The sequence below is a fragment of the Streptacidiphilus sp. EB103A genome (genome assembly GCF_041261405.1).
Lineage (GTDB): Bacteria > Actinomycetota > Actinomycetes > Streptomycetales > Streptomycetaceae > Streptacidiphilus.
On sequence record NZ_JBGCAQ010000016.1, the window covers coordinates 167436 to 225106 of the forward strand.

General features: G+C 70.1%; 51 protein-coding genes and 1 riboswitch (1 of these 52 only partly in view). Of the genes, 40 read left to right on the plus strand and 11 right to left on the minus strand.

Translation table 11 applies throughout. The features are described 5' to 3' along the window. Window positions 1–116 precede the first annotated feature (116 nt). Window positions 117–1073 carry an SDR family NAD(P)-dependent oxidoreductase gene (locus ABH941_RS26310; RefSeq protein ID WP_370131982.1) on the minus strand — a complete coding sequence of 319 codons (957 nt, stop codon included), beginning with the start codon at window positions 1071–1073 and terminating at the stop codon, window positions 117–119. 47 nt (window positions 1074–1120) lie between these two features. Beyond that, window positions 1121–2104, minus strand: a complete 984-nt coding sequence (locus ABH941_RS26315) for an aldo/keto reductase (protein ID WP_370131983.1) — start codon at window positions 2102–2104, stop codon at window positions 1121–1123. 98 nt (window positions 2105–2202) lie between these two features. Between ABH941_RS26315 and ABH941_RS26320 the strand changes: the two genes are divergently transcribed. Together ABH941_RS26320 and ABH941_RS26325 are read left to right on the plus strand one after the other, a co-directional pair. Continuing rightward, window positions 2203–2790, plus strand: coding sequence for a TetR family transcriptional regulator (locus ABH941_RS26320; RefSeq protein ID WP_370131984.1), 588 nt, complete (start codon window positions 2203–2205; stop codon window positions 2788–2790). A gap of 147 nt (window positions 2791–2937) precedes the next feature. Then, the gene (locus ABH941_RS26325) at window positions 2938–3822 is read left to right on the plus strand and encodes a YhjD/YihY/BrkB family envelope integrity protein (protein ID WP_370132064.1); all 885 of its coding nucleotides are present in this window, start codon (window positions 2938–2940) and stop codon (window positions 3820–3822) included. Between the two features lie 131 nt (window positions 3823–3953). Here ABH941_RS26325 and ABH941_RS26330 read toward each other — a convergent pair whose 3' ends face one another. Further along, complete coding sequence (locus tag ABH941_RS26330; RefSeq protein ID WP_370131985.1) at window positions 3954–4325, minus strand: VOC family protein; 372 nt, start codon at window positions 4323–4325, stop codon at window positions 3954–3956. Window positions 4326–4512: 187 nt separating this feature from the next. Between ABH941_RS26330 and ABH941_RS26335 the strand changes: the two genes are divergently transcribed. The 5 genes from ABH941_RS26335 to ABH941_RS26355 all read left to right on the plus strand — a co-directional run bounded on the left by ABH941_RS26335 (window position 4513) and on the right by ABH941_RS26355 (window position 9465). After that, window positions 4513–5112 carry a sulfite oxidase-like oxidoreductase gene (locus tag ABH941_RS26335; protein ID WP_370131986.1) on the plus strand — a complete coding sequence of 200 codons (600 nt, stop codon included), beginning with the start codon at window positions 4513–4515 and terminating at the stop codon, window positions 5110–5112. Beyond that, window positions 5109–5846, plus strand: a complete 738-nt coding sequence (locus ABH941_RS26340) for a ferredoxin reductase (protein ID WP_370132065.1) — start codon at window positions 5109–5111, stop codon at window positions 5844–5846. The genes ABH941_RS26335 and ABH941_RS26340 overlap by 4 nt, the downstream gene beginning before the upstream one ends. Before the next feature lies 1 nt (window position 5847). Further along, window positions 5848–6141: a DUF6510 family protein gene (locus tag ABH941_RS26345; RefSeq protein WP_370131987.1), complete on the plus strand. Its 294-nt coding sequence runs from the start codon at window positions 5848–5850 to the stop codon at window positions 6139–6141. 124 nt (window positions 6142–6265) lie between these two features. Then, window positions 6266–9178 (plus strand): glycoside hydrolase family 2 TIM barrel-domain containing protein, encoded by a 2913-nt coding sequence (locus ABH941_RS26350; RefSeq protein ID WP_370131988.1) that lies wholly within the window; start codon window positions 6266–6268, stop codon window positions 9176–9178. A 158-nt stretch (window positions 9179–9336) separates the two neighbouring features. After that, window positions 9337–9465 (plus strand): hypothetical protein, encoded by a 129-nt coding sequence (locus ABH941_RS26355; protein WP_370131989.1) that lies wholly within the window; start codon window positions 9337–9339, stop codon window positions 9463–9465. A 46-nt stretch (window positions 9466–9511) separates the two neighbouring features. Here the strand turns inward: ABH941_RS26355 and ABH941_RS26360 are convergent, their stop codons facing one another. Continuing rightward, on the minus strand, window positions 9512–9943 hold the full coding sequence (locus ABH941_RS26360; RefSeq protein WP_370131990.1) for a GNAT family N-acetyltransferase: 432 nt from the start codon (window positions 9941–9943) through the stop codon (window positions 9512–9514). A 137-nt stretch (window positions 9944–10080) separates the two neighbouring features. On the opposite strand from ABH941_RS26360, the gene ABH941_RS26365 reads away from it, so the two are divergent. Next, window positions 10081–11352 (plus strand): aminotransferase class I/II-fold pyridoxal phosphate-dependent enzyme, encoded by a 1272-nt coding sequence (locus ABH941_RS26365; RefSeq protein ID WP_370131991.1) that lies wholly within the window; start codon window positions 10081–10083, stop codon window positions 11350–11352. Window positions 11353–11375: 23 nt separating this feature from the next. Here the strand turns inward: ABH941_RS26365 and ABH941_RS26370 are convergent, their stop codons facing one another. After that, window positions 11376–12038: a DUF1275 family protein gene (locus tag ABH941_RS26370; protein WP_370131992.1), complete on the minus strand. Its 663-nt coding sequence runs from the start codon at window positions 12036–12038 to the stop codon at window positions 11376–11378. Window positions 12039–12105: 67 nt separating this feature from the next. Further along, complete coding sequence (locus ABH941_RS26375; RefSeq protein WP_370132066.1) at window positions 12106–12534, minus strand: C40 family peptidase; 429 nt, start codon at window positions 12532–12534, stop codon at window positions 12106–12108. 65 nt (window positions 12535–12599) lie between these two features. Next, window positions 12600–12759, minus strand: a riboswitch (cyclic di-AMP (ydaO/yuaA leader). 503 nt (window positions 12760–13262) lie between these two features. On the opposite strand from ABH941_RS26375, the gene ABH941_RS26380 reads away from it, so the two are divergent. The 3 genes from ABH941_RS26380 to ABH941_RS26390 all read left to right on the plus strand — a co-directional run bounded on the left by ABH941_RS26380 (window position 13263) and on the right by ABH941_RS26390 (window position 16630). Further along, complete coding sequence (locus ABH941_RS26380) at window positions 13263–13487, plus strand: hypothetical protein (RefSeq protein WP_370131993.1); 225 nt, start codon at window positions 13263–13265, stop codon at window positions 13485–13487. A 167-nt stretch (window positions 13488–13654) separates the two neighbouring features. Further along, entirely contained in the window at window positions 13655–14875 is a 1221-nt protein-coding gene (locus ABH941_RS26385; protein ID WP_370131994.1) for an LLM class flavin-dependent oxidoreductase, read from the plus strand. Window positions 14876–15814: 939 nt separating this feature from the next. Next, complete coding sequence (locus tag ABH941_RS26390; protein WP_370131995.1) at window positions 15815–16630, plus strand: PhzF family phenazine biosynthesis protein; 816 nt, start codon at window positions 15815–15817, stop codon at window positions 16628–16630. 60 nt (window positions 16631–16690) lie between these two features. Here the strand turns inward: ABH941_RS26390 and ABH941_RS26395 are convergent, their stop codons facing one another. Together ABH941_RS26395 and ABH941_RS26400 are read right to left on the minus strand one after the other, a co-directional pair. Continuing rightward, window positions 16691–17650, minus strand: coding sequence for a N(4)-(beta-N-acetylglucosaminyl)-L-asparaginase (locus ABH941_RS26395; protein WP_370131996.1), 960 nt, complete (start codon window positions 17648–17650; stop codon window positions 16691–16693). 83 nt (window positions 17651–17733) lie between these two features. Further along, window positions 17734–19950, minus strand: a complete 2217-nt coding sequence (locus ABH941_RS26400) for an MMPL family transporter (RefSeq protein ID WP_370131997.1) — start codon at window positions 19948–19950, stop codon at window positions 17734–17736. 558 nt (window positions 19951–20508) lie between these two features. Here ABH941_RS26400 and ABH941_RS26405 point away from each other — a divergent pair. Genes ABH941_RS26405 through ABH941_RS26415 form a run of 3 tightly spaced genes read left to right on the plus strand, consistent with a single transcriptional unit; the run spans window position 20509 to window position 24389 of the window. Next, window positions 20509–21690, plus strand: coding sequence for a sugar ABC transporter substrate-binding protein (locus ABH941_RS26405; RefSeq protein ID WP_370131998.1), 1182 nt, complete (start codon window positions 20509–20511; stop codon window positions 21688–21690). Window positions 21691–21702: 12 nt separating this feature from the next. Then, the gene (locus tag ABH941_RS26410; protein WP_370131999.1) at window positions 21703–23298 is read left to right on the plus strand and encodes a sugar ABC transporter ATP-binding protein; all 1596 of its coding nucleotides are present in this window, start codon (window positions 21703–21705) and stop codon (window positions 23296–23298) included. Further along, window positions 23298–24389, plus strand: coding sequence for an ABC transporter permease (locus ABH941_RS26415; protein WP_370132000.1), 1092 nt, complete (start codon window positions 23298–23300; stop codon window positions 24387–24389). Before ABH941_RS26410 ends, ABH941_RS26415 begins: the two co-directional genes overlap by 1 nt. Window positions 24390–24426: 37 nt before the next feature. On the opposite strand, the gene ABH941_RS26420 is transcribed toward ABH941_RS26415, so the two are convergent. Next, the gene (locus ABH941_RS26420) at window positions 24427–24720 is read right to left on the minus strand and encodes a putative quinol monooxygenase (RefSeq protein WP_370132001.1); all 294 of its coding nucleotides are present in this window, start codon (window positions 24718–24720) and stop codon (window positions 24427–24429) included. 248 nt (window positions 24721–24968) lie between these two features. Between ABH941_RS26420 and ABH941_RS26425 the strand changes: the two genes are divergently transcribed. The 5 genes from ABH941_RS26425 to ABH941_RS26445 all read left to right on the plus strand — a co-directional run bounded on the left by ABH941_RS26425 (window position 24969) and on the right by ABH941_RS26445 (window position 31404). Further along, the gene (locus ABH941_RS26425) at window positions 24969–26390 is read left to right on the plus strand and encodes an aldehyde dehydrogenase (RefSeq protein ID WP_370132002.1); all 1422 of its coding nucleotides are present in this window, start codon (window positions 24969–24971) and stop codon (window positions 26388–26390) included. Window positions 26391–26414: 24 nt separating this feature from the next. Beyond that, entirely contained in the window at window positions 26415–27605 is a 1191-nt protein-coding gene (gene lhgO, locus ABH941_RS26430; RefSeq protein ID WP_370132003.1) for an L-2-hydroxyglutarate oxidase, read from the plus strand. 56 nt (window positions 27606–27661) lie between these two features. Continuing rightward, window positions 27662–28597 carry an amidohydrolase gene (locus ABH941_RS26435; protein ID WP_370132004.1) on the plus strand — a complete coding sequence of 312 codons (936 nt, stop codon included), beginning with the start codon at window positions 27662–27664 and terminating at the stop codon, window positions 28595–28597. Next, window positions 28594–30282: a thiamine pyrophosphate-dependent enzyme gene (locus tag ABH941_RS26440; protein WP_370132005.1), complete on the plus strand. Its 1689-nt coding sequence runs from the start codon at window positions 28594–28596 to the stop codon at window positions 30280–30282. The genes ABH941_RS26435 and ABH941_RS26440 overlap by 4 nt, the downstream gene beginning before the upstream one ends. Before the next feature lie 63 nt (window positions 30283–30345). Next, window positions 30346–31404 carry an Ldh family oxidoreductase gene (locus ABH941_RS26445; RefSeq protein ID WP_370132006.1) on the plus strand — a complete coding sequence of 353 codons (1059 nt, stop codon included), beginning with the start codon at window positions 30346–30348 and terminating at the stop codon, window positions 31402–31404. Window positions 31405–31465: 61 nt separating this feature from the next. On the opposite strand, the gene ABH941_RS26450 is transcribed toward ABH941_RS26445, so the two are convergent. Continuing rightward, window positions 31466–31876, minus strand: a complete 411-nt coding sequence (locus ABH941_RS26450) for a cupin domain-containing protein (RefSeq protein WP_370132007.1) — start codon at window positions 31874–31876, stop codon at window positions 31466–31468. A 195-nt stretch (window positions 31877–32071) separates the two neighbouring features. Here ABH941_RS26450 and ABH941_RS26455 point away from each other — a divergent pair, with 195 nt between their 5' ends. From ABH941_RS26455 to ABH941_RS26545, 19 genes are all read left to right on the plus strand, one after another. Beyond that, on the plus strand, window positions 32072–32704 hold the full coding sequence (locus ABH941_RS26455; protein ID WP_370132008.1) for a carboxymuconolactone decarboxylase family protein: 633 nt from the start codon (window positions 32072–32074) through the stop codon (window positions 32702–32704). A 63-nt stretch (window positions 32705–32767) separates the two neighbouring features. Further along, entirely contained in the window at window positions 32768–33697 is a 930-nt protein-coding gene (locus ABH941_RS26460) for a LysR family transcriptional regulator (RefSeq protein WP_370132009.1), read from the plus strand. A 131-nt stretch (window positions 33698–33828) separates the two neighbouring features. Further along, on the plus strand, window positions 33829–34749 hold the full coding sequence (locus tag ABH941_RS26465; RefSeq protein ID WP_370132010.1) for a VOC family protein: 921 nt from the start codon (window positions 33829–33831) through the stop codon (window positions 34747–34749). Next, window positions 34746–36194, plus strand: coding sequence for an NAD-dependent succinate-semialdehyde dehydrogenase (locus tag ABH941_RS26470; RefSeq protein ID WP_370132011.1), 1449 nt, complete (start codon window positions 34746–34748; stop codon window positions 36192–36194). Before ABH941_RS26465 ends, ABH941_RS26470 begins: the two co-directional genes overlap by 4 nt. A 1-nt stretch (window position 36195) precedes the next feature. Then, the gene (locus ABH941_RS26475; protein ID WP_370132012.1) at window positions 36196–37011 is read left to right on the plus strand and encodes a fumarylacetoacetate hydrolase family protein; all 816 of its coding nucleotides are present in this window, start codon (window positions 36196–36198) and stop codon (window positions 37009–37011) included. Then, a complete protein-coding gene (locus ABH941_RS26480; protein ID WP_370132013.1) occupies window positions 37008–37415 on the plus strand; it encodes a VOC family protein in 408 nt (135 codons plus the stop codon). Before ABH941_RS26475 ends, ABH941_RS26480 begins: the two co-directional genes overlap by 4 nt. 8 nt (window positions 37416–37423) lie before the next feature. Further along, on the plus strand, window positions 37424–38248 hold the full coding sequence (locus ABH941_RS26485; protein ID WP_370132014.1) for an alpha/beta fold hydrolase: 825 nt from the start codon (window positions 37424–37426) through the stop codon (window positions 38246–38248). Beyond that, window positions 38245–38709, plus strand: coding sequence for a heme-binding protein (locus ABH941_RS26490; RefSeq protein WP_370132015.1), 465 nt, complete (start codon window positions 38245–38247; stop codon window positions 38707–38709). The genes ABH941_RS26485 and ABH941_RS26490 overlap by 4 nt, the downstream gene beginning before the upstream one ends. After that, window positions 38702–39787 carry a hypothetical protein gene (locus tag ABH941_RS26495; protein ID WP_370132016.1) on the plus strand — a complete coding sequence of 362 codons (1086 nt, stop codon included), beginning with the start codon at window positions 38702–38704 and terminating at the stop codon, window positions 39785–39787. The genes ABH941_RS26490 and ABH941_RS26495 overlap by 8 nt, the downstream gene beginning before the upstream one ends. Before the next feature lie 249 nt (window positions 39788–40036). Continuing rightward, window positions 40037–42031 carry an APC family permease gene (locus tag ABH941_RS26500; protein ID WP_370132067.1) on the plus strand — a complete coding sequence of 665 codons (1995 nt, stop codon included), beginning with the start codon at window positions 40037–40039 and terminating at the stop codon, window positions 42029–42031. 256 nt (window positions 42032–42287) lie between these two features. After that, a complete protein-coding gene (locus ABH941_RS26505) occupies window positions 42288–42431 on the plus strand; it encodes a hypothetical protein (RefSeq protein WP_370132017.1) in 144 nt (47 codons plus the stop codon). A gap of 75 nt (window positions 42432–42506) precedes the next feature. Continuing rightward, entirely contained in the window at window positions 42507–44480 is a 1974-nt protein-coding gene (locus ABH941_RS26510; protein WP_370132018.1) for a radical SAM protein, read from the plus strand. Further along, window positions 44477–45454 (plus strand): DUF692 family multinuclear iron-containing protein, encoded by a 978-nt coding sequence (locus ABH941_RS26515; protein ID WP_370132019.1) that lies wholly within the window; start codon window positions 44477–44479, stop codon window positions 45452–45454. The genes ABH941_RS26510 and ABH941_RS26515 overlap by 4 nt, the downstream gene beginning before the upstream one ends. Continuing rightward, window positions 45451–46221: a hypothetical protein gene (locus tag ABH941_RS26520; RefSeq protein WP_370132020.1), complete on the plus strand. Its 771-nt coding sequence runs from the start codon at window positions 45451–45453 to the stop codon at window positions 46219–46221. The genes ABH941_RS26515 and ABH941_RS26520 overlap by 4 nt, the downstream gene beginning before the upstream one ends. Beyond that, the gene (locus tag ABH941_RS26525; RefSeq protein ID WP_370132021.1) at window positions 46218–47483 is read left to right on the plus strand and encodes a hypothetical protein; all 1266 of its coding nucleotides are present in this window, start codon (window positions 46218–46220) and stop codon (window positions 47481–47483) included. Before ABH941_RS26520 ends, ABH941_RS26525 begins: the two co-directional genes overlap by 4 nt. Before the next feature lie 19 nt (window positions 47484–47502). Then, window positions 47503–49563 (plus strand): JmjC domain-containing protein, encoded by a 2061-nt coding sequence (locus tag ABH941_RS26530; protein WP_370132022.1) that lies wholly within the window; start codon window positions 47503–47505, stop codon window positions 49561–49563. Then, window positions 49506–50843 (plus strand): MFS transporter, encoded by a 1338-nt coding sequence (locus tag ABH941_RS26535; RefSeq protein WP_370132023.1) that lies wholly within the window; start codon window positions 49506–49508, stop codon window positions 50841–50843. Before ABH941_RS26530 ends, ABH941_RS26535 begins: the two co-directional genes overlap by 58 nt. Before the next feature lie 74 nt (window positions 50844–50917). Next, on the plus strand, window positions 50918–52204 hold the full coding sequence (locus ABH941_RS26540; RefSeq protein WP_370132024.1) for an HEXXH motif-containing putative peptide modification protein: 1287 nt from the start codon (window positions 50918–50920) through the stop codon (window positions 52202–52204). Beyond that, window positions 52201–53367 carry a metallopeptidase TldD-related protein gene (locus ABH941_RS26545; RefSeq protein WP_370132025.1) on the plus strand — a complete coding sequence of 389 codons (1167 nt, stop codon included), beginning with the start codon at window positions 52201–52203 and terminating at the stop codon, window positions 53365–53367. The genes ABH941_RS26540 and ABH941_RS26545 overlap by 4 nt, the downstream gene beginning before the upstream one ends. Before the next feature lie 72 nt (window positions 53368–53439). Here the strand turns inward: ABH941_RS26545 and ABH941_RS26550 are convergent, their stop codons facing one another. Then, window positions 53440–54408 (minus strand): LacI family DNA-binding transcriptional regulator, encoded by a 969-nt coding sequence (locus tag ABH941_RS26550; RefSeq protein ID WP_370132026.1) that lies wholly within the window; start codon window positions 54406–54408, stop codon window positions 53440–53442. Between the two features lie 237 nt (window positions 54409–54645). Between ABH941_RS26550 and ABH941_RS26555 the strand changes: the two genes are divergently transcribed. After that, the gene (locus tag ABH941_RS26555; protein WP_370132027.1) at window positions 54646–56625 is read left to right on the plus strand and encodes a glycoside hydrolase family 127 protein; all 1980 of its coding nucleotides are present in this window, start codon (window positions 54646–54648) and stop codon (window positions 56623–56625) included. Between the two features lie 63 nt (window positions 56626–56688). Further along, window positions 56689–57671 carry the 5' portion of an extracellular solute-binding protein gene (locus ABH941_RS26560; protein WP_370132028.1) on the plus strand. It continues 274 nt past the right edge of the window, so the window shows 983 of its 1257 coding nt (coding positions 1–983); the start codon lies at window positions 56689–56691; its stop codon lies off the right edge, out of view.

A 57671-nucleotide genomic window follows, 5' to 3' on the forward strand; every position in this document is an offset into this window, starting at 1 on the left:
GGTTCCCTTCACTTCACGAGGTCTGACGGTCAGTCTTCACCCGTGAGTCGAAACCGGCAGCCCGGAATCGACATCAGGGACGGGCGGGCGTCCGGGTCCGGCTGTCGTGGGTCTGCTCAGCGGACGAGGGCCTCGGACGCGGTCCACAGCCGGGCCGCGTTCTCCCGGTCCAGGGCGTACGGGGCGACGCCGGCAACGGCGCCGGCCCGCTCGCTGACCGGCTCGGCCTGCGCGCAGTCCTCGAAGTAGCGGCCGGTGACGCCCTCCACCGTCGGCGAGGCGGCCAGCAGCACCGAGGTCGCGGCGCCCTGCTCCACGGTCTTCTGCGGCGGCAGCGCGATCGCTCCGGCGGCGATGAAGTCGGCCACCTGCTGCGGGTCCATGTGCCTGGCCAGGGACGTGTCGCCGATATTGCCGGGCATCAGGGCGTTGGCGGTGATGCCGTCCCCGGCCCATCGCTCGGCGGCGCCGACGGCGAACAGGGTGTTGGCGGTCTTCGACTGCCCGTAGGAGGTCCACGGGTCGTAGGGGCGGAAGCGGTAGTCCAGGTCGTCGAGGACGACCGGTGAGAAGAGGTGGCCGATGGAACTCACCGAGACGATCCGGGCGCCGTCCGCCGTCGCGAGTGCCCGGTGCAGGCCGGTGGCGAGAGCGAAGTGGCCCAGGTGGTTGACGGCGAACTGCATCTCCTGGCCGTCGGCCGTGCGGGTGAGTTCCGGCAGGGCCATCACTCCGGCGTTGCCGACCAGGATGTGCAGTGGTCCCTGCCAGGCGGCGACGAAGGCCGCGACCGTCGACCGGTCGGCCAGGTCGAGCTGCTGAACCGTCAACTGCCCTGATTCAGAAGGCAGTTCCGCCTTCAGTCGGGCCGCCACCCGGGCCCCGGCCCCGGTGTCCCGGACGGCCAGGGTGACGTCGGCGCCCGCCGCGGCCAGCGCCCGGGCCGTCTCCACCCCGATCCCGGAGCTGGCTCCGGTCACCACGGCCCGACGGCCGTGCAGGTCGACGCCGTCGACCACCTCGGCGGCGGTTGTGCTGGCCCCGAACGTGCGGGTCTTCTGGGGTGCGGACATGCGATGGGTCTCCTTGTGTTGTGGTTCGGACTGGGCCCGGCCGGCTCTCAGCCGTTGAGCGTCCCCATGAACTCGGGTGCGTAGCGGTCGCCGGTGACCACGCCGTGCGGGGCCACCGCCTCGATCGCGGCGATGTCGTCGGCGGTCAGGGCCACCTCGGTCGCGGCGACGTTCTCCTCCAGGTAGCGGCGGCGCTTGGTGCCGGGGATGGCGACGGCGCCCTGGTGCTGGACCCAGGCGAGGGCCAGCTGGGAGGGGGTGACGTTCTTGTCGGAGGCGATGCGGCGGACCTCGCGGACGACGTCCAGGTTGCGGTCGAAGTTCTGGCCCTGGAACCGGGGGTCGGTCCGGCGCCAGTCGTCCGCGGCGAAGTCGTCCGGGCTGGTGATCGCGCCGGACAGGAAGCCGCGCCCCAGCGGGGAGTAGGCGACCAGGCCGATCCCCAGCTCCTGCAGCGTGTCGCGCACCCCGTCCTGCTCGATGCCGCGCTCGAAGAGCGAGTACTCGGTCTGGACGGCGGTGATCGGGTGGACGGCGTGGGCGCGCCGGATGGTCTGCGCGGAGGCCTCGGACAGGCCGATGTAGCGGATCCTGCCTTCGGCGACCAGCTCGGCCAGGGCGCCGACGGTCTCCTCGATCGGCACCTTGGGGTCGATGCGGTGCAGGTAGTACAGGTCGACATGGTCGGTGCCCAGGTGCCGCAGCGAGCGGTCCAGGGCATGGCGGACGTACTCGGGCCGACCGTTGAGGTCGAGCACCCGGCCGTCGTCGGTGATCTCGACACCGGTCTTGGTGGCGACCACGGCGGCATCCCGGCGCCCGGCCAGCGCCTTGCCGAGAAGCTGCTCATTGACGAAGGGGCCGTAGCTCTCGGCGGTGTCCAGCAGGGTGACGCCGAGCTCCAGCGCGCGGTCGATGGTGGCCAGCGACTCGGTCTCGTCGGTGGCGCCGTAGAAGGCGCTCATGCCCATGAGTCCGAGGCCCTGGGCCCCGACGGTCAGGCCCTGGCTGCCCAGTGTGCGGTGTTCCATGAGGATCCTCTGATCTGTAACTAACTGGATGGATACTAACGTAGGTCTGCGAACCGCCTATGTCAATAACTGGATAGTTAATTGCTACAGTGGCAGGCATGCCACGCGACTCCAGTGCCACCAAGGCCCGGCTGCTCGACGCCGCCTTCACCGAATTCGCCGCCTACGGCATCGCCGGGGCCCGGGTGGACCGGATCGCCGAGGCCGCGGGGGCGAACAAGCGGCTGATCTACGTCTACTTCGGCAACAAGGAACAGCTGTTCGACGAGGTTCTGCAACGGGCGCTCACGGCGGGCGCCGAGTCGGTGCCGTTCGACGTCGAGGACCTGCCCGGATACGCCGGTGCGATCTTCGACCACCTCGTCGCCCGGCCGGACCTGATGCGCCTGCGTCTATGGAAACTGCTGGAGCGCCCCTCTGCCACCGGACTCGAAAAGGATGCCTTCCGAGGCAAGGCCGCCGAGGTGGCCGAGGCGCAGCAGCGTGGCGAGCTGGCGCAGGAGATGGAGCCCGCGGATCTCCTGACCATGGTGCTCGCCGCGGCCCAGGCATGGTTCTGGGCCGCCGACGGCGCCGGCCCGGAAGAGGTCAGTCAGTCCTGGCCGCAGGAGCGGCTTGCCCTGCACCGCTCAGCGGTCGTCGAGGCTGCCCGCCGTATGAGCGAGCCGAAGACCGCCGGCGCATAGCGGCGGCGGCGTGGTACGGCCCTGGGTGGCTGGTCCGTCCGGGTGATCCGCTCCCTGGCCGGCGGACTGCGGATGGCCGTCATCCCGCTCGTCACCGAGGCTGAGGGTGTACGCCCACGCGGGGCGCGGTGAGGGGAGTGCGGCTTGGTGGTTCCCTTTCGCCGCGTTGCGGACCGGTTGCACCGGCGGGTGGAGCGACTGCGCACGCGAGCGGAGGAGCTGCGCGCACTGGCCGAGCGGCGGATGCCGGTGCTGACCGAGCTGACGGACCGTCTGCTGTCGGCCAACCTGCTCGACGCCGGGACCAGACTGGCCGCGCAGGCCTTCCTGACCTCCGTACCGCTGCTCTTCGCGCTGGGGGCGTTCGCGCCGCAAGGGGTCCGCGATCAGCTGCTGCATTCGCTGCGCTCGGTGTTCGGGCTGACCGGTGCGTCGGATCAGCAGCTGAACGCGGCGATCAGCGGCAGCACCGGTGACGAGCAGCTTCGCCAGACCACCGGGACCATCGGCCTGCTGATGGCCCTGGTGTCGTCGACCAGCTTCAGCCGGGCGATGGCCCGCGTCTGCGAGCGCGCCTGGCAGCTCCCCAAGTCCGGGACCAGGATCGCCGCCTGGCGCTGGCTGCTGTGGGTGGTCACGCTGATGGCGATGGTCCTCGTCCAGGGGCCGCTGCGGGACGGGTTCGGGGTCGGGATCTGGCTGGGAGTGCCGGTGAGCTTCCTGGTCGGACTGGTGGTGTGGTGGTGGACCCAGCACCTCCTGCTCGCCGCCCGCGTCGGCTGGCTGTCGCTGCTGCCGGGAGCGCTGCTGGCATCGGCGGCGATGTCCGCCCTCGCGCTGACCGCGCGCATCTACATGCCGAGCGCGCTGAACCGCTCGCTGTCCGCGTACGGCTCCCTAGGACTGGTGCTGGCGGTGCTGTCCTGGCTGATCGTCCTGTGCGCCGCCGTCACCTTCGCCATCACCATCGGCGCGGTCCTCGCCCAGGAACCCCCGCTCAACCGCTACCTGGGCGCGAGCAAGCCGACCTGACCGAAGCGCAGGACGACTACCGGCTGCGCATGCAGCGCTGCGCGCTCCAGCCACGATATTCGCCACCGCAAGCGCCGCCGGCGCGGCATCCCTTCTGCCGCAGCGGAGAGCGGTGGGCCGCTCCTTCTCGCTCAGCCGCGGAGGAGGCAGAAAGGGTGGCCGGCCGGGTCTGCGAAGATCCTCCAACCGCGGGTGTCGGCGTGGAGCAGGGTGGCGCCGAGGGCGAGGACCTGGTGTTGGGCCTGGTCGAGGTCGGGGACGTCGAGGTCCAGATGGAACTGCTGCGGGAAGGCGGCGTCCGGCCATTGCGGCGGCTGGTAGTCCTTCACGCGCTGGAACGCGAGAACGAGGCCGGAGCCCGTGTGCAGGGTTGAGAAGTCGTCGCTGGTGGCCCACCTGGCATCGGGCTGGTCGACCACGCCGCCGAGGAGCGATCGGTAGAACCGGGCGAGCCCGAGGACGTCCGGACAGTCCAGAACCACGCACTGCAGCTTGCCGATCATGGATGTTCCTCCCCGTTCCTACGAGCCGGCCCTTCGCTCGTAGACCCTAGCCGCAGCGGGCGAGCGTGCCGGCGCACGGGTTTGCCGAGCGCTGTGGCGTGCTGGGTCGTAGCCTCGGACGAGAGCACAGCGGCTGCGGCGAGTGGATGGTGTCGCGGCAGCACCGATCGGGAGGAGAGGAGCTGTCGTGGGGATCGTCTCGCCCGGGTTCCGGGGCAGGCCGCGCAGTGAGGGGGTCGAGTTGCCGCCGGGGCAGTATCTGGTGGAGGACTTTCCGGTGCTGTCTGCGGGGCCGACGCCGCGGGTGCCGTTGGACCGGTGGGAGTTCAGTGTCACCACCGAGATTGGGGAGACGTACCGCTGGTCCTGGGCGGAGCTGCTGGCGCTGCCCAGTGAGCGGATGACCGTGGACCTGCACTGTGTGACGCGCTGGTCCAAACTCCGCACGCCGTGGCAGGGGGTGTCCCTGGACACCCTGCTCGCCGGGGTCGAGACCGCCGCGGACTTCGCCATGGCCGACTCCTACGGCGGGTACACCACCAATCTGCCGTTGCAGGACCTGAGGAACGGCCAGGCGTGGGTCGCCTACCGCTACGACGGCAAGGACCTGTCCGCCGAGCACGGCGGGCCGGCCCGGCTGCTGGTGCCGCATCTGTACCTGTGGAAGTCGGCGAAGTGGGTCAGGGGCCTGCGGCTGCTGACCCAGGACGAGCCCGGATTCTGGGAGAGCGCCGGATACCACGACTACGGCGACCCGTGGCGCGAGCAGCGCTACCAGGGGGACTGAGCGTGGCCGCGGGATGGCGCGTCGCGCGGCTGGCGGGGGTGCACGACGAGACGGCGACGGCCCGGACCCTGGTGCTTGACGTCCCCGGCTGGCCGGGCCACCTGGGCGGGCAGCACGTCGACCTGCAGCTGACCGCCGAGGACGGCTACCAGGCCCAGCGCAGCTACTCACTGGCCGCCCCGGCGAAGGGCGACCGGATCGAGCTGACCGTGCAGCGGGTCCCCGACGGGGAGGTCTCCCCGTACCTCACCGAGGTGCTCACCATCGGGGACCCGATCGAGGTCCGCGGCCCGGTGGGCGGGTGGTTCGTGTGGCGGCCCGCCGATCCGGCACCCGTGCTGCTGATCGCCGGGGGCGCCGGCATCGTCCCGCTGATGGCCATGGTGCGGGCGCGCCGGGCCGAGGCGAGCCGCACGCCGTTCCGGCTGATCTACTCGCTGCGGACACCTGACGACCTCTACTACGGCGAGGAGTTGCGCCGCCCGGGTCCCGGTGACGCCGGGGCGGACACCACTCTGCTGTACACCCGGACCGCACCGCCGGGCTCGCCGCGGCCACCCGCGCGGCTGAGCACCGAGGACGTCGAACGGCACGGCTGGCCGCCGGACTCCGAGCCCACCTGCTATGTGTGCGGGCCGACCGGCTTCGTCGAGGCGGCCGCTGACATGCTGACCAAGCTCGGCCACGACCCGCGCCGGGTCAGGACCGAGCGCTTCGGCCCCAGTGGAGGCTGAGATGGACGACCGTGATCAGGACCGCCATCAGGACCGCCATCAGGACGGCAACGCGCTGGCCGGGCCGCTGGCGGAGATCTTCAGCGTGGACGTCACCGCCGCGCTCGGCCGCTGCGCGGCCTGCGGTCTGACCGGCCCGCTCGCGTCGCTGCGCGTCTACGGGCAGGCCCCGGGGCCCCTGGTGGCCCGCTGCCCCGGGTGCGAGGCGGTGGTGCTGCGGCTGGTGCGCGGCCCCGAGGACGCCTGGCTGGACCTGAGCGGGACCCGCTGCCTGCGCGTGCCGCTGGGGGGCTGAACCGCTGGTCAGGGGAGGGCGCGGGAGGGCCCCGGTGCCGGGGCCGGTGGTGACGGGCTAGATTCGGGGACGGACACCCCAGGCCGAGCTGACCACCGCGACACGACCGTTTCCGAGGAGTTCCGTGGACCTGCCCTACTACGAGGACCCGGGCCCGGGCCTCGGCTTCGAGCCCGCCCGGACCGTCACCCGTTCGAACGCGCCCGCGCTGAGCCTCAACGGCACCTGGCGCTTCCGGCCGCGTCCGACGGCGGCGGAGCCCGCCCCCGGATATCACGCCGACCGGGACGAGAGCGCCGACTGGGACGAGAACTGGGACGAGATCCCGGTGCCCGGGCACTGGCAGATGCACGGCCACGGCTCGCCCGCCTACACCAATGTGCGCTACCCCTTCCCGCTCGACCCCCCGCACGTCCCCGACGAGAACCCGACCGGGGACTACCGCCGTGCCTTCGACCTCCCGGACGACTGGCCGGGCGCCGACCAGGGGGCACGGACGCTGCTCCGCTTCGACGGCGTGGACTCCTGCTTCCGGGTCTGGCTGAACGGCGAACTCCTCGGCCACGCCACCGGCAGCCGCCTCGCCCACGAGTTCGAGGTGGGCCGACTGCTGCGCCCCGGCCGCAACACCCTCGCGGTGCGGGTGCACCAGTGGTCCGCCGGGAGCTACCTGGAGGACCAGGACATGTGGTGGCTCTCCGGGATCTTCCGGGACGTCACCCTGCTGGCCCGGCCCGAGGCGGCCCTGGGCGACCACTTCGTCCACGCCGGCTACGAGCACGCCACCGGCACCGGCGTGCTCTCCGTGGAGACCTCCGCGCCGGCCACCCTGAGCATCCCCGAACTCGGCCTGGACCAGGTCGATCCGGCCGGCCCGCACCGGATCCCCGGCGTCGAGCCCTGGTCCGCCGAGCAGCCCCGCCTCTACGACGCGGTGCTCAACACCCCGCAGGAGACCGTCAGTCTGCGCATCGGCTTCCGCAGCATCGCCATTGAGGACGGCGTGCTGCGGGTGAACGGGCGGCGGATCCTGTTCCGCGGCGTCAACCGCCATGAGTGGCACCCCGAGCAGGGTCGCGCCCTGGACCGGGCCACCATGCTGCAGGACGTGCTGCTGATGAAGCGTCACAACATCAACGCCGTACGGACCAGCCACTATCCGCCGCACCCCGACTTCCTGGACCTGTGCGACGAGTACGGGCTGTGGGTGATCGACGAGTGCGACCTGGAGACCCACGGTTTCACCGAGGTGGGCTGGCGCCGCAACCCCACCGACGACCCGATGTGGCGCGCGGCCTGCCTGGACCGGATCGAGCGCACCGTCGAGCGCGACAAGAACCACCCCGCGATCCTGCTCTGGTCCCTCGGCAACGAGGCCGGACACGGCGAGAACCTGGAGACCATGGCCGCCTGGTGCCACGCCCGCGACCCGGAGCGGCCGGTGCACTACGAGGGCGACTGGGACAGCCCCTACGTCGACGTCTACTCCCGGATGTACGCCTCGCACGAGGAGGTGCTGGCCATTGGACGACGCGAGGAGGCGCCCGCCTCGACCCCCGAGCGCGACGCCCACCGACGCACGCTGCCCTTCATCCAGTGCGAGTATGCCCACGCCATGGGCAACGGCCCCGGCGGGCTGACGGAATACCAGGAGCTGTTCGAGCAGTACGAACGGCTGCAGGGCGGCTTCGTCTGGGAGTGGATCGACCACGGCATCCCGCAGCGCACCCCGGACGGGACCCTGTACTACGCCTACGGCGGCGACTTCGGCGAACCGCTGCACGACGGCAACTTCATCGCCGACGGCCTGCTGTTCCCGGACCGCACGCCCTCGCCGGGACTGGTCGAGTTCATGAAGGTCGTGGCGCCGGTGCGGATCACCGGCGCGGCGGACGAAGGTGGGAGGCTGCGCATCGACAACCTGTACGACTTCCGCTCGCTGGCGCACCTCGCCTTCAGTTGGACCGTGGAGGAGGAGGGCGTCCCGGTCGCCCGGGGCACCCTTGCCGTGCCGGAGGTTCCGGCGGGATCCGGGGTCGATCTGCCGCTGCCCAAGGTTCCGGCCGCCGCAGGGGAGTCCTGGCTGACGGTGCGGGCCACCCTCGCCGAGGACCAGCCCTGGGCTCCGGCCGGGCACGAGGTGGCCTGGGGACAGCTCCGACTCGCGGAGCGGCCGCAGCGCACCCCGATGCCGGCGGCGGGCATGGAAAAGGCCGACGCGGACGGCGTGGCGCTCGGGTCGGCGCGCTTCGACCCCGCGTCCGGGGTACTCGTCCGGCTCGGCGGCCTACCGGTGAGCGGCCCTCGGCTGGATGTCTGGCGGGCGCCGACCGACAACGACCTCGGCGGCGGGGTGCGCTCGCTCGCCCACGCCTGGCGCCGGGCCGGGCTGGACCGGATGCGGCACCGCACGGTGTCGACGGGCCTGGAGGACGGCGCGTTCGTGGTCCGCAGCCGGGTCGCGCCCGCGGCGACCGACCTGGGTCTGCTGACCGAGTACCGCTGGAGCCAGCAGGACGGCCGGCTGCGGCTGGACGTCTCGGTCGTACCCGAAGGCGACTGGGACGGGCTGACCCTGCCCCGGCTGGGGCTGCGGATGGCGCTGCCCGCGGCGTTCGACCAGGTCGACTGGTTCGGTCTGGGCCCGGGGGAGTCCTACCGGGACACCAGGCAGGCCGTTCATGTCGGCCGGTTCGCCGCGCCGGTGGCGCAGCTGCAGACGCCGTATGTGATGCCGCAGGAGAACGGCAACCGGTCGGACGTGCGCTGGGCGACCTTCCTGGACGCCTCGGGGGCGGGGCTGCGGGTCGAGGGGGAGCCGTTCTTCGACTTCACCGCCCGGCCGTGGACCCCCGAGGACCTCGACGCCGCCCGGCACACCGCTGATCTGCGGCCGCGCGACCAGGTCTTCCTCACCCTGGACCAGACGCACCAGGGCATCGGCAGCGCTTCCTGCGGCCCGGGCGCGCTTCCGCAGCACCGGCTCACCGCCGGGGTCACCGCGTTCTCCCTGCTCTTCTCGGAGGTTCGGAGCTAAGGCCGTCCTGACGCCACGTCGGCGAACGGGGCGCCCCCGTCGCCGACCGCCACCTCAGTCCACAACCCCCAAGGGACCGAACCCACACCACCCGCGCAAGCGCCGCGAATAGCCTCGAAACCGGAAGCCAGAACGCATCAGCTGACGGGAGCCCCACCATGATCCTCATCAACGCAGCGTCGAAGCGCCCCGGCGAGGCCCCGCTCCGCCGCCTCACTCCGGGCAGCGGCACCATCGTCGTCCCGCGCGCCGCGGGCACCCGAATCACGGGCAAGCAGAGCGGGTGACCCCGCGCTGCGGGTATGCGGAGCGCCGTCGCCCGCGCCGCCCCGCTCACTGCTCGCCGAGCGCCATCCACTTCTCCGGCGCGGCCAGCGGGGCGAAGCCGACCTTGGCGTACACGGCGTGCGCGTCCGCGGTGGCCAGCATGATCCGGCGCAGGCCGTAGGCGGCCAGCTCGTCGCGGACGGCGCCGACCAGTGCGGTGCCCAGGCCCTTGCCACGGACCTCGCGGGCCATGTAGACGTCGCAGAGCCAGGCGAAGGTGGAGCGGTCGGTGACGATGCGGGCGTAGCCGACCTGGGCGTCCGAGGCGAGGTCGTAGACGCCGAAGTTGAGCGAGTTCGCGATGGCGGTGTCCTGCTTCTCGCGGGCGCGGCCGAGAGCCCAGTAGGCGTCCTGCGACAGCCAGCGATGGATCAGGCCGGGGTCCAGCCTTTCGGGGTCGGTGGAGATCTCGTAGCCGTCGGGCAGGTCGTTGGTCATGCCGGCAATCCAAGCAAAGGGGCTGGTGGCGGAGCCAGTGGTTTTGGACGGGACGCCCTGCGGTTCGGCCGCGTCCGCTGCTTTGTATGCTCGGCAGGTGTCACCCGCGCGCGTGCGGGCCCTGCGAGAGGAAAACGATGACCACCGAGTTGAGCTCCACCACCCTGGATGATCTCCTCGACCGTGCTCGCAAGGACTACGAGGCGCTGGCGGGCCGTGGGCTGTCGCTGGACCTCACCCGGGGCAAGCCGGCGCCGGCGCAGCTCGACCTCTCCGACGACCTGCTGAGTCTGCCCGGCGGCCGGCACACCTCCGCCGACGGCACCGATGTGCGCAACTACGGCGGGCTGCAGGGGCTGGCCGAGCTCCGGGAGATCTTCGCCGAGGTGCTGCAGGTGCCGGTGGCGCAGCTGCTCGCGGCGGGGAACTCCAGCCTTGAGCTGATGCACGACTGCCTGGTGCACGCGCTGCTCAGCAAGGTGCCCGGGGCCGAGTCGCGCTGGGTGGACCAGGAGCCGATCACCTTCCTCTGCCCGGTCCCCGGCTACGACCGGCACTTCGCGCTCTGCGAGCGCTTCGGCATCGACATGGTCCCGGTGCCGATGACGGAGTCCGGGCCGGACATGGACGTGGTGGAGGCGCTGGTCGCCGGGAACGCGTCGGTCAAGGGCATCTGGTGCGTCCCGAAGTACAGCAACCCGGACGGGACCTGCTACAGCGACGAGACCGTGGCCCGGCTGGCCGCGATGGAGACCGCCGCCCCCGACTTCCGGGTCTTCTGGGACAACGCCTACGCCGCCCACCACCTCACCGACGAGCTGGTGGAGATCGCCGACCTGCTCGCGGCCTGCGAGGCCGCGGGCAACCCGGACCGGGTGTTCGTGTTCGGCTCGACCTCCAAGATCACGGTGGCCGGCGCGGGCGTGGCCTTCTTCGGCTCCTCGGCCGCCAATGTGCAGTGGCTGCTGGGCAACAACGCCAAGCGGTCCATCGGGCCCGACAAGGTCAACCAGCTGCGGCATGTGATGTTCCTGCGCGACGCGGACGGTGTGCGGGCCCACATGGAGCGTCAGCGGGCCCTGCTGCAGCCGAAGTTCGAGGCGGTGCAGCGCATCCTGGAGGCCGAGCTGGGCAGCACCGGCCTGGCTGCGTGGACGACCCCCAAGGGCGGTTACTTCGTCAGTCTTGAGGTCGCCGAGGGGTGCGCGAAGGAGGTCGTCCGCCGCGCCGCCGGAGCCGGAATCGTGCTCACCCCGGCCGGCGCCACCCACCCGTACGGCGACGACCCGCGCGACGCGGTGATCCGGATCGCGCCCAGCTACCCGACCCTGGAGGAGCTGGAGCAGGCGATCCTCGGCCTGACCGCCTGCGTGCGGGTGGTCGGGTACGAGCAGCAGTTGGCGGTGTAGCGGGCCCCGGACCCGGGGCGGCCTCAGCGCGGGGCCCCGCGCTGCCGCGGATGGGCCCGGGGCAGCGCCAGCGCGGAGAGCGCCGCGGCGACCGTGCCGGCGGCGGCCGGGCAGCACCAGTCGACCAGCGAGGTGGCGGCGGCGCCGACGACCACCGCCGCCAGGCGGACGGCCGGCCAGCGGTCCTGGCGGAGCAACTCGCGCCGCCCGGCCCGGCCCAGCAGGCCGGTGTAGGTGCCGGTGAAGTAGGTCGTGGGCACCTCCCAGGTCTGCGCCTGCAGGCCCATGGCCAGGGCCACCGCGACGATCAGCACCAGCTGGGCCGGCAGTGACCGGCCGGACCCCAGCGCCCAGGCCGCCGCGGTGGCAGCGAGCAGCCCGGTCCCGACCGCCAGCAGGGCGCGCACCGGCACCCGGGGCCGGGCCCGGCCCGCCGCCGCGGCGCCGAACCCGTACCCGGCCAGCGACGCCAGGGCTCTGGGCACGACCCGGTGGTCACCGGACCCGACCGAGGCTCCGACCAGGACCAGGTTCCCGGTCATCACCCCGGCGAAGATCTTGCCCAGGCAGAGGAACGCGAAGGCGTCGGCGGCCCCGGAGGCGGCGGAGAGCACCAGGTGCACCGGCTCGTCCTGGGTGGTGGGCTGGGCGGGCTGGGCAGAAGGCATGGCGGCGGTGGAACTCATGGGGCCATTGTTTCCCGAGGGGCCGTCCGGTGGTGGCCGCCGGGCCGGGGCGGCCTGTCGCACCGGCTCAGAGGCGCCCGTACCAGACGGCGTCGGTCCAGATGTGTTCCAGCCGGACGTCGGCACCGGGGTGGGGCGCGTGCCAGACCTGGTTGTTCCCGGCGTAGATCGCCACGTGGTAGACGCGCCGGCCGTCGTGGAAGAAGACCAGGTCGCCGGGGAGCCGGTCGCTGCTCGGGATGTGGGTGGTGTTGTCGTACTGGGCCTGGGCGGTGCGCGGCAGTTGGGCGCCGGCCTGGTGGTAGGCGAAGAGGGTCAGGCCCGAGCAGTCGAAGCTGTCGGGGCCGGCCGCCCCGTAGCGGTAGGGGGCGCCCTGTTTGGAGGCGGCCACGGTCAGGGCCTTGGCCTGCAGTGTGGTTGCTTCTGCGGTCGGCGGTGCCAGGCCGGCGGTGGCGAGCACCGACAGGGTCACGACGGTGACGACGCCGGCTCGGATGCGCCCTGGATGAGGGCGCGCTGCGGTTTTCGAGGTTGTCGAGGACTTCGAGGACTCGGTCACGCGGGTTCCTCCGGAACCGCCTACGGAAGGTGTCCTGTCGGGTTCGGGCTCCGAAAGCTGCCCGGCCACCGCAGTGGCTGCACCCCAAGGGACGGTCCTGTTCAGGCCGTCCCGCCGTACTCGGGTCTCCCGCTCTCGCCGATGGGTGGGTGCGGAACTGACGTCCGACCGGCGGCGAGACTGAGCGTCCGGGCGGACCGCCCCGCCACGGCGGCGGGGACTTGTTCGGTCAGCCGTCAGTATTGCGACGTTGGGATCCGGTCTTCTCGGTGGACGGACGGGCCGGCGCGAGCGGCGGTGCGAAGTAGCACGGCTGGCGGTGACTCTGGGTGATCGTGATGGCGGTGCTGCGGACTTCATGCAGCCCGGCAGGAAAAATATTCTTTGCCCATTTCGGTATCAGGCTGTGAGCAGCCAGAACGCGGACGGTTCGGGTCGCGGTGCCACTCGATTGCCGGATGTCCCGGCCACACCTGTTCGAGTGAAGTCGAGTTCCGGGGGCGGGCGTTCGGCGATGGGGGCCTGGGCGAGGGTTGCGCCGTCCGCGCGGCCCGGGTCGTCGGCCCGAAAGAGTGCGACTGGCCCGGCGTGTCGCGACGTGAACAGGACGATTCTGTGACCGTTTCATGATGTTACGTCAGTGAATCAGGGGGAATCAGCGGCCCATGACAATGAGTGACCAAGAAGCTGAACTGGCGCTCCAGCGCCTCGTCGCACAGGCGGGCTTCTGGTCGGCCGCCGAGCCCGGCGTGGAGCCGGCCATGGACGACGAGCAGCCTCTGGAGACGCTGCTGCGATGGTGGGGCCGGCTGCGCTTCCCCGATCCGGAGTTCCCCGAGATTCCGCCGCAGGGCCGGTCCGAGCGGGGCGGGGTCTGGCCGCGCGGGTAGGTCGGGGGTGGGTCGGGGCAACGGATCGGCGCTGGATGCCTTGTGGCTGATGGCCGGGGTGTGATAGCTATGCCAGAAGGAAACTGACGGACCGTCAGATGGAGTTGCCGGCCCGGACCGTCCGACGCCTTTCCCGCCGCAGGATCTGACCGCCCAGGAGGCCCCTGATGGAGTTCGGCATCTTCCTGAATGGATTCGTGCCCGGCCCGGCCGCGCACGACCGCCCTTCCGAGCACCTCGCTCTCAAGCGGGAGTTGGACCTGGCCGTCAAGGCGGACAAGCACAACTGGAAGTACGTCTGGTTCGGCGAGCACCACACCCTCACCGAGTACAGCCACATGTCGGCCCCCGAGGTGGCGATGGGCTACGTCGCCGCGAAGACCGAGCAGATCCACCTGGGCACCGGCATCAACAGCCTCTCGCCGCGCAAGGAGCATCCCGTCCGCTACGCCGAGCGCGCGGCGATGCTGGACCACATCACCGAGGGCCGCTTCGAGTGGGGCACCGGACGCGGCGCGGGCAGCCATGAGGTGGCCACCTTCGGGATCATGGACACCGAGTCGACCCGGGCCGAGTGGGACGAGGTCTCCCGCGAGGTCGTCAGGATGTGGGAGCAGTACGACTACTCCTTCCAGGGCGAGCACTTCACCGTGCCCACCCCGCACAACATCCTGCCCAAGCCCTACGGCCACTCGCACCCGCCGATCTGGATGGCCTGCGGGAACCCCGGCTCCTTCGCCAAGGCCGGATCGCTGGGCATCGGCGGCATCGCCTTCAACTTCGAGCCGATCTACAACCTCAAGGGCCGGATCGAGGCCTACAAGGAGGCCGCGGAGAACCCGGTCGAGATCCTCGGCGACTACCAGAACAACAACGTGATGATGACCAACGGCGTGATCTGCCTGAGCGACCGCCGACGGGCCCGGGAGATAGCCCTGTCGGCGGGCCTGGGCTACCTGGTGACACTGGTCAACCTGTACCACGACACCATGCCCAAGTCGCTGGACGGCATCACCTGGCCGGACGCGCCGATCCACCTCGGCGCGCTGGGCGGTGAGGAGTTCCTGGACGAGCTGATCGCGGGCGGCTACCTGCTCTGCGGGACCCCCGACGAGGTGTGCGAGCAGGTGGCCGCGTACCAGCAGGTCGGCTGCGACCAGCTGGTGTTCGGCGTCACGGGTGGGCTGTCGCACGAGGAGAGCCTGGAGATGATCGAGCTCTTCGGCGAGCAGGTCATCCCGAACTTCGACAGCGCCCCGGAACACTCCACCGCGGTCTACCGCCGCGGCGCCGCCGGCCCCAAATACCCGCCCTACAACAACCCGGTCGACCCGTCCCTGCGGCACACCGTGCTTCCTCCGGCGGCGATCATCCAGCTGCCTGAGTGAGCGAGCGGGTGAGCTGCTGACAGCTGCGGCTCGGCCCTGGCGGGGTGGGGGAGGCGGGGCGTTTCCGCTGGTCGGCGGCAGCTGTAGGTGGCTTACATGGCGCCACCGTTGCCGCCCGCCCCCGCCCGTGGCTTGTTGCTGTTGCTCGCTCCGCTCGCGGGCCAACAGCAGCGGGGGAGCCGGGTCGGGGCCGGGCGCCGTTGCCGGGCTGGGGTCGTGGGTGGGGTGTGCAGAAACGGTTCTGTGGCAGGGCTTCGGGCGAACCGGGGTCACTTTTGGGACACCGGGGCACTTTTGGTACGCCTAGACCGGGGCAAATGGGGCATTGCTGCATGATCAAGTGACACCTTGTCCCGAAAGTGACCCCGGTTCCCCTTTGGGTCGGGCTTTTCGGGTCACTGGCCATGCTTTTGGGTCACTCCCCCGACGCCCAATCCGGACATTGCGGGCAGAAGGCGTCGGATGAGTGACCCGAATGTATAGGGAGTGACCCCAAACCAGCCAACCCCACGGAAGGAACGTTTCTGCACGCCCCACCTCCAACCGGCCCGCCGCCCGGCAACGGCGGGCCGCCCGAACCCTCCCGCTCCTGTCGCCGCGAGCGAAGCGAGCAACAGCAACAAGCCACGGACGTGCCACTCGGCAATGATGGCGCCATGTAAGCCACCTACCGTTTCCGCCGCCCGGCAACGGCGAGAACCCGCACCCCCCTCCTCGCCCTTGGCGCCGCGAGGCGGAGCCGAGCAACAGCAACAAGCCACGGACGGCGGAGGGCGGCAACGAACCCGCCATGTAAGCCACCCACAGCTGCCGCCCCCGGCACGGCACCGCCCGCGCCGGTTCCGCCGCCCGCCCATCGGCCGGTCGGTGACCGTATCGTCGGGCCAGTGGGCCGGGCCTTCCGGTGGAAACGATCTCCTTGCGGTTAGGGTGCTGTGCATGCGCATGTGGATCGTGGACGCGTTCAGTGATCGTCCGTTCGCCGGCAATCCCGCAGGGGTCGTGCTGCTGCGGGACTTCGCTGAGGACGGTTGGATGCAGCTGGTGGCCCGGGAGATCAACCATGCGGAGACCGCGTTCGCGCATCCGCTGCCGCCGGGGCGCGAGGCCGACTGGGCGTTGCGCTGGTTCACTCCCACCACGGAGGTGGACATGTGCGGCCATGCCACCCTCGCTACGGCCCACGTCCTGCACGAGACGGGCAGCGCGACCGGAACCGTACGGTTCGCGGCGCGCTGCGGCGTGCTCACGGCGACGGCGAACGCTGACGGCAGCATCACGCTGGACTTCCCGACCTCGACACTGACCCCGCAGGAGACGCCCGAGGAACTCCCGCGGGCGCTCGGGGCCCGGGTGCTCTCCGTCCACGGCACTGCGGCCCACGTCGGCGACCTGCTGGTGGAGCTGGAGGACGAGAAGGCGGTACGAGCCCTGACCCCGGACCTCCGCGCATTGGGCAAGGCGTCCAGGCGGGGAGTCATCGCCACCGCTGTGGCCGAGAACCCGGGGCGCGGGTACGACTTCGTCTCGCGCTGCTTCTTCCCGAACGTCGGCATCGACGAGGACCCGGTCACCGGCAGTGCGCACACGGCACTGGCCCCGTTCTGGTCGGCCCGTCTGGGGCGCCCCGACCTGACCGGACTGCAGGCGTCGGCCCGCTCGGGCCTGGTCCGCACGGCGCTACGCGGCGAGCGCACCCTGCTCACCGGGGACGCGGTGACGGTCATCGAGGGCGAACTGTTCTCCGCGCCCTGACCTGGCTCCTACTTCGTGATCAAGGGCGAATACTGAGTTCCCCGGCACCCCGGGCCCACCTCACACCACCGTCCTGGGGTGCAGCCGCAGCCCCTCGGTGTGTTCGGTCATCACGGCGTAGGTGCTGCCCGGCTGGCCGGCGGCGGCGCCGTGGCGGCCGTCGGGGGTGAGGGCCAGGGCGCGGAGTTCGGCGCGGAAGTCGTCGGGGAGGGTGGCGGCCTCGGCGAGGGCCGTGCGGCAGGCCTCGGACGGGTCGGCGCCGGTGGCGAGGAGGTCGACGACGGTGCGGGCGGTGCCGCCGCGCATGCTCAGCTCGCCGCGGCCGGTGCAGGCCGCGCCGCCGGCCCGCAGGTCGCACCAGTTGCCCGCGCCGGGGACGGCCGAATCGCCCACCCTGCCTGGGTACTTGAAGGGGTAGCCGGAGGTGGAGACGCCCACGCACAGCTCGCCGGACGCGTCCAGGGCGATGATGTTGACGGTGCCCCAGGGGCCCTCGTGCGGCGCGAGCCGGCGGACCAGGTCCAGCGCCGTGCGCCGGTACAGCTGGTCGCCGTCGAGCGCCGGGGTGTTCTCGCCCTCGACTGACTCGCCGGAGTCCAGCAGCTGCTCCCGCCACATCGCCTTGGACTCGTCGGTGAGCAGCTCGGCCGGGCGGAAGCCGTTCTCCTTGGCGAACAGGGCTGCTCCGGCGCCGACCAGCATGCAGTGCTGCGGCAGCCCCTCCAGCACGGCACGGGCCACCGAGATCGGGTTGGGGTAGCCGCGTAGTGCCCCCACCGCGCCGAACCTGCGGCTGGACCCCAGCATCACCGAGGCGTCGAGTTCGACCTCTCCCTGGGCGTTCGGCAGCCCGCCGGTGCCCACGTAGTGGTCGGCGAGGTTGTCCTCGCAGCAGCGCATCGCGGCCTCGACCGCGTCCAGCGCGGAGCCGCCCCGGGTGAGCACCTCCATGCCGGTCGGCAGGCCGACCTCGCTGCGTTCGCTTCCGATGATGACGGCCTCGGGCACCGCGTTTCGCACAGCGTCTCCAGGTTGATGGCGCGTGGATCGGGATCAACACGGGTACTGTCGCACGCCCCGGTTGCCTGCCCGTTGCCAGCCCGTCAGGCCACCGGGGGAGCCGGGTCCGGAGCCGGTCGCGCTTCGGGGGTGGGGTGGAACGTCTCCTGGAGCCGGTCGCCCTCGATGTCCGGGTCGGGGACGTACTTGGCGAACCACTGCGGGTGGTACCAGAGCTTGGAGCGGATGATCGCCATCACCGCCGGTACCAGAGTGAGCCGGACGACGAAGGCGTCGAGCAGGACGCCTGCGGCGAAGCTGAAGCCGATGGCCTTGATGGTGGGGTCGTTGGTGAACATGAAGGCCACGAAGATGAAGAACATGATCAGCGCGGCGGCGGTCACCACCCGCGCGGCCAGCCCGGTGCCGCTCTCGACGGCGCCGCGGGCGTCCCCGCTCTTGCTGAACTCCTCCTTGATCCGGGAGACCACGAAGACCTCGTAGTCGCTGGAGAGGCCGAAGATGATCGCGAGCATCAGGATCGGCAGGAAGCTGATGGTCTCGCTCGGTGTGATCCCGAAGACGTGGCGGCCCCAGCCCCACTGGAAGATCGCCACCTGGGCCCCGATCGCGGCCAGCACCGAGAGCAGGAAGCCGATGATGGACTTGATCGGGACCAGGATGGTGCGGAACGCGAAGGTCAGCAGGATGAACGCGAGCCCGACCACGACGACCAGGAAGACCGGCAGCGCGCTGTTGAGCTTGCTGGACACGTCGATGTTCGAGGCGGTGGTGCCGCCGACCAGGACGGTCGCGCCGGTGGTGCCCTCGATCGCGGCGCGGTCGTTGCGGATGCCGTGCACCAGGTCGGCGGTGGCGGTGTCGTTGGGGCCGGTCTTCGGGATCAGCCGGAAGACGACGGTCGTCGGGGTCTGCACCGCCACGCTGGTGCTGTTCACGTCGGGGACCTTCGCCAGGTTGCCGAGGATCTGCTGGGCGTCGGCGCTACTGGAGATGGGGTCCGCGACGACCAGCAGCGGGCCGTTGAAGCCGGCTCCGAAGCTGGCCGTGGTCAGGTCGTAGGCTCTGCGCGAGGTGTCCGAGGTGGGCTTGGAGGAACCGCTGGGGAGCCCCAACTGCATGCTCCAGTACGGCACCGCGAGCACGACCAGGAACGCCACCCCGGCGATCAGCATCGGGAACCGGAAGCGCACCACGAAGCGGGCCCAGCGGGCGCCGAAGGTGCGCTGCGGGGCGGTGGCGCCGATGGTGGCGACGCTCTCGTGGTGGCCGCGGCGCAGCGGGGTGCTGATGAACTTGGTGACCTTGTGTCCGGCGAAACCGAGCATGGCGGGCAGCAGGGTGAGCGCGATGAGCATCGCCATGAGCACGGCGGCCGCGGCGCTCAGGCCCATCACGGTGAGGAACGGGATGCCGACCACGGACAGCCCGCACAGGGCGATGATCACGGTGAGGGCGGCGAAGACCACGGAGCTGCCGGCGGTGCCGGCGGCGAGCGCCGCGGAGTCCTCCACGCCGAGGCCGGTGAGCAGGTTGTTGCGGTGCCGGGAGAGGATGAACAGGCCGTAGTCGATGCCGCAGGACAGGCCGAGCATGATGGCGACGGTGGTGGACGCGGAGGCGATATTGACCACCGCGGCGACCGCGGTGACGCCCATCAGGGTGATCACCACGCCGATGACCGCGGTGAGGATCGGCAGCCCGGCGGTGACCAGCGCGCCGAAGGTGATCACCAGGATCACGAAGGCGACGACCAGGCCGATCAGCTCGGGCGCCTCCGAGGGGACGAGCCGCCAGCCGGGGTAGACGCTGCCGGAGTACTCCACCTGGACGCCGGCCTGCTGGGCCGGTTTCACCGCGGTCTTCACGTCGTCCAGGGAGGCGTCCTTCACCTGCGCCGGTGCGACCGAGTACTGCACCTGGCCCAGGGCCACCCGGCCGTCCGGGGAGACCGCGTTCGCCGTGTAGGGGTCGGAGACCGAGACCACCTGCGGGACCTTCTTCAGGTTCGCGAGCGCGGTCTGCACACCGGTCTGGTAGGGCTCGGCGGTGATCTTCGCGCCGGCCGGCACGGCGAAGACGACCTGGGTCTGACCCCCGCTCAGCACCGGCACCTTCTGCTTCAGCAGGTCCGAGACGTGCTGGGACTCGGTGCCGGGGATGGTGAAGTTGTCGTTGGTCTTACCGCCGCTGAGCTGGCCCAGCAGGATCGCGCCGACGGCGGCGAGCAGCCACAGGGCCAGCACCAGTCGGCGGCGCCGGAAGGCGAACCGGGACAGCCGGAACAGGTACGTCGACATCGGTTCCTCCGGTGGTACGGCCGGTCGGCCCGGGCGGCGGGTCGTCAGATCGGAAAGGCCCTGGGCCCATCCTCGGGACAGCAGACCCGGTGGGCACGCCGGGGCGGTCAAACGGGGGTACACGGCTGCGGCGGCCGCCGCGGTGGTCTGCGCCCGATGCGGCGTATACGTACTGAGTGAAGTGTCTACGCCGATATAGACAGTCATGGTCGGCCGAATGGCGTAGCCGGGATCGGTCTCCGGGGCTGTCTTCGCACCTGCCGGGCGGGTCCGCGACGTCTGCCTGTACTGACGGCAGCCCGGGTCTGTCAAGGGTTGGGCGGCATCTCGCTGCGCCGGGGTGATCTTGCCGATTTCGGCTCAAAGAGGCGTCAGGAAACGGCTCCAGGATGGCGGTCCGCGGTCCGGTGCACCCCTGCCCACCTGGGCAACGGGTCGGTATCCGCTGATTCCACAAGCTAAGGCTTCACGCCGTGTCCCGAGCAACGGAGTAGAAACCCAGTGTTCACGCGAAGGTCGCGGATCGGGAACTGTTCGGGAACTGCGGAGGCTTGTCTAGTGAGACTTTACGGAAAGCGGCGGCTGATGGCCTGCTCGGCGTTGGTCGCCGCCTCGGTGGTACTGGCGGGATGCGGATCCAGCGGCGGTAGCGGCGCCGGCAGTGGGTCCTCCGGGAGCAGCGGCGCCTCCGGCGGGAGCGACGCGGTCGCCCAGGGCCTCGCCATGGCGGAGCAGCAGGTGGCGAAGGACTCGGCGACGACCTCGACCTACCCGGTGCCGACGGCGGCGGTCTCGGGCACGGCGAAGTTCAAGGGCCGGACCGTCTACTACATACCGCTGGTGCAGCAGATCCCCGGCTTTGTGGTCACCGCCGCGACCATGAAGACGGCGCTGGCCAAGGCCGGCCTGTCGCTGCAGGTGTGCGACGGCCAGGGCCAGCCGTCCGCCGTCGCGGCCTGCGTGCAGCAGGCGGAGGGGGCCAGCGCGGCCGGGATCATCACCGACGCCATCGAGTACGGCATGGCGCAGAACGCGCTGGACGCCGCCAAGTCCAAGGGCATCCCGATCATCATCGCGGACCAGATCGCCCCGGCCGGCACCGTCAACGACAACGCGCTGACCTACGTCCCCGGCGCGATCGACCAGCCGACCCAGATCGCCTGGTGGATGATCGCCGACTCCAAGGGCAAGGGCGACGAGATCATCGCGGCCGAGGCGGACTCGACCTCGTCGTGGGCGTATGTGACCAACTCGCAGGCGATCTACTCGAAGTACTGCCCCGACTGCAAGGTCACCGTCAAGAAGATCACCGCGACCACCAGCGCGCTACTGGCCTCGGCGACCAGCTCCAACGTGCTCAGCAATCCCGGCGCGACCTACTACTACACCGAGTTCGAGGACAGCCTGCAGGACACCGTCCAGGGCCTGCAGCAGTCGGGACGGGCCTCGTCCATGTCGCTGTCGGTCGCGGGCGGTTCGGTCAACGGCCTGGGGCTGCTCAAGGGCAGCTCCGTGGTCAAGGCCGTGGTCGCGGTGGACCAGCCGTACGCCGGATGGGCGCTCACCGACGAGATCCTGCGGATGATGACCAAGTCCGGTCCGGTCACCGAGACCTTCCCGACCCGGTTGTTCACCAAGCAGAACATCGGCAGCGTGCAGGTGACCGCGGCCGCGCAGGCCTCGGGCGAGTGGTTCGGCGACTCCTCGTACGAGACCTCCTTCGCGAAGCTCTGGGGCTAGGGGGTGACGGGCATGACGGGCATGGAGCCGGCTGCCGCCGCCGACCCGCGGGCCGGCGGCCCCGAGCCGGGGCGCCACCGGCTGGAGGTCGCCGGGCTGTCCAAGACGTTCGGGCCGGCGCGGGTGCTCCGCGACGTCCGACTGCAGGTCGCCCCGGGCGAGTTGCACGGCCTGGTGGGTCAGAACGGATGCGGGAAGTCGACCCTGGTGAAGATCCTCACCGGGGTGTACACGCCCGATCCGGGCGGGTCGCTGACGGTGGACGGGCGGTCGCTGGCGCTGCCGGTCCGGCTGGCGGAGCAGCGGGAGGCCGGAGTCTCGGTCGTGCACCAGAACCTCGGGCTGGTCGACGAACGGACCATCTGGGAGAACGTGCGGCTGGGCCGCTACCGGGCCGGCCGGCTGTCCCGGCGGATCGACCGGAAGGAGGAGCGGCGGGCGGTCGAGGAGGTCCTGGTCAGGCTGGGCCGTCCGATGGACGTCGGCGAGCGGGCCGGGGCGCTGTCCGCGGAGGACCGCGCGGCCGTGGCCATCGCACGGGCGATGCAGGACCACCGTCCCGGCAGCGGTCTGATCATCTTCGACGAGTCCACCCGGGCGCTCGGCCGGTCGGCCCGGTCCCGGTTCTTCGACCTGGTCAGGTCGCTGATCGCGGGCGGGGCCTCGGTGCTGCTGATCTCGCATCAGCTGGAGGAGATCGTGGAGGTGACCGACCGGGTCACGGTGCTGCGCGACGGCGCCGTGATCGAGGCGGGCGTCCCCACCAGCGAGGTCGACGAGACCGCGCTCACCCGGATGATGCTCGGACGCCATCTGGTCACCCACGACCGGGTGGTCACCCAGGCCCAGGAGGAGGCGCTGGCCTCGGTGCGGGGGCTGTCCGTAGGTCCGGTGGACGGCCTGGACCTGGACATCAGGCGGGGCGAGATCGTGGGCTTCACCGGGCTGGTCGGCTCGGGCTTCCAGGAGGCCGCCGAGGCCATCGGCGGCGCACGGCGGGCCCAGGACGGTCAACTCGCGCTCCAGGGGCAGGATCTGGCGCTGGGTCAAAGACGCGGTTCGACCAGTGAGTTCGTCGCGGCGGGGGTGGCCTTCGTGCCCGAGAGGCGTCTTGAGGAGGGGCTCGCCGGGGAGTTGTCGGTAGCCGACAATCTGACCCTGCCGCGGGTCCGCAGCCGCGGCGGCCCGCTGCGGATCGGCGCGGCCTGGCAGGCCGAGGAGACCGCCGCGATGATCGCCCGGCTCGACATCCGGCCGCCCGACCCCAAGGCCCCGGTCGCCACGCTCAGCGGCGGCAACCAGCAGAAGGTGCTGCTGGGCAAGTGGCTGGCCGGCAGGCCCAAGCTGCTGGTGCTGCACGAGCCCACGCAGGCGGTCGACGTCGGGGCCCGGCACGACATCATCGACGCGATCCGGGAGGCGGCCAGGGAGGGCTGCGGGGTCGTGCTGGCCTCGGTCGACGCGGTCGACCTGGCCGTGCTGTGCGACCGGGTGCTGGTCTTCCGGGACGGCCGGGTCGCCCAGGAACTCAGCGGCGAACTGGACCAGGACGCCATCGTGCAAGCGACGTTCGGCGCTACCGAGAACGGAAAGGGGTGGGTTGGCTGATGGACGCCGCCCAGCAGCACAAGCAGGACATCGTCGAAAGCCCGCCGGGCCAGGAGGAGCCTGAGCCGACACCTCAGCCCGCACTCCAGGCGGACCTGCCCGAACAGGCGCCACCGCCGGTCCGCAGGCCGGTGCCCGGTCTGGCCTCCCGGATCCGCAACGTCTCCGCGCGCTATGCGGTGATCGCCGTCTGGGCGGCCATGATCGCGGTCTACGCCGCGGCGGAGCCCGGTCTGTTCATGCGGACACCGACCTTCCAGACCATCTTCAGCTCGCAGCAGCCGCTGGTGTTCCTCACCATGGCCCTGCTGTGCACCATCTGCGTGGGGGAGTTCGTCGACCTCTCGGTCCCGGCGGTGTTCAGCTTCTCCGCGACACTGCTGCCGGTGCTGGTCGTCGACCACGGCTGGGCGGTGTGGCCGGCGGCGGCCGTCGCGGTCCTGGCGGGGGTGGCGATCGGCGCGGTCAACGGTGTGCTGGTGGTCGTGGCCGAGGTGAACACCATCGTGGTGACGCTGGGGATGAGCACCCTGCTCGGCGGCATCTCGCTGTGGATGTCCCACCTCAATTCGGTCAGCGGACTCTCGGCCGGGTTCGGCAGAATCGCGCTGTACGAGGTGGGAGGCCTGCCGGTCTCCTTCTACTACGGGCTGGTGCTGGTGGCGGGCTTCGCCTACCTGCTGGCGTTCTCCCCGCTGGGACGCCACATCCGCTTCGTCGGAGCCAGCCGGGAGGTCAGCCGGCTCTCCGGGGTCAAGGTCGACCGGATCCGCTTCGGCTCCTTCGTCGCGGCCGGGCTCCTCTGCGGAGTCGGCGCCGTGATCGCTGTCGCCGCCCTGGGCGGGTACAACCCGACGACGGCCGACAGCTATCTGCTGCCGACCTTCGCCGCGGTCTTCCTCGGCACCGCGATCATCGAGCCCGGAACCTTCAACCCCATCGGCACCCTGATCGGGATCTACTTCCTGGAGACCGGCATCCTCGGGCTGCAACTGCTGGGCCTGCAGGCCTGGGTGTCGCCGGTCTTCTACGGCGGCGTCCTGGTCGTCGCGGTGACCCTGTCGACGCTGCTGCGCCGACGAAGGTCGTAGCCGGGTTCTGCGTGCGGCCTCCTATGGCCGCGTGCGGCTACGCGTCGAGCGGCACCAGATCGTGCCGGTGACGCTCCGCCAGGAGTGGCAGGGTTCCCTGGCGGAGCCACCGGTCGAAATGGTCCGAAGCGAGGTGCGCCTCGAACGCGGCCTGGTCCGTGTACTCCTCGCAGAGGACGAAAGCCGCGCTGTCCTGGGGATCGCGGTAGACGTCGTAGCGAAGATTTCCGCTTTCCGCACGGCTGGGGGCCAGCATGTTCCGCAGGGAATCCCCGACCTGCTTCTCGGAACCCGGCTGTGCGCGGTAGCGGGCAATCACAACGTAGGACATGGCGATCCATTTCTCGGGGTTGGTAGGTGCGCTGAGGTGCGCGGAGCGCTGCCCATACTGGCGGACGCCGACACCCGCGCGAAGCTGTCGACCATGACCGGACGGTCAACCAAAGCTTGCAAATCCGCATGGTCCGCACACGCTTTCTCGCTCCTATGCTCAGCATCACTCGGTGGGGTTGAACGGAAGAAGGTTCGGCGCGTATGTCAGTGAAATCAGTGCCTCGGCTGGTCGGTGGGGAGTGGCGGATGCCGACGGGCGAGCGCACGCTCGACGTCGTCGATCCCGCCGACACCCGCCGGGTGGTCGCCCGGATCCCGGCGATGACCGCCGCCGAGGTGACCGAGCTGTACGACGAGGCCGCCGGGGCGGCCGCCGGCTGGGCCGCGCTGTCCCCGCTGGACCGCGCCGCGGTGATGAGCCGGGGCGCCCGCACGCTGCGCGAGCGGAGCGAGGAGATCGCCGCCGACCTGGTGGCGGAGATGGGCAAGACCCGGGCCGAGGCCGAGGGGGAGGTCGAGAAGGCCGCCGACTTCTTCGACTACTACGCCGGGTTCGCCCGCCAGCCGTGGGGCGAACTGCTCGCCGACGGGCGGCCGGGCACCCGGACCAGCGTCCGCCGTGAGCCGGTCGGGGTCGTCCTGCTGGTCACCCCCTGGAACGACCCGCTGCTCACCCCGGCCCGCAAGCTGGCCCCGGCGCTGATCGCGGGCAACACGGTGGTGCTCAAGCCGGCCACGCAGACCCCGCTGGTGTCACTGCACCTGGCCCGGGCGCTGCACGACTCCGGGCTGCCGGCCGGTGTGCTGGGAGTGGCGGTCGGCAGTATCCGGCAGATCGAGGAGGCGCTGCTGGACGACCCCCGGATCGACGCGGTCTCCTTCACCGGCAGCACTCCGGTCGGCCGGTCCCTGCAGCGTCGGCTGGCCGGGCGCAACGTCCGGCTGCAGACGGAGCTGGGCGGCAAGAACGCCTCCGCGGTCCTCGCCGACGCCGACCTGGACCTGGCCGTCCGCACCATCGCCTCGGCGGCCTTCGGCCAGACCGGGCAGCGCTGCACCGCCACCAGCCGGGTCGTGGTCGACCGGGCCGTCGCCGAACAGGTCGTCAGCGGCCTGGTGGCGCAGGCCGAGGCGCTGCGGGTCGGCCCGGGGGAGGGCAAGGACACCGTCATCGGCCCGCTGGCGGACCCGGGGCACCGGGACAGCGTGCTGCAGCACATCGCGCGGGCCGCCGCCCAGGGCGCGGGCATCGCCGCCGGCGGAGCCGCGCCCGAGGGCGAGGAGTACGCCCACGGCTGCTACGTCCGGCCCACCGTCCTGGTCGGCGTGGACCGCGGGATGGACATCTGGCGCGAGGAGGTCTTCGGCCCGGTGATCGCGGTACAGGTGGTGGACGGGTTCGACGCCGCGGTCGAGGCGGTCAACGACTCCGTCTACGGGCTGAGTTCGGCCGTGTTCACCCGGGACCTGCGGCAGGCGGAGGCGTTCAGCGACCGTGTCCGGACCGGTCAGGTGTCGGTGAACCTGCCGACCATGGGCTGGGATGTGCACATGCCCTTCGGCGGCTTCGGCGACTCCGGCTCCGCCTTCAAGGAGCAGGGCAGCGAGGCACTGCGCTTCTACACCCGGGTCAAGACCGTCGCCATCCGCTACGACACGGGGGTGTGAGCGATGGCGCTCCAAGCTTCTCAGGTGCGGCCTGTCGGCGTCGTCGGGGCCGGACTGGTCGGCCTGGCCATCGCCCGGCTGCTGACCCAGCGCGGCCATGAGGTCGTCGTCTTCGAGAAGGAGGCGGAGGTCTCGCTGCACCAGTCGGGACACAATTCCGGCGTGGTCCACTCCGGGATCTACTACACGCCCGGCTCGCTCAAGGCCGTGCTCTGCCGACGCGGGGTGACGCTGATTCAGGAGTTCTGCGAGAAGCACGAACTGGAGTACCGGGAGATCGGCAAGGTCATCGTCGCGCACTCGGACGGGGAGGTGGAGCGACTGCGCGACCTGGAGACCCGGGCCGAGGCCAACGGCGTGCCCGGCGTCACCTGGCTGGACCCCGCGCGGCTGCGCGAGATCGAGCCGAACGTCCAGGGGCTGGCCGCGCTGCACTCGCCGACGACGGCGATCGTGGACTACCGGCAGATCGCCCGGGCCATGGCGGACGAGATCACCGAGGCCGGCGGCCGGGTGCTGCTCGGGCATCCGGTCACCGCGATCACCCCGAACCCCCGTCACGGCGTCACCGTCCGCAGCGGGGAGCAGCAGTTCGAGCTGGACCGCCTGGTGATCTGCGCCGGACTGCAGTCGGACACCGTGGCCGGGCTGGCCGGTGACCAGCCGTCACCCGCGATCATCGCCTTCCGCGGCGAGTACTACCGGCTCCGACCGGAGCGGGCCGGCCTGGTGCGCGGGCTGGTCTACCCGGTGCCGGACCCGGAGTACCCGTTCCTCGGCACGCACCTCACCCCCAGGGTCGACGGCACCGTGGACGTCGGCCCGAACGCGGTCTTCGCGTTCGCCCGCGAGGGCTACCGGCGCAGCGACGTCAACCTGCGCGAGCTGGGCCGGGCGCTGGCCTGGCCGGGCACCCGCCGGCTGGCGAAGGAGCACTGGCGGATGGGGCTGCGCGAGATGCGCGGCTCGCTGTCCAAACGCGCCTTCACCGCCGCCGCGCAGCGGTACGTGCCGGAGCTGAGGCCGGACGACCTGGTACCGGCCCCGGCCGGGGTCCGGGCACAGGCCCTGGACGAGCGCGGCCGACTGGTGGACGACTTCCGGATCTCCACGGTGGGACCGGTGACCGCGGTGCGCAACGCACCCTCGCCGGCCGCCACCTCCTGCATGGCGATCGCCGAGCACGTGGTCGACCGCCTGGCTCGGACGCTCTGAGGCTTTCTTCTCCTTTACTGAATTACTGAATCGGACATCCACGAAAGAGGACCCGCATGTTCATCGTCGACACCCAGATCCACGTCTGGAAGGAAGAGACCCCGGACCGCCCCTGGGTGCCCGGTGCCCGTGAGCGCATCCGGCTGAACGGACACCGCGAGGAGGCCTTCAGCTTTGAGGAGGCCATCGGGCTGATGGACGAGGCCGGCGTGGACCGTGCGCTGATCCTTCCCCCGTCCTGGGAGGGCGACCGCATCGACTACTCCCTGGAGGCATGCGAGGCGTACCCGGACCGCTTCGGCATCATGGCCCGGATCCCGCAGAACAAGCCGGCCGAGGGCGCCGCGATGATGCGCGACTTCGCCCAGAACCCGCATGTCAAGGGCACCCGCCTGACCTTCCACCGGCCGATCGACCGCAACTGGATGATCGACGGCACCAACGACTGGTACTGGCCGCTGGCCGAGGAGCTGGGCCTGCCGACGATGGTGCACGCGCCGGTATGGAAGGCCGAGCTGGGCGCGATCGCGGCGAAGCACCCCCAGCTGAAGATCATCATCGACCACATGGGCATCATGGCCCGCTGCGTGGACGACGCCATCGGCTACTGGGCCCAGGAGACCGCGGACCTGCACAAGCACCCCAACATCTACGTCAAGGTCTCGGCCATCCCCGGCTACTCCACCCAGCCCTTCCCCAACCTGAACATCGCCAAGTACGTGCACGCGATGGTCGACCAGATGGGCAAGGAGCGCTGCTTCTGGGGCACCGACATCACCCGTCTCATGGGTCACGGTCTGACCTGGAAGGACACCATCGACCAGTTCACCGAGCACTTCGGCTTCACCGAGGAGCAGCTTGAGTGGATCATGGGCCGGGGCATCAGCGAGGTCCTCGGCTGGCCGATCCCGGTCGAGGCGCCGGCCCAGGCGCCGGCCCAGGCGCCGGCCGACGCGCCGGTCGAGGCAGCGGCCGCGGAGGCGGCGCGATGACCGATGAGCACCTCGACGGCGGCGAGGCTGTGCTGGCCGCCTGTCGGAGCCTGGGCGTGGACGTGGTCTTCGCCTCGTCCGGGTCGGAATGGGCCCCGGTCTGGGAGGCGCTGGCGCGCCAGGACCGGGACGGGACCACGGGACCGCGCTATGTGGACCTGCTGCACGAGACCCTCGCGGTGGCCATGGCCACCGGCTACGGCCTGGTGACCCGTCGGCCGCAGCTGGTGCTGGTGCACGCGGTGCCAGGTCTGCTGCAGGGCGCCTGCGGGATCCACGGCGCACTGCTGGCCGGGGTGCCGATGGTGGTGGCCTCCTCGGAGTCCACCGGCTACGGGGACGGCCGGGGGCAGGACCCAGGGTCGCAGTGGTACCGCAACCTGTCGATCGTGGGCGGCCCGCAGGCCGTGGCCAACCCGTGGACCAAGTGGTCCACGCAGGTGGGCGACGTGTCCACGCTGTACAGCTCGGTGGTCCGGGCGGCGGAGATCGCGGCCCGGCCCACGGCGGGGCCGGTCTACCTGAACATCCCGGTGGAGGTGCTGCTCGACGAGTGGACCCCCTCCGCCCTGGTCGGCCGCGCGATCCCGGAGGCCGGCCAACGGGTCAGCACCGTCGGCGACCTGGAGCAGGCCGCCCGGCGGCTGCTCGCCGCCGAACGTCCGGTGATCGTCACCGAGTCGGCCGGGCGCCACGCGGACGGGTTCGAGGCGCTGCTGGAACTGGCCGAGACGCTGGCCGTCCCGGTGATCGAGCCGCAGGCGGCGGTGTGCGCCAACTTCCCGCGCACCAACCCGCTGCACCGCGGTGGCGACACCGCAGCCGCGGTCGCCGACGCCGACCTGGTGGTGCTGCTCTGCTGCCGCGCGCCCTGGTACCCGCCGAGCGATCGGCCGGTGGCCGCGGACGTCCTGGTCATCGACGACGTGCCGCACCGGCCCTACGTCGACTACCAGGTGCTGGGCGCGGACCAGTACCTGGAGGGCGACATCGGCCCCACCCTGCGCGCCCTGACCGGGGCTGTCCGGGCGGCCGGCGTGGACGAGCAGAAGGTGGCCGCCCGGCGGGCCGAACTGACCGTGCCGCGCCGCAACGCGACGACCCCCCGGCAGCCCGGGGAACACTGGATCGACCCCGGCGACGTGGTCGACTGCCTGCGCGAACTGCTGGACCCGGACGCGGCGGTGGTCGACGAGACCATCACCCACGCCCGGATCGTGCAGCAGCGCCTGCAGGCCGACCGCCCCGGCCGGTACAGCTACGTCCAGGGCGGCCTGGGCCAGGGCATCGGGGTGGCGCTCGGGGTCAAGATGGCCGACCCCGGGCGTGAGGTGGCGCTGGTCATCGGGGACGGGGCGATGCTCTACAACCCGATCGTCCAGTCGCTGTCGGCGGCGCGGACCCTGGACCTGCCGATCCTGATCGTGGTCTTCAACAACCGGCAGTACCGCTCGATGAAGCTCAACCACCTGCGCTTCTACCCCGACGGGGTGGCGGTGCGCGAGGACGACTTCCGCGGCGTCGACCTCGACGGCCAGCCCGAACTGGCCAAGGTGGCCGAGTCGCTGGGCGTGCTCGGGCTGAGCCTCACCGAGCCGGAGGAGCTCAAGGCCGGTCTGGCGCAGGCCCTGGCCAGTGTCCGCAACGGGGTCAGCGCCCTGGTGGACGTGCGCGTCACCCGCTGAACCCGCGGTTCCACCCGTATCGCCCACCCCCACCACCGACCCATCGACCTCATGGAGGTTTCCGTGGCCAAACCACGCACCATCGTGCCGGAGAAGGCGCTGCGCACGCTGGTCAGCGACCTCTTCGTCGTGTCAGGAACCAGCAGGGAACACGCCGACACCGTCGCCGACGTTCTGGTCTGGGCGAATCTGCGGGGGGTCGACTCCCACGGGGTGTCCCGGGTCCCGCGCTACCTGGAACTCCTCGACAGCGGTGAGGCCAAGGCCAGGCCGCGGATCCGGGTGGACCACTTCAAGTCGGCGGTCGCCATGGTCGACGCCGACTCGGCCCCCGGGCCGGTGGCGCTCACCCGGGCGATGGACGAGGCCGTCAGCATGGCGCGCTCGGCGGGGGCCGCCTGGGTCGCCGTCCGCGGCACCGTGCACACCGGTGCCATCGGCTACTACACCGAACGGGCCGCCCAGTACGGCATGGTCGGACTGGGCATCGTGGCCGGGGTCCCCAACATGGGCTACCCGGGCGCGGCCGGCGCCGCCGTGGCGACCAGCCCGCTCTCGGTCGCGGTGCCGGCCGGTCGGCATCCCACCGTGCTCCTCGACATGGCCACCGCGGTGATCGCGCTCGGCCGGATCGCCCAGCACAAGGCCGCCGGCACGCCGCTGCCCGAGGGCGCCGCGCTGACCAGGGACGGCCGGCCCACCACGGACCCGGCCGAGGCGGCGGTGCCGCTGCCGATGGGCGGTGCCAAGGGCGCCGGCATGTCCCTGGTCTTCGAGCTGATGGCCAGTGGTCTGACGGCCAATCCGATCGTCAGCTCGTTCCACAGCGGTGACCCGGAGGGTAAGCGGCACCGTCAGAACGCGCTGCTGATGGCCATCGACATCGCCGCCTTCACCCCGGTCGAGCAGTTCCGGGCACTGGTCGACGAGACCGTGGAGACCATCAAGGCGCTGCCGAAGACCGATCCGGACGGCGCACTGCTGCTGCCCGGTGAGCGGGGCTCGCGGACGCTCGACGAGCGCATCCTCAAGGGCGTCCCGGTGCCGGACGCGCTGCTGGCCAAGCTGGTCGCGCAGGCGCAGGCCCGCAAGGTCGCCGTGCCGGAGGGGATTCCCCAGTAGGCACGGGAAGGACGCGGTCCGGACCGGGGACAGGCCCCCGGCCCGGACCGCTTTCGCGCCGTCAGCTGTCCGCGACCATCCGGTCCTCCGGCGACAGGTGCTCCACGGTCACTCCGTTGGCCATGAAGGTACGGGTGACATAACCGGAGTCGTACACCCACAGAATGGTCATCGGGGTTTCCCCGGTGTTGCGGAAAAGGTGCGGAATTCCGGCTTCGACATACGTCGTGTCGTACTGCTGCAACGGGGTCACCACTCCGTCGATCTCGACTTCGGCGGCACCGCTCAGTATCGTCACGTGCTCCACGCAATTGTGGGTGTGCAAGGGCGCTCCGGTGCCCACCGGGTACGTACTGATGCCAGAGGTCAAGGTGGTCTTCTCGACGGCGCTGCTGCGGGTGACCAGCGGGATCGTCTCCACGCTGCCACCCCTGTTGAGCCTGGTCACAGCCGCTGCCTTGATGATGGTCACGGGGATCTCCTTCTGGTTTCCGCTGGTTCGCCGTCAGGCTAGACCGGAGTCGCCCCGGGCGGTGCCGCAGGACGCGCACACTAATGTTTCGCCGCCCGCGCCATGAATCACCGGCCGACGGTGGACAGCAACTCGGCATTTCAGGAGTGTTGACCCACCACCAATTCCGGCGGTCTTACGAAGGAGCGCGCGCCGATGCGTCTTGGACCCCTTACCGATCTCAGTCCCAAGCAGCAGGAGATCAGTGACCGCATCACCGCTCGCCGGGGCGGGACCCGGGGGCCGTTCCTGGTCTGGCTGCGCAGCCCGGAGCTGTGCGAGAAGGTCGAGGCGCTCGGCGCCTACTGCCGCTTCGAGTCCTCGCTGCCGCTGCGGCTGACCGAGCTGTCGCTGCTGATCGCGGCGCGCCACTTCGACGCCCAGTACTCCTGGAACGCCCACATCGACAAGGCCGTCGAGGCCGGCGTCTCCCGTGCCGCGATCGAGCGACTGGCCCGTGACGAGGCACCGCAGTTCGAGGCCAAGGACGAGCAGCTGCTGTACGCCTTCGCCACCCAGGTGCTGGAGGAGCACTTCGTGGCCGATGCCACCTTCGCCGAGGCCCTCGCCGCGTTCGGCGAGAACGGCGTGGTCGACATCATCGGCTGCCTCGGCAACTTCTCCATGCTGTCCATGCTGCTGAACACCTTCCAGGTGGACCTGCAGGCCGACCGTGAACCGCCTTATCCGGACATCCGCGGCTATGCCCGGGTCGCGCCGCGTCCCCGCAGGTCAGGGGCTTCCGGAACCGGCGAGGAGAACGTAGGGTCACGCCCTGACAGCAAGTAGAGCAAGTACAACAAACAGCGCAGCACAGCAGTGAGCACGATGCACACAGCACAAAGGAGTCCTGTGGATCGCATAACCGTGATGCGGAGTTTTGTGAGCGTCGGAGAGCAGGGCAGCTTCAGCCAGGCGGCCCGCCGCCTAGGCGTCTCCGGTTCCCTGGTCTCCCGGCACATCACCGAGCTGGAGCACCAGTTGGGGACCCGGCTGGTGAACCGGACCGCCCGGGCGGTCACCCTCACCGCCATCGGACGCCGGTACTTCGACTTCGCCCAGCGCATCATCGACGAGATCGACACCGAGGACGCCGCGCTGAGGGGAGCACAGGACAAGGCCGAGGGTCAGCTCGCGGTGATCTGCCCGAAGTGGATCGGGAACCTGGACCTGGGGGAGGCGATCGCGGACTTCTCGGTCGACCATCCGAAGATCCATGTCCGCTTCGAGGTGGGCGGAATGTCCGACCGCACCTTCGACTTCCTGGACAAGGGTTACGACGTCGCTTTCCACACCAGGGGGTTGCGCGATTCGACCCTTCTTGTGCGGAAGGTCTCGGATCTCGATTTTATGCTGTGCGCCTCACCGGACTACCTCAAGCGCCACCAGCCGCTCGTGGACCCGTCGATGCTGGCCGACCACGAATGCCTGGTCCATATCAACGACCCGCTCTGGCGGCTCTACCGGGAGGGCCAGGAAACGCACCTCAAGGTGCTGCCTACGGTCTATTCCTCCAACAGCTACCTGACGCTGCGCAAGGCCGCGGTCCGCGGACGCGGGCTGGCCCTGATGCCGGTCCGTACCGTCGCCGATGACCTCAGGAACGGGACCCTGGAGCGGGTGCTGCCCGACTACGCCGGCCCGGCCCGGTCGCTGTACGCCGTGCACTCGCCAGGCGCGCACACGATGCGCAAGGTCAGGGTCTTCCTGGACTACATCTCGGCCTGGTTCAAGCGGAACCCGATGACCACCGCCGGGACCCTGCACGACGTGCAACCTTAATATTCCCGTCGCTGCCGTGTACCGCCCTTGAAGGCTTCCATGCGCCCGCCTAGGCTGGCTGTGAATTCACGGGGCCCGGATTTCACCTTTCCCACGTGCGCTGGATCGCCGAATACGAAGAGAAGGCCCCCATGACCATTGTCCGGATAGAGCGGGCGGTGTACGGAGTCGAGGACATGGCCGAGTGCGCCAGGTTCTTCGAGGATTTCGGACTCGACCCGGTCCACAAGTCCGACGTATCGGTCGAACTGGCCACCAGGACCGGGCAGATCGTGGAACTGCGGCCGCTCGACGACCCGATGCTGCCGGCGGCCGTCGAGCCCGGGTCCACGATTCGCGAGATCGTCTGGGGCGTAGGTTCCCAGGCCGAGCTGGACCGGCTGCACACCGAACTCAGCCGCGACCGCGAGGTCACCCTGGACGGCGAGGGGGTGCTGCACACCCTGGACGAGACCGGCTACGGCATCGGCTTCGCCGTAGTCGCACCGCAGGCCACACAGCCAACGGACAGGCCGGTCAACACGCATGGCGACGCCCGGCGCTGGAACGCCCCGATCGACCCCTTCGGGCGGGTCCGGCCGCTGCGGCTGTGCCATGTCGCGCTCAACATCCCCAAGGACGGGCACGAGCGGGCCACCGACTTCTACCTGGACCGGCTGGGCTTCCGGGCCACCGACGTGGTGAAGCCGATGGGCACCTTCATGCGCGCCGAGGGCGACTCCGACCAGCACACCATCCTGCTGTGCCACCGTCCGGACCGGGCCGGCGTCAACCACACCGCCTATGAGGTACGGGACTTCGACGAGGTCGTCCTCGGTGCCAACCACATGATCGAGCAGGGCTGGCGCGAGGCGCGGAAGCTGGGCCGGCACACAGTCGGCTCCAATGTCTTCCGTTTCGTTCACGCCCCGTGCGGCGGGCGGGTCGAGTACGCGGCCGACATGGACCGCGCGGACGACAGCTTCGAGACCCGGGTGCACGAGACCACCCCGCCGCACCACATCTGGACGCTGCAGACGAACCGCGACAACGATAGAGAGGGCGAGGCATGACCGCCACCAGTTCCTACCCGCCCCTGGCGCTGTACATCGACGGTGCGTGGACGCAGGGCAGCGGCAGCCGTCGCGAGCCCGTCGTGGACCCGGCCACCGAGCAGGTGCTCGCCGAACTCCCGCTCGCCGAGCAGGCCGACCTGGACGCGGCCCTGGCGGCGGCCGACCGCGGTTGGCGGCTCTGGCGGGACACTCCGATCGAGACCCGTTCCCGGATCCTGCACACCGCGGCCCGGCTGCTGCGCGAGCGCGCGCAGGAGATCGGCCGGGTGATGACCATGGAGCAGGGCAAGCCGCTGGCCGAGGCCGCCGGCGAGGTGCAGCGGGTGGCCAACCTGCTGGAGTGGGACTGCGAGGAGGCCCGCCGCGCCTACGGCCGGATCATCCCGACCGGGCCGGGCGAGAACCTCACCGTGCTGCGCGAGCCGATCGGCCCGGTCGCCGCCTTCGTGCCCTGGAACTTCCCGGCCGGAAGCCCGATGCGGAAGATCGCCGCCGCGGTGTCGGCCGGCTGCTCCATCGTCATCAAGGCCTCCGAGGAGGTGCCCGGCACCGCCGTCCTGATCACCCGGGCGTTCCACGACGCCGGGCTGCCGGCCGGGGTGCTGAACCTGGTCTTCGGCGTGCCGGAGGAGGTCTCCAGCCATCTGATCGTCTCCCCGGTGATCCGGTTCGTCGCCTTCACCGGGTCCATCCCGGTGGGCAAGCACCTGGCCCAGCGAGCGGCCTCGGTGATGAAGCCCTCGGCGATGGAGCTGGGCGGCCACGCCCCGGTGATCGTCTGCGCGGACGCCGACCCCAAATCCGCCGCAGTCGCCTGCGCCCGCGGCAAGTACGTCAACGCCGGCCAGGTCTGCACCTCGCCCAGCCGCTTCTTCGTGCACCGCTCGATCGCCGAGGAGTTCACCACCGCCCTGGTCGAGGCCAGCGAGGCGGTCCGGGTCGGCAACGGCCTGGAGCCCGAGGTGCAGATGGGCCCGCTGGTCAACGCCCGCCGCAGGGAAGCGGTGCACCGACTGGTCACCGACGCGAGGGAGAAGGGCGCCAGGATTCTGACCGGCGGTCAGATCCCGGACGGACCTGGATACTTCTACCCGCCCACGGTGCTGGTCGACGTCCCCGAGGACGCGGCGATCCTCTCCGACGAGCCCTTCGGCCCGCTCGCCCCGGTCATCGTCTTCGACGACCTCGACGAGGCGCTGCGGCAGGCCAACTCCCTTCCCTACGGCCTGGCTGCCTACGGCTTCACCAACCGCGCCGACACCGCGGACCGGCTGATCCGCGGCTTCGAGGCGGGCATCCTCTCCATCAACCACACCGGCGGCTCGGTGCCGCAGGCGCCCTCGGGCGGGTACAAGGAGAGCGGCTACGGCCGCGAGGGCGGCGCCGAGGGCCTGGACGGATACCTGGTCACCAAGCGGGTCTCGCACCGGCTGCAGGCCTGAGATGAGATGGATACGCTTCCGGGCCGGCGAACGTACCGGCCACGCGGTGCTGGACGACGCGGGTGTCCACCCGGTCGACGGTGTGCCCTGGGACGAAGCCAAGGCCACCGGTGAGCTGCTGACGCTCGATCAGGTGACGCTGCTGCCGCCGGTGGTACCGCCCACGTTCTACGCGGTGGGCTACAACTACGCCGACCATGTTCGCCATGTCCGCCATGTCGCCGAGCGGATGGGCACGAAGCCCAACCTGCCCGAGCGGCCCGAGGTCGGCTACCGCGCGGCCAACGCGCTGACCGGCCACGGGCAGCCGGTGGTCAGGCCGGCCGACTTCACCGGACTGCTGGAGGCCGAGGGCGAGCTGGTGGCCGTCATCGGCCGGCAGCTGCGCCGCTGCTCGCGGGAGGAGGCCCGTGCGGGGGTCTTCGGCTGGACGATCGGCAACGACGTCAGCGCCCGCGAGTGGCAACGCGGCGACCGTACCTTCTGGCGGGCGAAGAACAGCGACACCTTCAAGCCGATGGGGCCGTGGATCGAGACCGAGGTCGATCCCATGGCCTCCACCACCACGGTGAGCGTGAACGGGGTCACCGCCGCCGAGTTCGCCACCGGAGGCATGATCTTCGACCCCTACGACTACATCGTCGAGACCTCCCGCTACATCACCCTGCACCCGGGCGATGTGCTGTGGATGGGCGCAGACGCGACCGTGGCGATGAACGTCGGCGACACGCTCTCCGTCGAGATCTCCGGTATCGGCGTCCTGAGCAATCCCGTCGTCCAAGAGGAGCCGCACTCGGCGGCCGAGGAGAACCCATGAGCACCCGACCTGCCTACATTCACCACGTCAACTTCCCCACCACCGACCCCGATCGCACCGCCACCTGGTACACCCAGGTCTTCGGCCTGAAGCGGATCACGCCCAGGAGCAACACCAAGGTCGTGCTGATGACGCGCGGCAACTTCGACCTGCACTTCACCCCGGTCGAGGAGATGGACCGGATGTCGCCGTACCACTTCGCCATGGAGGTGGAGGACTGGGACGACTTCCTGGAGCACCTCAAGTCGCTCGGCATCCGCCACACCCGGCCGATCGAGCGCCCGGAGAACAACTCCAAGTTCTGCTACATCCACGACCCCGACCACACCATGATCGAGCTGGTCTACCACGGCAACCGACCGCCGCTCGGCGGCGGCAAGCCCTCGACCGAGCCGCGGAGCTGACTCACACCATGCCTTTCGCACAGACTGCCGACGGCACTGCCGTCTACTACGAGACCCACGGCGCCGGCCCCGCCGTCGTCCTGGTGCACGGCTCCGGCGGCCACCATGCCGCCTGGTGGCAGCAGGTACCGGCGCTGAGCCGCCGCTACACGGTGGTCACCCTGGACCTGCGCGGCTTCGGCCGCACCGGTGAGGGAGCACGCGGCCTCGACCTCAGCGACGGCCTGGACTCCGGGCTGTTCCCGGGGGACATCCTCGCGGTGCTGCACGACGCCCGGATCGGGCGGGCCGTCCTGGCCGGTCAGTCGATCGGGGCGGTCGCGGCCCTGCGTGCCGCGCTGGCCGAGCCGGAGCGGGTGGCCGGGGTCGTCCTGGCGCACTCGCTGGGCGGGATCAGCGACCCGGAGCTGTCGCCGCTGGTCGCGGCCGACCGGGCCGAGGCCGTCAAACTGCCGGTCCTGGACCGGCTGTTGACCCCCGGCTTCAGGGCTGCGGACCCGGCCAAGACCTTCCTGTTCCGGCAGATGGGCACCTTCAACCGGGCCAAGATGCAGGACCTGCGGAACCTGGACACCGACGGCCCCACCGTGGCCGAGGTCAACGCCTCCGGCATCCCGATCTGCTTCCTGGCCGGCGCGGACGACGCGGTGCTCGGCGCCAAGACCGTCACCCGGGCCGCCGAACTGGTCGAGGGCTCGCACCTGGAGCTGATCCCGGACACCCCGCACGCCATGTACTGGGAGACCCCGGAGCTGTTCAACGCTGCGCTGGACCGCTTCCTGCAGCGGGTCTACCCGCAGACCGCCACGACCGCTGGAACGGTGACCGCATGACCGCCCCCTCCCTGGCCCTCGCCACCCGGCTGATCGAGGACGCCCGCAAGCACGCCACCGAGCTGGGCAAGGCGCTCAGTGTCGCGGTCGTCGACTACGGCGGCTTCGTGGTCGCCGTCGAGCGCATGGACGGCGCCCGTCCGATGACCCCGAGCATCGCCCTGTCCAAGGCCTACTCGGCAGCCGTGATGCAGCGGCCCACCGTGATGCTCAAGGGTTGGTCCGACAGCGACCCGGTGTTCTTCAGCCAGGTCGCCCGGCTCGGCCAGCACCCGATCGTCGCCACCAAGGGCGGCTACACGCTCAAGCAGGACGGACAGATCATCGGCGGCATCGGCGTCTCCGGCGGCAGCCCTGACGAGGACGAGGACATCGTCAAGGCCGTCGTGGCCGCCGCCGGCCTGGAAACCGACTTCGCCGAGTGGGCCGGAGTCCGCAAGGAGGGTGAGGGCCGTGGCTGACGACTTCAAGTACCACATCGACCACCACGCGGGCCTGACCCCGCAGGTCGCACTGATCGACGCACGGGCCGCGCACGTGCGCGGCGAGCTGGACGACGCCGGGCTGCGGGCAGCGCAGGACGCCGCCGTCGCCGAGGCGGTCAGCACCCAGCGGCGTCTGGGTCTCGCGGCGGTCAGCGACGGCTGGTTCCGCCGGTCCGACCCGCTGAGCGTGGTCCACGACCAGGTCACCGGCTTCGGGGACGAGCTGGTCGGCGGCGCCGTGGCGCAGCTGCTCGGCGCCTCGGCGCCCAGGCGCCGCGAGGCGGTGGGGCCGCTGGCGGCGACCGGTCGGCTGGCGGGGCACGAGAGTGCGGCTCTGCGTGCGGTGACCGAGTACCCGCTGCTGGTCTCGCTGCCGTCGCCGGGCTATGTCGCTGAGCTTTCGGTCGCCGAGGGACAGCAGCCGAAGTCTGTCGAGGAGACAGGTGCGAATCTGGCCGCGATCATCGGTGGTGAGATCGCCGCGCTGGCGGCCGAGGGCGTGGCCTATGTGCTGCTGCACAACCCGCTGTACGGCTTTCTGCTGAGTGCCCGCGGGGCTGAGCGTGCCGCCGAACTGGGTCTGCCTGTGGGGGAGTTGGTCGACCGGATGCTCGCCGCCGATGCGGCGGTCCTCGACGGCCTGGAGGCTCCCGTCCACTTCCACCTAGGGCTGGACCTCACCACCGGGGGTGCTGCCGACCTCTCGGCCGGCTACGCCGCCGGACCGCTGACCGCCTTCCAGGAGCGCCAGCCGTTCGACCGCATCTGCGTCGAGTACCCGGCCCTGGAGCAGGCCCGCTTCCCGCTGTCCGGGGTGCGCCCCGGCGTCGTGGCCTCGCTCGGCCTGGTCGACGTCCGCACCCCGGAGCTGGAGTCGGTGGAACAGATCGTGTCCCGGGTGGACGCGGCGGCCGCCGAACTGGACATCGACGACATCGCGCTGTCGACCAACGGCCCCTTCACCGCCGAGAGCGGTCTGACCGGCAGTCAGGAGCGGCTCAAGCTCCAACTGGTGGAGATGGCCGCCCGGTACTTCTGGGGCAACGAGCTCTGACCACCAGCAGGTGCTGCTCTGTCATGCCGCCACATCTTGACGCTTCCCTAACGCCGACCCCGAATGCCGCCGGATGGCCTACAGCTGAACCAGGAGACCCGTTCTGACCTGCAAAAACAAAGAGCCGAAGATCCATCGGCGGCACGCCGGTCACGGTGCGGAGTCGCTTCTCCGACGCTGTGAACCCTTACGCTCGCGGCTGTGTTCAACGTGCCCCAGGCGTTCAAGCGCCTCGTGATCGGTCAGGCCATGCGCAGCGAGGAGCTGGGGGAGACCCTGCTCCCCAAGCGCCTGGCGCTGCCGATCTTCGCGTCCGACCCGCTCTCCTCGGTGGCCTACGCCACCGAGGAGATCCTGTTGGTGCTCACGGTCGGCGGCACCGCGTTCCTGTATCTGACGCCGTGGATCGCGGCAGGCGTGGTCCTGCTCATGGCCGTGGTGGTGACCTCCTACCGCCAGGTGGTGCACGCCTACCCCAGCGGCGGCGGCTCCTACGAGGTGGTGACCACCAACCTGGGGCCGAACGCGGGCCTGGTGGTAGCCGCCTCGCTGCTGGTCGACTATGTGATGACGGTCGCGGTCTCGGTGGCCTCGGGCGTGGACAACATCATCTCCGCGTTCCCGAGCATCGCCGACGCCAGGGTCCCGATGGCGGTCGGGTTCGTGGTGCTGCTCAGCGCGGTGAACCTGCGCGGGGTGCGGGAGGCGGGCCGGGCGTTCGCGGCGCCGACGTACCTGTTCATCGCCGGCATCGTGCTGATGATCGTGACCGGGTTCGTGAAGATGCTGTTCGGTCACACCCCGGTGGCGGCCAGCGCCCAGTACCCGATCATCCCGGTGGGCCACAAGGACACGCTGGCGGGTCTCGGTCTGCTGATGCTGGGCCTGCGCGCCTTCGCGTCCGGCTGTACGGCGCTGACCGGTGTGGAGTCGATCTCCAACGGGGTGCCCGCGTTCCGCAGACCAAAGTCCAGGAACGCCGCCACCACCATGTCCGCGATGGGTATCACGGCCGTGGTGATGTTCGTCGGCATCACCGCCCTGGCGCTGGTGGCCAAGGTCCACAAGACCGACGACACCTGCCGGCTGATGAACTACCCCGGCGACTGCCACACCGCCACCCAGCCCACCGTGATCGCCCAGCTGGCGTCCTCGGTCTTCGGCGGCGACCACAGCATCCTGTTCTACTTCATCCAGGCGGTCACCGCGCTGGTGCTGATCCTGGCCGCGAACACCGCCTTCAACGGCTTCCCGCTGCTGTCCTCGATCCTGGCCCAGCACCGCTACCTGCCCCGCCAGCTGCACACCCGCGGTGACCGGCTCGCCTTCTCCAACGGCATCATCGCCCTGGCCCTGGTGAACGTCGCGCTGCTGGTGGCCTACAAGGCGGACGTCACCAACCTGATCCACCTCTACATCCTGGGCGTGTTCACCTCCTTCACGCTCAGTCAGATCGGCATGGTCAAGCACTGGAACCGGCTGCTGGCCACCGAGGCCGACGCCAGGGTCCGCGGCTCCGCGAAACGCTCGCGGATCATCAACGGCTTCGGCGCGGGGTTCACCGCGCTGGTCCTGGTGATCGTGATGATCACCAAGTTCACCGAGGGCGCCTGGCTCGCCGTGGTCGCCGCCGTGCTGCTGTTCGGCATGATGCGCGGCATCCACAAGCACTACGACGCCGTCTCCGAGGAGCTGGCGATCGAGGACCTGCGGGCCGAGTCGGTGCGTCCGTCCAAGGTGCACGCCATCGTGCTGGTCTCCACCCTCCACAAGCCGACGCTGCGGGCGCTGGGCTACGCCCAGGCGTTCCGGCCGGACATGCTGGAGGCGGTCACGGTCGCGGTGGAGAAGGACTCCACCGAGGACCTGCGGCAGAAGTGGGCCGAGTACGAGATCCAGGTCCCGCTCAAGGTCCTCGACTCCCCCTACCGCGAGATCACCAAGCCGGTCGTCGGCTACGTCCGCTCGATCCGGCGCGGCAGTCCGCGCGAGGCCGTGGCGGTGTTCATCCCCGAGTACGTGGTCGGCCACTGGTGGGAACACCTGCTGCACAACCAGTCAGCGCTGTGGCTCAAGAGCCGACTGCTGTTCACCCCCGGCGTGATGGTCATCAGCGTGCCCTGGCAGCTCTCCTCCTCCAGCCGCGCCGACCGCCCGGCCCGGCGCGCCCCCGGCTCGGTGCGCCGCGGCGAACCCAGCCAGAATCTCGACACCCTGCCGGCCCGGCAACCCGACAAGGTGTGAACAGCGGGAGACCGGCTGCCACGATGGGACCGGATCAAACCACCACGAGCACGAACAACAGGTATCAACGGGTGCAGCTTCCGGCGAGGGTTTGTACCCATTTGTAATCGAATGGACTGTTCTCCTGGGCGTGATCGAACCATGTATTCGGTGATCCTGGTCGGCAAAAGGCATCCTTGACCCTGAATAACTGCTCCTTGTACTGTGGTTCAGCTCGGTCAAGTGCACGACTGCCTACAAGTAAAGGGAGTTCAGCATGCCTGAGAACACCACCCCGGTCGACGAGTTCAGCGAACTGGATGAGCTCCAGGTCATCGAGTCGTCCGAGCTGAAGGTCGGCGGCGCGTTCCACGCGTTCCGCTTCAGCGCGCTGCTCGAAGAGGCCACCCCGGAGGCCTAGTTCAACTACGTGTGGGGCCGGGCTCTGCCCGGCCCCACACGGGCGGACCTGGCAGTGAATCGGGGAGGGAATTTGATGACGGGCGCCGATCCGGTGGATGCGGTTCTCATTTTTCCGCCACAGACGGAAGCGCGGCTATTCCCTTACCTGAGTCTTCCTTATCTCGCCGGGCATCTGCGAAGGCAGGGCCGGACGGTGCTTCAGGAGGATCTCAATCTCGCGTTGTTCCATGAACTTCTCGATTCGGGACCGCTGCTGGCCGCCCGCGAGCGGTACCGGGCTTCGAATGGAATGCGCAACTGGTACCGTGCCGCGATGGCGGAAGCCGCCTGCGAGAATCTTCCGGAACTGCGCAGTCATGTCCTGACGAAGCAGGGCGCGGGCTCGCTGGGCCCCGCCCGTGCGGTGCGGTTGGCCAATCAGGCAGTGGAAGTGGTACTGGAGGAATCGTTCCTGACGCGCACATGGCCCAGCCTGAGCGTCCTGGACGAGCAGGTGGGGCAGCTGGTATCGCGTGGCGAAGGAGCACTCGATGAGCCCACCGCTGTGCTTCGCCGACTGGTGGAACGCGCGCTGTCGGGGATTTGCCCCCGGATGATTGGCCTGTCGGTCGCCTTCTTCAGCCAGTTGGCCCCGGCGCTCCTGATCGCCGCCTGGGTGCGCGAAATCGCGCCGGACGCCCGGATCTGGTTGGGCGGCCAGCAGGTGATGCTGCGGCAGGAGGAGCTCGTGCGCCTCTCCGCTGTCCGCGAGTGCGTCGATGCCCTCTGCGTCACCGCGGGCGAGGAACCATTGGCGGCGGCGCTCGAGGCCCTGCAGGCCGGCGCGGACGACAGTGGGGTTCCCGGGGTCGTCTGGATCGACGGACGACGGGGCCCAGGTGAGGTGCTGCCTGTCCGGATGACTTTCCGGGACGCCGGGCCCCCGGATTTCGACGGCCTTCCACTGCGTTCCTATGTGGCCGAGGACTTCCAGTTGGCGATCGTTTCCTGCGTCGGCTGCTACTGGGGGCGTTGCGTGTTCTGCTCCTATGGCAACCGGTCGCTGCCCCAGGGTGCCTATCAGCAGGGGACCCCGATGCAGATCGCCGATGCGGTGGAGGCGACGGTACTCCGGCACGGCGTGGATTTCGTGGCCGTAGTCGACGAGAACACCAATCTGCGACTGATCGTGCAGGCGATGCGAGAGGTGCGCCGTCGGGGCATTCGGATAACCTTCAGTACACGCAACCGGCTCGAATCCGTTCTGTTGGACGCAGATTTCTGTCGGGAGCTGGCCGAGCTTGGGTGCATTCTCATGAGTGTCGGCTATGAAACGAACGCGCAGCGCCTGCTGGACCGGATGGACAAGGGTGTCTACGCCGACGACTATCAGGCGATCATCGACAATGTGGTGGGGGCCGGAATCAATTTGCGCCTCTCGATCATGGGCGGTCTCTTCGATGAGACGCAGGCTGAAGCTGATGCCTCTCGGCTTTTCCTGAAGCAGAACGAGGCGAAGATCGGAATCGATGTTCTGCAACTCATGGTGGCGGAGCCCGGGACACTGCTCACGTCCGAGGCAGAACGCTATGGCATCGATATCGATCGTTCCGGCGCGCTGACCGGGAATCGCGAACTGAATTACCTGGGTGGCAGACACGGCTATCCACTGGCGATTACGGACGGCCCGGACCGGGACGAGTCGTTGCAACGACTGATGGATACCTTTCATGCTGTCAAACCCCAGGGCAACGACGCGCTGCCACCTCATCTCCGCCGCACCAAGGGAGATGTGAGCCCGGTCCGGCGCGCCCGACTGCGTCCGTGGGTGCGCCCCGTTCCGGCGAGTGCTGCCGATTCCCTCGTCGGCATCGACACACACTCGTTCCTGCTCTCCGACCTGGTGTGGCAGCAGATCTTCGCACTGCCCCACGCACACATCGGGGTCACTGAGGAGAATGTGCTGGAGGCTCACTCCGAGACCGGGGCGAAGCTGCTGGGCCGGCTGGTCTCGTCCGACGTCGCCGTCTGCGTACCGCTACGTCTCGTCGCAGGGAGTCCCTCATGACCACCGTTCTGCCGTCGGCTGCCCCGGCAAGCACGCGGCTCGGGCTGGGAGTCGGCATGGATCTGCCCTGGGGTGCGAAAATCGGGTTTGTCGACACCGCAGGCGGTGGTGATGTCACTCCTCGGGTGAGGGCGTTCCTCAAGCGTCACACCGGCCAGTTCGGCTACTCGTTCTTCGCGTTCCAGCCCCGCAACAGGGCCAGACTCCGTGCCCACGACTACGTGCGCGCGTATGACCGGCTCTACGAGGCCATGCCCGTGGGCATGGCGCGCGCCTTCCATCAGACTCTGCTGAACATGGGGACTCCGGAGGCCTATGACCGCCACCCGGTAGCCCAGTTCACCAATGAGCTGCACGCCCGCTACGGATTCTCCTGGGTCGTCGAGGACCTGGGTATCTGGAGCCTGAGGGGACGACCACTGCCGTATCCGCTGCCTCCCGTGATGACCGAACGAGGACTTGAGCTGGCGACCGAGAACGCCAAGGAGGCCCGTCGACTCCTCGAGCCACCGCTTCACGTCGAGTTTCCCGGCTTCACCGAGGGAGGCTCATTCGTCCTGGGCGGTCTCGACGGCTTCGACTACTTCAGGCGCCTGGCCGACGACGCCGATGTGTCGGTCACCCTGGACGTCGGCCACATCCTGAGCTACCAGTGGCTGCGCGGTCGTACCGGGACGTCCATGTTCGACGAACTCGAGCGACTGCCGCTGGAGCGCTGCCGCGAACTGCACCTGTCCGGTTGTCAGATAGTCGGGGGGAAGTTCCGAGACCTTCACCACGGGGTGCTCCTGGATGAGCAGATCGAGTTGACCCGGTACTTGCTGCCCCGGTGCCCGAATCTGCTGGGCGTCACCTATGAGGACCCCGTCTACGCGGAGGACGGCGTACTTGTCCAGAGGTCCCGGCGCAATTACGAACGACTGCGTCTTCTCGTCGGCGAGTGGGTTTCCGGGCCGGGACGGAGTGAGCCATGACGGCTACCACTGGGCCCGACCTGGATGCCGGTGAGCTCACGGAGCTGCTGCTCCGTCTGCTCACTGACGACGACTACCGCAAGCGCCTTGCCGAGCACGGGGCCCAGGCGGTGGCCCGAAACGCTGCCGAGTTCATCTGCCTGAGCACTGTCGACCAGCAGGAGCTCGACTTCACGGCGCGGCGCTTTCGCAGCAACCTCTGGAAGGGCGATGGAGCCAACGGTATCGCTGCGGCATTCCCGCGCTCAGTCGCTCTCCTGGAGCGGGTCGGATGGCATCAGCAGCGACTGCTCTCCGCTTTCCTTCGGTCCCCCGAGTTCGAGGCATACCGGGCTCTTCCGTACACCGGTGAGGGGACGTCATTGGAGGAGGCATTCGGAACGTTCGCGATGAGCCTTCCCGAAGAGGAGGTGGGCCGCGGTGACACAGGGAGCGAGGTCCTGCGGTGCACGCTGGAGCACGAGATGCTCATGGCGCTGTTCACCGCACTCGTCCATGAGTCTCCGGTGGCCTTCCGGTCCGGCGTCGCCGGGATCATGTCTACCGACAACGGTTACGCGGTCCTGCGCACATATTCGGCTGCTGTGCTTGCCGGGTGGGGGGTGGCCACCGCCGGGGCCGGGCCCCTGTGCTGCCTGTACACGAGCACTCCCCGGGGCATGGTCTTCGGCCCGGTCCCGCAGCGGGTGGCCGACGCGCTGTCCCGCCCCGGAGAGGCTTCGGCGGAGAAGGTCAGGCAAGCCCTGCGGATGCGAGGAATCTGGTGACACGGCTCGACGAGACAAGTGACGGGTTGACCGTGGTCCCGGAGCACGGTCAGGTGCTCCCGGTGTGGGATGTCCGGGGATTCCGCGATGAGCATCTGCTCTTCTTCGACCGGCATCTGGATCTGAAGCACGTTCCCGTGCAGGACTGCGAAGCTCTCGCCCGGCTGCGCGGACGGCCCGTCGACCTGGCCGCCGAATGTCGCCGGCTGCCCTTCCGGGAGCCCGGTCACGGCCGATACGGGCTGGATGACTTCCTGTATCCGGCCATGGCGGGCGGTTGGCTGGCGTCCGTGTGCTGGGTCGTTCCCGGCGAGGCCGGCCGGGACCCGGCGACGTCGCTGCTGGGTGCGCTGAGCCTGGTGCCGCACGTTGGCCGACGGGTGATCGAGACATTCTCGCGGGAGCCCTGGGGCGTCCGGGCGGAACTTGAGGTAGGTACCGTCTCCTGCACCGGTCTGCCCACTCTGGACGTGGAGGTCCTGAACGGGATCACCGCGGTCGACTTCGACCTCGACTTCTTCGTCGACAGCGACGGAAGCGTCGACCACACGGTCGCCGATGCGATGGCGAAGCTCGGAGCGCTGAAGGGGCGGATCCGCAGTTGGAGCGGATCCATGAGCGTGTCCAGCGGATTCGTTCCCTCGGACTTCGCCTCGCTGGCAGAGGATATTGCCGGTGAATTGGGCATTCCGCTCCGGACGCCGACGGCTGCCGCGTTCATCCGGGACGGCGACAGTGCCTCTCCCGAGCGCAGCCTCGCGGCGGCCGGGGTCGGCGCGCCGGTCAGCCCGGCGGAGGTGGCCCGGCTGTGGGACGAGGAACTCGCGGCGATGGGCCCTGAGGGCATCACTCTGCGGGCTGTCCTCGACGCCCAGTCGGGGCGCCTCGAAGAGGCGATCGGCGGTGTGCACCGGGCGCGTTCCCTCGGCGCCCGGGGCGCCTGGCCCGCGTACGTCGCCGGTCTGGCAGCGATGCGCGCCGGGCAGCACGGGACGGCTCTCGAACTCTTTGATCTGAGTACGGAGGAGATCTCCGACACCCTGGACGCGCACGCGAGCATCCTGGGCGTGATCTGCTCACTGCGTCTGGGGCATGCCGCCGACGGTGTGCTGCGTGCCCGGCGGGCGCTCGACATCATCCCCCTGCACCGTGACGCGGTGGACCTGCTCGCGCTGGCCGGCCGTCAGGCCGGGGACCGCGCCGCGCAGCAGGCCGCGGAGCAGCACGCCAAGATCCTCGCGGAGGTGTGGAATGGCTCCTGAGACCGCATTTCTCCCGGGTATGAGCCGAGAGGTGTTCTTCGCCGAGTACTTCCGCAAGAAGCCCTTCGTGCTGCGTGCCGCCACTCGGGACCTCCTGGACCCGCCGCTGACCGTCGCGGAATTCGACGACATCCGCAGGCGTATGACGAGGGAGAACCCCGTCCAGGTCGTCGAGCGTCCAGGTGAGGCCTGGTTCGTCCGGGTCGCCGACCTTGCGAGCCCACGACTGGCAGAACTCAGCGACACGATCCGACGCACCCTGGACTGGCCGAATGTCTGGTGCGACACGGTGCAGACGCACGAGCCCTCGGGTATCGGCTGCCATTTCGACGACAGCGACAACTTCGTACTGCAGCAGGAGGGCACCAAGCGCTGGCAGCTCTCCCCGCCGTCCGGCCTGCCCGAGGACTCGCTGCGTCGCCGCATGACGGGGGACCACTCGGTCGGCACCGCGTATATGCCGGAGGACGCTCTCGAGTTTGTGTTGAATCCCGGAGACGTGCTCTACCTTCCGGTGTTCTGGAGTCACTGGGGGGTGAGCGACGGCCCCTCGCTCAGCATCAGCCTCGCACTCAACTCTGCCAACGCCCTGGGCTCGGTGCTGCCGCTCATCGCCAAGGAGCTGGCTACCGACCGAGCCTGGTGGGAACCGATGCCCGCCGATCGGGGGAATCTCGACGCCCTTTGGGAGACTCTTGCTGACCCCGGTCTACGACGCCGTGTCGAGACCGCCCTGCTGGATCGCCACCGGACCTGGGTGGCGGACGGCCTGAGAGCGCAGCGCTCCGACACGGCAGAGCCGGCGGCTGCGGACCTGCCTGACGAGGCACCAGGCGTCGTGCCCGCAGCTCTCAGCCTCTCCCTGGGCAATGGCGGCCTCCGCGAGCTGGTTCACCGGCCCCGGCAGTTGCCCGAGGCGAAGGACCTGCTCTCCATGCCCACAGCTGTGGACATCTGGTCCTCCGCACGACACCTGCACACCCGGCACGCGTTGGTCCGGGTGCTGCAACTGCTGCGCCACCGCAGCGGCCACTGGAAGGGGCAGCCGGAGATCCAGCAAACCGCGCAGGCAGTGATCGACCTGCTGTCGGCGGTCGACGAATGGGAACTTGCCGACCTGGGCCGCCACCCCGTCCTGTTGGGAGCCATCCGCCGTGCGGAGCACGAGACCGCAGCCGACTACCGGGAAACGGGCGACGAGTTCGTCGCGCAGGTGGCATCCGCACTCCTCGGTCTGGCCGGGCGACACCCCGACATGGTGGACGGCCGGACGTTCGCCGTGGCGCGCTCGGAGCAGCGCCGGATCGTGACACTGCTGTCCGGCGAGCGGTGGGCAGCACCCGAGGATCTCGCCGAGGTCACCGCTGTCCGATTTGGGGCGCAGACCGGTACCGCTGAGCTCATGACGGCTGACGGAGCCTGGCACCGACCCACTGTGGAACCGCTCCCCGCGGTCCCGGGTTCCTCGTTGTACCTGCTCGAACGCCACAACTGGTGGGATCTCGCCAACCGGCGTGGCGTGTCCTGGCACTGCGGGCAGTTGCCCCGTGCGGTACCGGACCTCAGCAGTCGGGCGGCGGAGGCCGTCGCACTGCTGGCCGACCGCTGGCCTGAGGCCCTCGCCGCAGCCGAGGCACACCTGCTGGTTCTCACTCAACCCGGAGCCCGGGACGAATGGCTCTGCCGACCGGCCAAACGGGGGCAGGTGGCGTCGCCCGAGACCATGGCGGTCGGCCTGGTGACCGTGCTGGCCCGGATCCAGTGGCGGATTGCCACTGACCTCTTCCCTGCTCCGGCACAGGAACTGCCGCCGGTCCAGTCCCCGTGGGACGGCTCGTCGCGTTCCGCGCAGTGGTTGTGCGGACAGATCTTCGCCGCCAGGATGCAGAGCGAACTCTGCCGACGTCTGCTGGAGAAGGGCACGGACGACGTGGAGGCTGCCGATGCGGCGATGGCTGCCGCAGAAGGCGCTGAGGCCGCCGTCCGCTCGGGGCTGAGCGGGTTCGCACCCGGTTCGGGCGGATGGTTCGAGGCATTCATGATGACCCAGATCGCGATGGAGGACGGGCAATCCAAGTGACAACCGCCGACACAACCGGGGAAACCGGATCCTGGCGCACAGTGTTGCGCGAGCCCAGGTTCGCTCGGGTATGGATCAGCCAGCTGACGAGCTCGCTGGGTGACCAGGTGTTCCCGTTCGCCGTCGCCACCTCGGTTCTTCTCAACGACAAGAGCGTCACCGGATTCGGGGCCGTGCTTGCCGCACGTGCCCTTGGCATGGCCCTTTGCGTGCTCATCGGTGGAGTCGTGGCCGATCGATTTCCGCGCACCAGGATCATGGCAAGCGTCGATGTGCTGCGTGCCCTGGTCGTGGCCGGCGCGGCCCTGGCCGTCGTCGGGGCGCCGACCTGGGCCCTCGCCCTGCTGGTGCTGCTCGTCGGCGCCGGCGAGGCGTTCTTCGAGCCGGCCTACGAGTCACTGCTGCCCAGGCTGGTCGCCAAGAACCAGTTGGAGATGGCGAATTCGCTGACCACGGCGACCGAGCGGGTGCTCGGCGTCCTCGGTCCCACGGTGGCCGGTGCCGTGGTTGCGGTGGTCGGCGCGCGCAGCGCGCTGCTCTTCGACGCCGCCACGTTCGCGGTCAGCGCCGTTCTGCTGGTCGGTGTGCGGGTGAAGTCCGCGGATAGGTCTGTCGCTAGCGGTAACTCCCTGGTGGGCGAAGTGATGGAAGGCTTCCGCGCCGCTCGCGCCCGGCCATGGGTGTGGGCGGTTCTGTTGATGTCGGTGTTCCACATGCTGACCACGGTCCCGGTCTGGTTCGTCCTGCTGCCCGAGCGGCTGCTGCGGTCGCAGTCGGACACCATCGGCTACGGTGTGGTGCTGGCAGCCTTCTCGGCCGGCGCGATGGTCGGCGGAATCCTGGTGCGCCGCGGCCGGCGCAGCGGGTCCGGCACAATGGCGCTGCTCTCGCTTCTGCCGTTCGGACTGGCGGTGGGTCTGCTCGGGGTGACGACATCGGTTCCGGTGCTGGCACTCGCCTCGATTCCCGCCGGGGCGGGTCTCGCATCCTTCCAGGTGCTGTGGATGAGCGCTCTGCAGCGGCACATCCCCGACGAACTCCTCGGCCGCATCATGTCGCTGGACTGGCTGTCCTCCACGGCGGCCGCGCCGGTCGGATATGCGGTGGTCGGGCTCGCGCTCGCAAGGGTTCCGGTGTGGACCATCAGTCTTACCGGCGCCGTGCTCTTCCTGCTCAGCACCCTTGCCCCGCTCCTCGTCCCGGGAGTACGGGAGTTCGGCGGGACCATGGGGAGGGACCCGCAGCCTGCGCTCGGCCACCCCGCTGTCGGAGAGGCCTGACCGACAAGTTCCGCGTCTCCGGTTCCACGTCACCGTCGTCCACTGCCTAGGGGGCTGGGATGTCTCAAGACACCGTGTCGAAGGTTCGGAAGAGCACCGACGTGTACGTCGATGTGTCGCGACTGCGTCCGCTGTTCGACGAGCCGGCCCCGCCGGTGGACCTCTCCCGCGCCGTACTGCCCGGACACCCGGACGACCCCACCCGGGCCCTGGATCGCATGGTCGGCAAGCTCTATCTCAAAAGGCTGTTGGTCCTACTTCGGGACCACGGCAATGCCTGCGAGAGCCCGAGGGTCCGCCACTCCGTCCAGGGGTTGGTCGACGGCCTGCTGCGGCTCCCGCACGAAGAGCTGATCCGCGTCGTTCTGCGTCCGGAGGTGACTTCCTGGATCAAGACGGCACAGCGGGTACGGGACGGTGAGCGGCGGCTCTCCCCGGAGACCCTGTTGGGCTACGCGGGGACGTTCCTGATGCCGACACTGCTACGGCCCGACATCCTGGAGGACGCCGAGATCCTGGCGGTCGCCGCAGACGGAGAGCTGCCACTCGCCTCGCTGCACCGTGCGCTGAGGGTGGCCGCGGCGCCGAACGCGCTGCTGACCGTGCGAGTCGTCGGAGCGTCCCTGCGGGTGGACGGCGGAGGCAAGCGCATCGAGCTCCCACTGGAGGCGTTGTCCGGGAAGGGGGACGGTCGCGCCTTCCCCGAGATCCGCGACCTGCCGACGCTGCCCGAGGGGCCGCTGATCACCGGGCCGCAGGCCTGGCACGACATCGCCTACCCGGAATCGGCCAGCCGTCCGTTGGATCTGACAGCGGAAGGCCTCGTCGAGTTCGCTGCGGCGATCGGTTCGGGTCTGTCCACCATCGACCGCTACTGGCCGGAAGCGGCGACAGTGGTCCGGCGTACAGCAGTACATCTGATGCCGGTGCGGAGCCAGGGCAACAGCCCGTTCAACTTCACCTTGCACGAGTTCCGGGGCCTGATCATGACCAGTGGACGGCACACGTACATGGCCGCCCAGACCTTGGTGCACGAGACGGCGCACAATCGCTTCAACTCCATTCTGGACCTCTACCAGGTGACGGCGAACGCCGACGAGGAGCGCTACTCCCCGTTCGTCGAGGTACCCCGCCCGATGGTCAACCTCTTCCACGGCGTCTTCGCGTTCCTCAACGACGTACAGATGGCGATCCGGTGCGCCGACGCGTTCGGCCCCGCGGACGGTCCGCCGATCGCCCCCTATGTGGATGACATCACCGACAGACTCTCGGTAGGTCTGGACACCCTGGAACGGCACGCCCAGGTGACCGAGCAAGGAGCCCAGTTGCTGGACGGGTTCCGTGCCGCGATGCCGCGATGACACCGCACCCGGACGAGATCGCGCAGCGCAGGGTGAGAGTGTCGGGCTCGGCATCCGAGCCGGTGATCACCGAGCGGGCCACCGGCTGCTGCGTCGACGCCCGCCTGCTGGAGTCTGCACGGCTCCGTGAGGCGGCCCTTGAACTGCACCGCACGGCCCTCGAGATCGCCCGGGGCGCGGGAGCGGGGGAAAGCCGGGTCATCGTTCGAGTGGGAAGTCGCTGGGTGAGCAGGACAGCGGACGGTCACGAGCTCGTACAGCGGTCCAGGCTGGAGTCCCTCGTCCAGGTCCAGGTGGCGGCGTCCGGCCGAACGGTCCCGCTGCTGTGGCAGTGGGCCGGACCTCGTCCCGTCGGAGCGCTTCGGTCGACGGCGGCGCAGGTGGCGGGCGAGATCCGGGCCGCCTCGGTGGCTGTGCCGCTGGAAGAGGCATTCGCGGGGGCCATGGTCCTCGCTCCCGAACTGGCCGTGCACTTCGCCCACGAGACGGTCGGGCACAGCCTGGAAGCCGACAACTACCGCGACTATGCGTCGAGTTCCGGAATGGCGCTGGGTAACCGGATCAGCGCTGAGGCGTTTACTGTGCTGGACGGGCCACCGGCTGAAGGACTGGAGACCTCGTACTGGACCGATGATGAGGGGTTCCCCGCAGAGCGGACGCCGCTCGTGGACGCCGGGGTCGTCGCGGGCGTCATGACCGACGCGGCCGAAGCGTCGCGGCAGCAGCTGCCCCGTACCGGGAACGGCCGACGGTCGTTCGGGGCTCGGCAGGCGCAACCTCGGATGTCGGCGCTGCGGGTGGCCCGGGGAACCACGCGGTCCGAGGACCTGGTCCCGTCCGTACGACGCGGCCTGTACTGCCGTGGGGCGTGGGGCGGGGGTTCGGTCGAGGAGCTCTTCGTGCTTCGCCCGGCCTACGCGGAGTGGATCGAGGACGGCGAACTCACCGGCATGCTGGTCTCCCGGCTGGACATCAAGGGCTACAAGACATCCGCCCTGCGGGCCCTGTGCCAGGTGGGCGACGACATGGGAGTCTTCAACCCGGTGAACGGCTGTGGCAAGAACGGCCAAGAGTTGCCCGTCAGTATGGAGAGCCCCTCCCTGGCCTTTGACCGGCTGACCGTCGTCCCACTTCCTGACACGTCCGGAGGCGTGGTGGGCTGAGCGCTGCCCCCCATCGGCGTCCGCCGCGAAGCGCACCTGCCGTTCAGCCGCCCCGTACCCGTGTGTGTGGATTCAGGCCGACTCGCGGACCACCAGGCGGCAGGGCACCTGGTGCAGGCCCGGGCTGGGGTTGGTGTCGATCGCCTCCAGCAGCCGCAGCGCCGCGATCCGGCCGATCTCGACCAGGTCCACGTCGATGGTGGTCAGCGGGGGGCGGGCGGCCAGGGTCATGGTGTCCCAGTTGTCGTAGCCCACCACCGCGACCTGCTCCGGCACCGGCACGCCGCGCTCGCGCAGGGTGTCGGTGACCCCGCGGGCGATCTGGTCGTTGCCGCAGAAGATGGCGTCGGTGTCGGGCGCGGCGCGCAGCACCGCTTCCGCCGCCCGGCGGCCCCAGGCCTCGCTCCAGTCGCCGAAGTGCACGCGCCCGGTGGCGAGTTCCAGGGACGCCTGCTCCAGCAGCTCGGTGGTGTGGCGGGCCCGGTCGCTGGCCGCCGCGTGGTGTGCGGGCCCGGTGACATGGGCGATCCGGCGGCGGCCCGAGCCGAGCAGGTACTCGATGGCCAGCCGGCAGCCGCTCCGCTCGTCCGAGACCACCGAAGTGTCGGCCGGGTCGGTCGACGGCGACAGCGCGTAGACCACCGGGATCTCCCTGACCCCGACCAGCGGCGGCCGCGGGTCGGTGCGGCGGCCGGTGACGATGATGCCGTCCACCCGGCGGTCCATCAGATTGCCCAGATGGTGCTGCTCGCGGATCTGGTCGCCCCTGGTGTCGCAGAGCAGGACCGAGATCTTCCCGGCGCCCAGCGCGTCCTCCGCGCCCAGCAGGACCGGGGTGCTGAAGCGGCCGATGCCGTCGGTGGTCATCAGGCCGACGGTCCAGCTGCGCCCGGTGTGCAGACTCTGCGCCTGCGGGTTGGGGCGGAAGTCCAGGGCCTGGACCGCGTCGAGGACGCGCTGACGGGTCTCAGGACGCATCCTGCCGTTGCCGCTCAGGGCTTTGGACGCGGTCCCGACGCTCACGCCCGCGAGCGTGGCCACGTCTGTGAGGGTGGTGGCCCTCGTTCTGGCGGGAGAGCGAACCGGGTCCGACACGGGCAATCCTTTTCTCACTCGGGCTTGTTTGCTTCATAGTGCCAGTCAAGACCCCAGCTGACCAGTCGTGGGCGGACGAAAACTGCTCTTGCGCAACCCCTTGACGCCCCGCGATGTTGACCTTACGTTTCCGGCTTGAAAAAGGTTTGCGCAGCTTTCTCCAGCCACGAACTTGGGAGTTCCATGTCCCACACGCTCTCCACCTCCACCGCGAGCGGCCCGGTCCGGTTCGGCCCGCAGGCACGGGCCGCTCTGCGACCCACCTCCGCGCCGACGGTGACCGCGGGGTTCTGGGCCGACCGACGGCTGACCAACGCCCGGGTGAGCATCCCGCAGGGCCCGGAGCTGCTCGAGTCCGCCGGCAATCTGCACAATCTGCGCCTGGTCGCCGGCCAGGAGGGCGGCTCCTTCGAGGGCCACTACCCGTTCGTGGACTCCGACGTCTACAAGTGGCTGGAGGCCGCCTCCTGGCAGCTGGCCCAGGCCGGGGCCGAGAGCGGGGCCGACGAGGGTACGGCCGAGCTGGCCGCCGAGGTCGAGCGGATCATCACGCTGGTGGCGGAGGCCCAGGAGGACGACGGCTACCTCAACACCTGGTTCCAGACCGGAAAGGGCGAGGGCCGCTACTCGGACCTGCGCTGGGGCCACGAGCTCTACTGCGCCGGCCACCTCATCCAGGCCGCCGTCGCGCACCGCCGGGCCACCGGCGGCGAGCAACTGCTCACCGTCGCCCGCCGGTTCGCCGACCACATCGACACCGTCTTCGGCCCCGAGGGCAGCGGGCGTCCGATCGACAGCTTCGACGCCCATCCCGAGGTGGAGACCGCCCTGGTCGAGCTGTACCGGGAGACCGGCGAACAGCGCTACCTGGACCTGGCCGGCTACTTCGTCGACCGGCACGGCCACGGCCTGCACGACGGCGAGGCCTACTGCCAGGATCGGGTCCCGCTGCGCGAGGCGGAGACGGTGGAGGGCCACGCCGTGCGCCAGCTCTACCTGCTGGCCGCCGCCGCCGACCTGGCGGCCGAGACCGGCGAGGAGGCCCTGGCCGAGGCGTCCGAGCGGCTGTGGCACGCCATGGCCACCACCAAGACCCATCTGACCGGCGGGGTCGGCGCGCACCACGACAAGGAGGACTTCGGCGACCCCTACGAACTCCCCAACGAGCGCGCCTACTGCGAGACCTGCGCCGCCATCGCCTCGATCCAGTTCAGTTGGCGGCTGGCTCTGCTCACCGGGCGCGCCCAGTACAGCGACCTGATCGAGCGCACCCTGTTCAACGGCTTCCTGGCCGGCGTCTCGCTGGACGGCGAGACCTGGCTGTACGTCAATCCGCTGCAGGTGCGCGACGGTTACGTCGACGCGGGCGGCGACCAGTCGTCGCGGCGGACCCGCTGGTTCCGGTGCGCCTGCTGCCCGCCGAACGTGATGCGGCTGCTGGCCAGCCTCGAACACTACGTCAGTTCCACCGACGGGCAGGGCCTGCAGCTGCACCAGTACGCCTCGGGCCGTTTCAACGGGGACGTCGACGGCACACCCGCGGTTGTGAGCGTTAACACCAACTACCCACGGGACGGCCGGATCTGCGTCACCGTCGAGGAGAGCCCGGAGCAGCCGTGGGCGCTGTCGCTGCGCATCCCGGAGTGGTGCGGCCAGTACACGCTGCGGCACGGCGACACCGGCGCCCCGGTCACCGAGGCCGTCCTGCAGGAGGGCTGGCTGCGGGTCGAGCGGACCTGGGCGACCGGGGACGAGGTCGTCCTGGAACTGGACCTGGCTCCGCGCCTGGTGGTCGCCGATCCGCGGGTCGACGCGGTGCGCGGCTGCGCGGCGATCGAGCGCGGCCCGCTGGTGTACTGCCTGGAGCAGGCCGACCACCCCGGCGGCGGACTCGACGACGTGTCGATCGACCCCGCCGTCCCGCTCACCCTCAAGGAGCGCCCCGACCTGCTCGGCGGCGTGGTCACCGTGCTCGCGGGCGGGCGCCGGCGCACCCCGCCGCCCACCGCGTCCGGCTGGTGGCCCTACCGCACCCGCACATCCGAGCCGGCTCCCGAGCACACCCCCGACGGCGGGACCGTCATCGAGCTGACGGCCATCCCGTACTACGCCTGGGCCAACCGGAGCAGCGGCGCCATGCGCGTCTGGCTGCCCACCGACTGACGATCCGACAGCCCCACCGATCCCTCCGTTCCACCCATCCACGAGACAACGAGGTCCACCACCATGAGACACCTTCGCCGCACCCTGCTGGCCACCGTGCTGGCCGCCGGCACCCTCGCCTCCGCCGTCGCCTGTTCATCGAGCAGCGGCTCCACCGCGGCCGGCTCCGGCACCGCCAAGGCCTCCAGCTACACCTTCTGGGACCCGTACCCGCAGTTCGACGCCACCTCCGCCTGGGGGAAGCTGGTCGCCTCCTGCGGCACCCAGGCCGGGGTGACCGTCAAGCGGACCTCCTTCGACACCTCCGACCTGGCCAACAAGGCCCTGCTCGCGGCCCAGCAGGACAACGCCCCGGACGTGATGCTGGTCGACAACCCGGTGGTCTCCACGCTGGTGCAGGCCGGGATCCTGAACAAGACCGGTGACCTGGGCCTGGACACCTCCGCGATCCAGGCGAACATCATCGGCGCCGGGACGGTCGGCGGCTCCGCCTACGGCATCCCGATCGGCGCCAACACCCTTGCCCTGTACTACAACAAGAACGTCCTGAAGGCCGCCGGGGTCGACCCGGCGACGATCACCAGCTGGTCCACCCTCACGGCGGCGCTGACCAAGGTCAAGGCCGCGGGCAAGAAGGGCATCACCTTCTCCGCGATCGGCACCGAGGAGGGCAGCTTCCAGTTCCTGCCCTGGTTCTGGGGCGCCGGCGGCGACCTGACCAAGCTGAACAACGCCAACGGCGCCGCCGCGCTGTCACTGTGGAAGGGCTGGGTCTCCAGCGGTCTGGCCCCCAACGACGTGCTCAGCAACACCCAGACCACCAGCTGGCAGGAGTTCGCCACCGGCCAGTACGCCTTCGGCGAGAACGGCACCTGGCAGCTGGCCAACGCCGACAAGGCCGGGTTCCCGTACGGGGTCATCAGCATCCCCGCGCAGAACGGCGGAGCCGCCCCGGCGCCGACCGGCGGCGAGTTCGTCACCGTCCCGGTGCAGAAGGACTCCTCCCGCTACGACGTCACCAAGAAGATCGTCACCTGCCTGACCAG

Coding starts and splice junctions, on each gene's coding strand:
- ABH941_RS26510 (WP_370132018.1), top strand. CDS start 42,507: ATGACGGGCGCCGATCCGGTGGATGCGGTTCTCATTTTTCCGCCACAG.
- ABH941_RS26485 (WP_370132014.1), top strand. CDS start 37,424: ATGCCTTTCGCACAGACTGCCGACGGCACTGCCGTCTACTACGAGACC.
- ABH941_RS26515 (WP_370132019.1), top strand. CDS start 44,477: ATGACCACCGTTCTGCCGTCGGCTGCCCCGGCAAGCACGCGGCTCGGG.
- ABH941_RS26370 (WP_370131992.1), bottom strand. CDS start 12,038: ATGAGTTCCACCGCCGCCATGCCTTCTGCCCAGCCCGCCCAGCCCACC.
- ABH941_RS26490 (WP_370132015.1), top strand. CDS start 38,245: ATGACCGCCCCCTCCCTGGCCCTCGCCACCCGGCTGATCGAGGACGCC.
- ABH941_RS26420 (WP_370132001.1), bottom strand. CDS start 24,720: ATGTCCTACGTTGTGATTGCCCGCTACCGCGCACAGCCGGGTTCCGAG.
- ABH941_RS26545 (WP_370132025.1), top strand. CDS start 52,201: ATGACACCGCACCCGGACGAGATCGCGCAGCGCAGGGTGAGAGTGTCG.
- ABH941_RS26380 (WP_370131993.1), top strand. CDS start 13,263: ATGACAATGAGTGACCAAGAAGCTGAACTGGCGCTCCAGCGCCTCGTC.
- ABH941_RS26415 (WP_370132000.1), top strand. CDS start 23,298: ATGGACGCCGCCCAGCAGCACAAGCAGGACATCGTCGAAAGCCCGCCG.
- ABH941_RS26310 (WP_370131982.1), bottom strand. CDS start 1,073: ATGTCCGCACCCCAGAAGACCCGCACGTTCGGGGCCAGCACAACCGCC.
- ABH941_RS26330 (WP_370131985.1), bottom strand. CDS start 4,325: ATGATCGGCAAGCTGCAGTGCGTGGTTCTGGACTGTCCGGACGTCCTC.
- ABH941_RS26535 (WP_370132023.1), top strand. CDS start 49,506: ATGGTTCGAGGCATTCATGATGACCCAGATCGCGATGGAGGACGGGCA.
- ABH941_RS26480 (WP_370132013.1), top strand. CDS start 37,008: ATGAGCACCCGACCTGCCTACATTCACCACGTCAACTTCCCCACCACC.
- ABH941_RS26520 (WP_370132020.1), top strand. CDS start 45,451: ATGACGGCTACCACTGGGCCCGACCTGGATGCCGGTGAGCTCACGGAG.
- ABH941_RS26345 (WP_370131987.1), top strand. CDS start 5,848: ATGGACGACCGTGATCAGGACCGCCATCAGGACCGCCATCAGGACGGC.
- ABH941_RS26360 (WP_370131990.1), bottom strand. CDS start 9,943: ATGACCAACGACCTGCCCGACGGCTACGAGATCTCCACCGACCCCGAA.
- ABH941_RS26475 (WP_370132012.1), top strand. CDS start 36,196: ATGAGATGGATACGCTTCCGGGCCGGCGAACGTACCGGCCACGCGGTG.
- ABH941_RS26400 (WP_370131997.1), bottom strand. CDS start 19,950: ATGTCGACGTACCTGTTCCGGCTGTCCCGGTTCGCCTTCCGGCGCCGC.
- ABH941_RS26390 (WP_370131995.1), top strand. CDS start 15,815: ATGCGCATGTGGATCGTGGACGCGTTCAGTGATCGTCCGTTCGCCGGC.
- ABH941_RS26555 (WP_370132027.1), top strand. CDS start 54,646: ATGTCCCACACGCTCTCCACCTCCACCGCGAGCGGCCCGGTCCGGTTC.
- ABH941_RS26355 (WP_370131989.1), top strand. CDS start 9,337: ATGATCCTCATCAACGCAGCGTCGAAGCGCCCCGGCGAGGCCCCGCTC.
- ABH941_RS26365 (WP_370131991.1), top strand. CDS start 10,081: ATGACCACCGAGTTGAGCTCCACCACCCTGGATGATCTCCTCGACCGT.
- ABH941_RS26320 (WP_370131984.1), top strand. CDS start 2,203: ATGCCACGCGACTCCAGTGCCACCAAGGCCCGGCTGCTCGACGCCGCC.
- ABH941_RS26315 (WP_370131983.1), bottom strand. CDS start 2,104: ATGGAACACCGCACACTGGGCAGCCAGGGCCTGACCGTCGGGGCCCAG.
- ABH941_RS26440 (WP_370132005.1), top strand. CDS start 28,594: ATGACCGATGAGCACCTCGACGGCGGCGAGGCTGTGCTGGCCGCCTGT.
- ABH941_RS26470 (WP_370132011.1), top strand. CDS start 34,746: ATGACCGCCACCAGTTCCTACCCGCCCCTGGCGCTGTACATCGACGGT.
- ABH941_RS26455 (WP_370132008.1), top strand. CDS start 32,072: ATGCGTCTTGGACCCCTTACCGATCTCAGTCCCAAGCAGCAGGAGATC.
- ABH941_RS26465 (WP_370132010.1), top strand. CDS start 33,829: ATGACCATTGTCCGGATAGAGCGGGCGGTGTACGGAGTCGAGGACATG.
- ABH941_RS26385 (WP_370131994.1), top strand. CDS start 13,655: ATGGAGTTCGGCATCTTCCTGAATGGATTCGTGCCCGGCCCGGCCGCG.
- ABH941_RS26435 (WP_370132004.1), top strand. CDS start 27,662: ATGTTCATCGTCGACACCCAGATCCACGTCTGGAAGGAAGAGACCCCG.
- ABH941_RS26530 (WP_370132022.1), top strand. CDS start 47,503: ATGAGCCGAGAGGTGTTCTTCGCCGAGTACTTCCGCAAGAAGCCCTTC.
- ABH941_RS26505 (WP_370132017.1), top strand. CDS start 42,288: ATGCCTGAGAACACCACCCCGGTCGACGAGTTCAGCGAACTGGATGAG.
- ABH941_RS26500 (WP_370132067.1), top strand. CDS start 40,037: ATGCGCAGCGAGGAGCTGGGGGAGACCCTGCTCCCCAAGCGCCTGGCG.
- ABH941_RS26425 (WP_370132002.1), top strand. CDS start 24,969: ATGCCGACGGGCGAGCGCACGCTCGACGTCGTCGATCCCGCCGACACC.
- ABH941_RS26410 (WP_370131999.1), top strand. CDS start 21,703: ATGACGGGCATGGAGCCGGCTGCCGCCGCCGACCCGCGGGCCGGCGGC.